We start from the raw sequence: 40815 nt of genomic DNA, 5'->3' as shown, positions 1-40815 counted from the left end.
TAGTATTAGATAGTTATTAACAGGTTTATTAAATACTTATCAAATAAAAAAGTGAATAATTTAAAATCGAGTAATTGCATTAATTTCTAACTTATTGTTTTTTCGTTTGGTTCGAGTATTGTCATCTAAAAGTGATTGGATTATAGTTAGAGCTAGCCTTAGCCTATTTCATGGGGTTAGATTCATTTTTCAAATTAATAATGATGTCATTAATTCAGATACTAATTAAATTTAATTTAATGATTAATTAGATAAACTTAATAAAAATAAGGAAATCAAAATGGTTGACATTAATCTTTCCGATGATTTGATAAAAGATTTTATCTATTCTATTTACCGTAAAGAGGTACTTTTAAATTTAAAAGGTGTAGTTCTGACTGAAGAGGATCGCAAACAACTGCACGAAAAAAGAGATTTTGTTAATCGATTATCTGAGACTGAATTATCCGATATTCGGTCTTGGGTGCTAAATAAATTAAAATTACTCGAAAATCAACACCAAGTACATAATTGAGAAAGAATTTATCTAATTTGATATAAAGCTAGCTTTTTTAGTATATTGATTAAATTTATTTGAAACATTGTTTAAAACGATATAGACAGTTTAAACAATAGTTCTATAATGAATTTATCTTACATGAAATAAAGGAAAAAGTATGAAAAAGTTAGCGATAGTGTTATTGTTAGGTCTTCCTATAATTGCTTCTGCATCTAATTGTGATGAAATTAGTGCGAATATTGCTGAAAAAATCAAAAACAACGGCGTTAATGAAGACAATTTCCAATTAAAACTTGTTCCATCAGACCAAGACGAACAAACCATAAAAGGTCAAATAGTAGGGTCATGTGACCGTGGTAAACAAAGCATTGTCTATATTCGGGCTCAATACAGTTCTACAAAAATTACTAAAGATGAATCAAAAACATCTGTCGAATCATCAATTTCACCAAGCCTACAAACGGAAAAAAGTAATAATATACCCAATGTAAGTGACCATCCAGTTCAGACTCAAGTTTCCGCACCAGCTTCGGATTCAACCACTACTCCAGCACCAGCCCCAGTACCTTCTGAAGCTGAAAGAGAAAAAGTTCAAACTTCTGCACCGTCAACTACAGAAAATCAGGAACCAAAAATAGAACAAAAAACAGAATAATCAAAGGAAGGCCTAAATAATAAATTTGTACTTATCTATTTTATATATTTTTATAAAATAAATGTTAAACCGGGGTGCCTTAGGCTGAGATTATACCCGTTGAACCTGATTCGGTTAGTACCGACGAAGGGAGTATAAAACACGCTTTTCTGCAAGTCTGTTGAACTCCTTACTTACTAATTTTTATAAAAAGGAGTCATCATGTCGTCATTTTATTCACTTATTGAGTCATGCCAAAGTGATTGGGATAACTATATTCAACATGAGTTTATTCAACAATTAGGTAAAGGTACTTTAGATATTGCCTGCTTTCAACACTATTTAAAACAAGATTATCTTTTTCTTATCAATTTTTCCCGAGCATGGGGGGTAGCAGTGTATAAAAGTCATGATCTGGCTGAAATCAAACAATCTTTAAATAGCTTGAAAGCAATTGTTGAAGTTGAACTAGACTTACATATTGAATATTGTAAAAAGTGGCAAATAACTGAGAACGAACTTAATCTATTAACTGAAGCCAAAGCAAATAGTAAATATACGGGTTATGTGTTGGATGTTGGATTACATGGGGATATATTAGATTTGCATATTGTATTAGCGCCTTGTTTAATTGGTTACGGTATGATTGCTGATTGGTTAACCAAACAACATTGGTATGATGCTAACAACAATAGGTATAATAGTTGGGTTAAAATGTATGCTAGCAAGGAGTTCCAACAAACAATGCAAAATGAAATAGCATGGATTGATCAGCGGTTAGTAAATTTAGATGCTAGTCGCATTGAACATTTAACAAAACTATTTAGGCAAGCAACTAAACTTGAAATTGGTTTTTGGCAAATGGGATTAGATAAAAGTATTTAAATAACAAACATACTTTACCACTATAGATAAAGTATGCTGAATTTGAACTATATTTAAACAATGTTTAAACTAAAGTAGTTTTGAATAATTTTGTTTGGTGGCATCGTCCCAAACGCTTGCTTGTACTTGACCAATATGTTGTTGCTGTAAAAGTAACATGGTTAATCGTGATTGGCCAATTCCACCACCAATTGTTTGTAAAAAATCACCATTAGCTAATGCTTTATGCCATGCATATTCAAGGCGATCTTCATTATTAGTCAGTTTTAATTGTCGTTTTAAGGTTTCTGGATTGACACGGATCCCCATTGATGAGATTTCAAAACCACTATTTAACACAGGATTCCAAACTAAAATGTCACCATTTAAGCCTTTTGAACCCATTTCATTATCACTACTCCAATCATCATAATCAGGAGCACGGACATCATGTTTTTCATTATTTGATAATTCACCACCAATACCAATTAAAAATACGGCGCCTAACTCTTTGGTAATTGCATTTTCACGCTCTTTTGGTGATAAATTTGGATAACGTTTTAACAGTTGTTCACTATCCATAAAGGTAATTGTTTCGGGTAAAAAACGCGATAGATGATATTTTTCGGAAACTGCTTTTTCAGTCGCTTTAATCGCACTATAAATTTTTTCAACCGTTTGTTTTAAATAAGCTAAATTGCGATCTTCGGGACGAATCACTTTTTCCCAATCCCATTGATCAACATAAACAGAGTGAATAGGTGAAAGTTTATCTTCATCCGGGCGCAGAGCTTTCATATTTGTATAAATGCCTTCACCAACAGGAAAATTGTGCTGACTTAACGTTTTACGTTTCCATTTAGCTAGTGAATGAACAACTTCGAATTGTGCATTAGGAATACTTTTAATATTAACTTGAACGGCTTTTTCGGTACCTGACAAATTATCTTGAACGCCATCACCAATTTGACTCAATATTGGTGCTTGAACTTCAATTAATGATAGATTATTTGCTAATTGATCGGCAAAAAATTGTTTAACAAAATTGATTCGTTGTTGCTGCTCTTTAAATGATATTGTCATGTTTAGTCTCGAAATATAAAAAAATTTGTGTTGTTAAATTAAACTAGAAAGCAGAAATATGCAAGTCTAGTTAACCGGCTTAAACGAAGGCAGAAGGCAGTCACATCGTGACCACTTGCGTGGTCGCTGCGAGAGTTGGTAAAGAATAGTTGCGTAAACCCTCTTTACTCGGACGTAATTGCCATTTAGAAATAGCCACCAAACAACAAAACGTCCGAAACTCACCGAATAAAAAAATTTGAGGAGAGGGGGTTTTTAACCTCGATACTATTCCGCAAATTTATTTTTATGATCATATCGATTATAGTGAATATCATCGCTAATTAAATAGTTATAAATATCATCAACAATTTCTATACCATTTTTTTGATAATCGGCTTCACGTTTTTTGCTTCGTTCTCCCGGGAAGAAAACTTCACTATTACCTTTGGCTGGTTTAGTTTGTTTTAGTTGGTCTAGCATAGTAGACATACTTTGTTTAAATATATCAAGGCCAATAAAATATTCAGGATTGATAACAATATGCAGATGGCCAAGGTCACGCCCTTTGGATAAATCAGCATACATGGATGAAACATTTTTACCAAATGGTAAGCCAAGTAATATGCCAGAAAGTACATCAACCATCATCATTAATCCATAACCTTTAGCATCGGCAATCGGTAATAGTGCATTTACTTTATATGGATCAGTAGTAGGCTCACCTAATTCATCAACCGCCCATGTAGCTGGAATTTGGGCACCTTTGGATCTAGCATATAATACTTTTCCCCAAGCTTGAACAGTAGTCGCCATATCGAATGAGACAATTCGCTCGTCATTGGTGGGAGCAGCAAATGCAATAGGATTGGTACCAAAAAATTCTTCAGCACCGCCATATGGGACTGCCATTGGATCCGATTGGCACATGGATATGGCGACTAAGTTTTGTTTGGCCGCCATCTCGGTAAAATAGCACAATGAACCACTGTGTGACATTCGACGAATCCCCACTACTGCAACACCATTTTTCTTCGCCATTGCTATCGCTTTGTCCATACCGACCTTAGCAGCAACTAATCCACAACCATTATCAAAATCTAAGATTGCTGACGAAGGGCCCGTCTCCTTATAGGTGACATTAGGATAAGGAGTCATGCCGCCTTTGGCAATCCGTTCAGCGTAATATTCAACTCGTACGGCGCCGTGTGAGTGAATACCTCTGGCATCGGCAAATGCCAGTGTATTTGCGGCGATATCGGCATGCTCTTGAGTTAATCCAGCTTTATGTAACTTTTTGGCAATCAAGTTATGTAGTGTTTGTCTGTCTAATCTCATATTTAAACTCCTGTCCAATGTATCTATCCGTTACTGCTGAGTTTTATAGGTGCTATTGGCTGATAATGGTACCTTTGGTTTTTGCTAATAGCGATTCAATATCAGTTAAGTTACCGATATAAGCGGTGTTACCTGTTTGCTCAACAAATTCAATCACTGATTTTATTTTTGGTCCCATGGCGCCATCATCAATAGCCATTGGTTGTATACGTTTGGTATCGACTTTTCCTAAAGCTTTTTGTTGTGGCGTACCCCAATTTTCATACACTGCATCTGTATCGGTTAATATCATTAGATGGTCAGCTTTTAATTCAATAGCGAGTTGTGCTGCACTATGATCTTTGTCAATGACAGCTTCAACACCTTTATAACCAGTATTATCTTTTATTACAGGTATACCACCACCACCGTTACAGATAACGATAGTATTCTGGCTTAGCAATTCTTTAATAGTATCAAGCTCGATTATTTTTTTCGGTTTTGGCGATGCCACAACTCGACGAACATATTTACCATCTTGCTTGAATTGCCAACCATATTGATTTTGTAGATTCTGTTGTTCTTCTGGTTTATACACAGGACCAATATATTTGGTTGGATCTTTAAATGACGGATCGTTATTGTCGATCTCAACTTGGGTTAATACGCAGGCGACTTGGTTGATATTTTCATATTGTTGTAAGCTGCGTTGTATCATATAACCTAACATGCCTTGGGTTTGTGCAACTAGGACATCGAGAGGATAGGCTGGCACGCTTGGATAACTGGCATTTTGTAAGGCAAGTAGTCCTACTTGGGGGCCATTGCCATGGACAATTACCAGTCGATATTTATTGGCTAATTTTGCTATAAATTTGGTGGTGCTGTTGATATTTTGATATTGGTTATCAATAGAAAGTAATTCGTTTCGTTTTGAAATTGCATTACCACCTAGTGCAATAACTATCAGTTCCATATGGTGTCCTTTGAGATATTTAGCTAATAAAGTTTTTTGTTTAGATATTTATATCGCGATGACAATCTTTGGAATAGATATAACTCAAAGGCTGTTGGCCTACCGCATAACAAGCTTGCAATGCATAAGCACCCATAAAGATATAATCATCCTTTTTTACTGGAATCCATTGATTATCAAGTAGGTACATTCCTTCACCGCTGAGTAGGTAGGCGCCATGTTCTTGTACATGAGTCTCAATATAGCCATGGCTGGCACCAGGTAAAAAGGTGAGAATGTGAAAGTTCATATCAAAACCGAGCTCTTTAGGCAGTAGGTCTTGAATAAATACGTTATTCATATTTTCATAATTAACACGTTCTAATTGCTCAACATGATTGACAATAACTCGTGTTTGGTAACCTAAAATAGGATTGTAGCGACGCTTATATAAAAATAAGCGTGATGAAGAAGCCAAATTTTGTAAGTAAAGCTTAACGCCAGCAGGGCAATAGATATATCCGCCAGCATGCAGATCATATGATTGTTCACTTGCTTTAACCTTGACTTCACCTTCGATCACATAAGCAAATACCTCAATACCATCATCACCAAATCCTTGTAAGTTTTGACCATCTTGATACATGGTAACCAGATAATCAACAAACGAAGCGCCTAATTTAGGGGTAGCTAAAATAGTTATGTCACAATTTTCAAAACCGGGAATAATATTTTTAACCAAACCATCTGGAGGAATTAAAGCGAAGTTTTGACGCTTGATAACTGCGCGTGATGCTAACAGGTCTTTTGGATAACCGGTATTATTATTGATATATCCCATAATGATCTCCTTGGAACATATAATGTTCGGTCTGCTATGGATTTTAGGTAGAACAGACGTAAACCTAAAAGCATAACTTGATTTACTAATTTTTAGTTGGTCGACCATTTACTCGAGCTATAGCTCGGTAAATAGTCGACATATTTTGCGCAATCAGTAAGTTATATGTTTACGCAAATTAATTAAAAAGAATAACGCCGTTGCAATAATTAATATTGCTATAGCAACATAAAAACCAGTAATTTTGGTACCGGTTATATCCGCTAGTAAACCTGTCAACGGTGGTGCAATAACGGATGAACTCATACCAAAAAAGTTAAATACACCAAATGCGGTGCCATAACTATTTTTTGGGGCAATGTCAGCAACATGAGAAATCAAAATCGGTTCAACTACAAATTTGCCAAACAATCCATATAAGACTAAGCCAATTAGCAACAATGTGATGGTAGCTGATTGGACCGCCATTAACAGTGTTACCGCTGAAAGCAGCTCTAATACGATAATAAACATCAGTCGTTTAGATCTAAATTTATCAGAAATTTTGCTGATAACTAATGCACCAGGAATAGCAGCGAAGGCAACCAACGAGGATGCTGAACCAACACTACCGCCGGAAAAACCCCGTTCAGTTTCAAGAAAGTTGGGTAACCAACTTACTACCATGTAATAGCCATAACAAGTGGCAAAGTACATGATATAACAAGCAACCATTGGGCTTGTAAAAAAGCTGTGTTTTTGTTTTGTTGTCGTTTCGGTTACGGTTTTATGTTTTTGCTGTTTGTTGCGTGCGATAACAGTTTTAATCGATGGCTCTTTAATGATTATGGCAAATCCAGCTATTAAAGCGAGAGTTAATGCTGCAATAATGAAGAGCATATATTGCCATGGCATATCTAATGATTTAACTAAAAAGCTGGTAGATAGTAAACAAATCCCCATACCTAATGCTGCACCAGTATTGATAATTGCCGAGGCAAAGCTACGATGTTCAGCAGGAATATTTTCTGCTGACAGTGACCATGCAGAACCATAATAAGAACCACAACCTAAACCAGCAAGTAAGCTACCGATATAAATCATCATCATCGAATGAGCATTACCAATTATTACCGCTGCAATAGTGAACAAAATAAAGCCTGGGATAACCACGGCTTTTTTACCATATTTATCGACTAAGATCCCTGCTGGAATTTGCATCAAGGTATAAGAAAAAAAGTAGCAACTAGCAATTAATCCTAGTTCAGTGTTTGATTGTGGACCTACAGTTTGTTGAATCTCCGGAAAAAGCGCAGCTAAAACAGGGCGATATATCCACATTACTAACCAACCAAGGAATAATAAAGCAACAATTTTATGCCAGTACTGAATGCCACCTTTTGTTTCTATTGTTGTCATTTTACTTCCTTATTATTCCTGATAAGCCAATTGGTAAAGCGCATAGGTTAATGCTTTTATGCCTTCGACTAAGTCTTCAGTTTTAGTATCTTCTGCTGGATTGTGGCTTATACCTTTGATACTTGGAACAAATAACATGGCGGTAGGTACTCGTGGTGCAAAAATCTGTGAGTCGTGACCAGCACCGCTGTGCATAACACGATAGCTAAGGTTTTCTTGTTGACAGATATCTTTCAACATTTTGATTAATTGATCATTCATTGGGATTGGCGCTTCATCCATCCAACGATTTATTTCGATCTCAAGACCGAGTTGTTTAGCGATACCGAGCATATCGGCTTCCAATTCTTCAGTGAATTTTTTGAGTTCAGCTTGATCAGTATGACGACAGTCTATCGTAAACATCACTTCACCTGGCACCACATTAACTACATTGGGTTTAGGATCAACATGACCAAAGGTTAATACTAATGGATCGCCTATCTTGATCGCTTTATTGATAGATTCGTGGCAAATTCGGCTAAAGGCATAGATAGCATCTTTACGGTAACTCATTGGTGTGGTACCTGCATGATTGGCTTCACCAACTAGACGAACATTATAACGGCGTTGGCCTACGATGCTGGTAACAACACCAATACTTTTTTGTTCTCTTTCAAGCACACCACCTTGTTCAATATGAAGTTCTAAAAAGGCTTTGATATCAGTTCGTGCTTTTTGGCTGTTAAATTTAAAACCACAGCAGCTCATAGCATCAACAAACTTGATTCCATTATTATCTCGAATTGTGGCTACATCGTCATTGTTCGCTATGGCAAAGACGTTTTTACTTCCCCAAAAGACATAAGGAAAACGGCTGCCTTCTTCTTCGGCCATTGAGATAAGTTCTAAACTGCGTAATGGTTGGCCATAGTTTTCTTTTAGATATTTCATAGCAAGCATAGCAGCAATAATGCCTAATTGCCCGTCAAGTTTTCCGCCATTTACGACCGTATCAACATGGGAACCAGACATAATCACCTGTTCTTTATATTTGCTACCTTCAAATCTGCCATATAAGTTTCCTACATCATCAAAATAGGTATCCATGCCGATTTGCGTAAGTTTTTCTTTAAGCGCATTTTGGGCAGCCAGCCACTCAGTAGTATAAAGTAATCGTGTTGTGCCACCTTGTTCTAAACCACCAAAACTGGATATCCATTTAACTGCATTAGCAACATCATCATATAAAATATTCATTAATATTTACCTATTTTTTAAAACTCGCCGTCCATTATTAACATCAATCATGATTAATATTAACTACACATATCGTATTGTTTCGATATTCAGGAGCATTTTAAACGTTTTTTTGTATTTGTTTACCATACTATTAATAGCAAATAATAATGTGATCAAACTAGCTTTTTTATATTTGTGAAATTTAATTAAATTAATTAGTTACTATTATAAAAAATTTTTTAACAATATTTTATAATACTGATTTTAAATAATATTATATTTTTGTTATTGTAATTGTTTTGTGATGTATAAACTGCTTATTACTGATTTTTTCCGTAATATATAAGTACAATCTAATTGTTAAATTTTTATAATGAGCTTAATGAGGTTCAAAATTAACAGCATTTATCATATTTGAGAGGCCTATTCTCATGATTCAATCTTTTATAAAAAAGGGAAGCTTTCAAGATTCCGTCAGTTTGATGTTGATATCAAAAAAACTCAGTAATCTTGATGAGGTTGATGAAGTATCTGTCATGATGGGTACTCCTGCCAATAAGTCTTTATTAACCGCAACTGGTTTTTGGAGTGATAATTTTAATGATGCTACACCAAATGATATTTGTGTGGCGATTAAAACCAACGATGATTCTACAGATGTTGTCGAGTTAATCAGTCAACAACTTGAAGATGCTTTAAAAAATATTGCTCAAGCTCAACAAGGTGGCGCAAAGCTGCTCAAAGCCAGACGGCTAGCCAGTGCGACCAAAAAATTATCTGATGCCAATTTGGTTTTAATTTCGATAGCGGGTGAATACGCTGCTGAGTTAGCCGATCGCGCTTTAGATGATAATAAAAACGTTATGATCTTTTCTGATAATGTATCAATTGAAGATGAAATCCGTTTAAAAACAAAAGCAGCTGAAAAAGATTTAATTGTCATGGGGCCAGATTGTGGGACTGCATTTATTGCTGGTGCTCCATTGGCGTTTTCCAATGTTATTCCAAAAGGAAACATTGGGGTAATCGGTGCATCTGGCACCGGTATTCAAGAGGTGGTTTCGCAAATCGCTTTATTAAATCAGGGAATTACCCAAGCTATTGGTCTTGGAGGACGTGATTTATCTCTAGAAGTTGGAGGAATTAGTGCACTCACCGCCTTAAAAATGTTAGCGGCTGATCCCGAAACTCAAGTCATTACCTTTATCTCGAAACCTCCTGCGGAAAGTGTTAGAGAAAAAGTTATTTCGGCTATGAAGTTAATTGATAAACCTGTAGTAGCACTATTTTTGGGCTCTAAAATTGATAAACCTAAAGATTATAATATCTATTTTGCCAGAACATTAGATGAAGCTGCTCGATTAGCCTGTTTATTAAGTCCAGTTGAAGCAATAGCAAATAATTTACCTAATTTAGCTAACAAAACTATTACAGGATTGTATACTGGCGGAACTTTAGCCTCAGAAGCGGCAATGCTGTTGGCAGAGGAACTGAATCTAACAACAAGTCATCATCATGATAAAGGGGTTATGTTAGAACAAAATGGACATAAAATTATCGATTTAGGTGATGATTTCTATACAGTAGGTAAACCTCATCCGATGATCGATCCTTCAATCCGTGAAGATGAAATCGCTCAACTCGGCAATAAACCTGATGTTGGTGTATTACTTATTGATTTAGTAATCGGTTATGGTGCAAATGCTGATCCTGCCGAATCAGTGATTTCTGGTTATCAGAAAGCTTGCGCTAAACGTGACGATAACCATCCATTAATTGCTATCGCAACTGTGACCGGTTCTGAACAAGATCCTCAGTGCCGTAGTAAGCAAATTGAAGCATTAAAATCAGCAAATATTGTTGTGATGAATAATTTACCCGAAGCTATCTTGCTAGCTAAAAAACTCATTACAACAAATAAATCTGCCAATTTAGTTAAACCTTATCCTTTATTAAGTCATATTAGTGTTATTAATGCTGGTTTAAGAAGTTTTGCTGAAGATCTTCAGGCATCGAATATTCCTGTTGTGCATTATCAATGGGCGCCTATAGCCGGCGGCAATAAAAGATTAGCGGCTATTTTGCAAAAATTAAATTAAGAGGTTTTGATATGTTAAGTACCGCAATAAATGAAGCAAACCAAAAAATTATTGAACGAATTAAAGCGGCTAGACCACATTGGGTAGGTGTTATTGCTGCTAAAGAAGCCGTACCAACATTGGCGCAAGGTAAAAAATTATTACATGCTGGTCCTCCAATTGTTTGGCATGATATGACTGGACCAATGCAAGGAGCCTGTATTGGTGCATGCTTGTTTGAAGGTTGGGCACAAGATGAAAAGCAAGCTTTGCATCTATTAGAATCTGGACAAGTAGAATTTATCCCGTGTCACTCTGTCAATGCTGTTGGTCCAATGGGCGGGATAACTTCAGCCAATATGCCAATGATTGTTGTAGAAAATATCACTCATGGTAATCGAGCTTACTGCAATTTAAATGAGGGCATTGGTAAAGTAATGCGTTTTGGTGCTTATGGCCAAGAGGTTTTAGACCGTCATCGTTGGATGAAGGAGTCATTAGGACCAGCATTAAATGATGCATTAAAACTATTTGATAAAGGTATCGATTTAACGGCTCTTATGGCACAAGCCATAACTATGGGTGATGAATTCCACCAACGTAATATTGCTGCTTCAGCACTATTGTTACGAACGCTTTCTCCAAAATTAATTTTACTTGACCGTAGTAAGGAAGAATTGGAAGAAATCTTCAGCTTTTTAAGTGTGACAGATCAGTTCTTTTTAAATGTTGCTATGGCATTTTGTAAATCCATTATGGATAGCGCAGCGCAAATCAAAGAAGGTACCATTGTTACTGCAATGACTCGTAATGGCAAAGAGTTTGGAATTAAAGTCAGTGGACTTGGCGATCAGTGGTTTACTGCACCAGTTAATACCCCTCAAGGTCTTTTCTTTACTGGGTATTCCCAACAAGACGCCAATCCAGATATTGGTGATAGTGCTATTACTGAAACTTTTGGTATTGGTGGAGCCGCTATGGTTGCCGCACCAGGTGTAACTCGTTTTGTTGGTGCGGGTGGCACAGATGCTGCTTATGAAGTATCGGAAGAGATGAGTGAAATTTATTTAGAACATAATATGCTATTCCAAATTCCAACTTGGAATTTCCAAGGCTGTTGTTTAGGTTTAGATCTTCGCTTAGTGGTCGAAACAGGTATTACACCATTAATTAATACTGGTATAGCTCATAAACAAGCAGGTGTGGGCCAAATTGGTGCAGGAACGGTAAGAGCTCCATTAGCATGTTTTGAAAAAGCACTCGAAGCATTAGCTAAAAAATTAGAAGTGTAGATTATGAAATTGATATATGCAGATGATGAATGCTTAAATAAACCGATTAACCGATCTAAGTTAAGTACCCATACTATTGATTATTGTCAACAGTATGGTCTATTTATAGCTCAATCATCGCATATCATCAAACCACTACTAATTAGTGCTGATATTCCGATAAAAGAGGGCGAATTATCGCTATTTAGTTGTTATCAACATACCATTAATTTAATCACGGCTAATCAGCAATTAATTACATTACATCGCTATAACAGTGGGTTATCACCAATGGGTGTAGTGTTTAAATCGTCTGATTTTGATTTCCTTATGTCGCTATTATTGGATAATAATAAGATATCGCTTTATCAATTGTCGACAGGTGATTTACAAATCGGCACGTTTTTCATTTCATTTGATACACATGTTTGCCAACTTAATTCAAAAAAGTATTCACTAAATAACATTAGTAAATTGCAAGTTGCTAATCAGTTAAAGCAAATTCACAATCCTACGGGATTATTTGGCCAATTAAGCAATAATGTAAATGGTCATTATCCACAGCAATTAAATCAGTTATGCAATATTATGATGAATTTAATGAATGGCAATGTTGATGATATCTCGCCGTTTATTGGTTTAGGTCCCGGTTTAACACCAAGCTTTGATGACATTATTGTTGGCATTTTAGCAGTCACCTCAAGTGATCCTTGTTTTGTTGATCGAATGCAACGATTTAAAACAGCCTTTGCAAAGTTATCATTAGATTTATTAACTACAACTGTTAGTGTTGCCTTCTTAAATTATGCATTACAAGGCAAATTTTCGATACTGGTATTACAATTCATTAACTCATTTGTAAAAGGTAACTATCATCATTCATCGATAAAAAACTTAATGAATTATGGCCACACCTCTGGATCAGATCTTTTACTTGGTATATGGTTAGGTATTGATCGTTTTGTTTTAAGGGATTAAATCATGTTAGATACAGAAACCATGCGAACCTTTATCAAAGTAGTAGAAAGTAACAGCTTTTCAAAAGCCGCAAAACTACTTTACAAAACACCTGCAGCAATCAGTTATCGCATTAAATCATTGGAAGCCGATCTCAATACCCAACTTTTTGAACGAACCACTCGAACCGTGACACTTACATTAGCTGGGCAACACCTTTATGAACAGTGTAGCCAATGGTTGCTTTGGTTATCGACTATGCCAGATGAGCTTCAACAAATCCGTGATGGTGTTGAACGTAAAATTAATATTACTATCAATAATTTATTATATGATGTTGAAGCTGTTGCCGATTTATTGGCTTTTCTGAAAGAAAAATTCCCTTTCACCCACTTTAATGTGAATCGACAAGTGTATATGGGGGTATGGGACTCGTTATTGCATGGTGAATGCCATTTAGCCATCGGTGCAACAGGTACTGAATCGCTTGATAATATGATAAACATACTTCCGCTTGGTGAAGTTAGTTGGGTATTCGTTGCGGCAAAACATCATCCTATTACTCAAATTGAGGGGGCGTTATCGAATGAAACATTACGCAAATACCCAGCAATTAATGTTGAAGATACATCTGTTCATATGAATAAACGAGTGGCATGGTTATTACCGAGTCAATCAGAGATTATTGTTCCCAATATTTCAACCAAGTTGGCTTGCCACTTAAGGGGACTCGGGATAGGTTTCTTGCCAAAATCAATCTGCCAATCTTATTTAGATTCGGGTGAATTGATTGCTTGCCGAGTTATTAATGAACGTAAACCATCGCCATTATCCTTAGCATGGAAAAAAACGCATATGGGTAAAGTGATGAATGAAATTGTAAATCTATTCAGATTTCATCATCCCCTTGCCAATAATTTTTTAAAAAATATAGATAAAAGAAGATGAATTACCAATTAGTGTGATCATCAACTAATTAACTCGATATTAATAAAGGAAAAAATAATGTTAGATCTAAATAAATATGATCAAATTAATCCGCCTTCACGGCTATTAATGGGTCCCGGTCCAATTAATGCAGATCCTCGTGTAACTAGAGCAATGGCTGCTCCTTTGATTGGACAATTTGACCCAGTTATGACTGATTATATGAATCAAACCATGTCACTTTATCGGGATATTTTCAAAACCAAAAATGAACAAACTTTTGTTATCGATGGAACAGCAAGGGCAGGTATTGAAGCAGTATTAGTATCAACGATTAAACCTGGTGATAAAGTCTTAATACCTGTGTTTGGTCGCTTTGGTTTATTACTATGTGAAATTGCTCATCGCTGTCGTGCTGATGTTCATACTATTGAAGTGCCATGGGGTGAAGTTATTGATCCTAATGTTATCGAAGATGCGATTAAAAAAGTTAAACCAAAATTATTGCTTTGTGTTCAGGGTGATACTTCAACAACTTTGTTACAACCATTAGATAATATTGGTGAGATTTGCCGTCGACATGGCGTATTATCTTATGTTGATGCTACAGCTTCAATTGTTGGTAACCCGCTTGAAGTTGATAAATGGCAACTTGATGGTGTTTCAGTCAGTTTACAAAAATGTTTAAGTGGGCCTCCAGGCGTTGCGCCACTCACATTAGGTCCGAAAATGGTCGAAATCATCCAAGCACGTAAATGCGTTGAATTAGGTATAAGATCTGATAATGACTCCAGCGGTAGTGATGAGATGATCTATTCTAACTATTTCGATATTGATATGATTATTCGTTATTGGGGATCTGAGCGTATTAATCATCATACTGAAGCCACATCAATGCTTTATGCAGCACGAGAATGTGCTCGAATCGTGTTACAAGAAGGTTTAGATAATGTTATTGAACGTCACCGTATCAATGGTGCAGCGATGGTTGCTGGTTTACAAGCAATGGGTCTGAACTTATTCGGTGATTTATCTCATAAGATGAATAATGTTGTTGGTGTTGTACGACCTGATCATATTAATGATCTTGAAGTTCGCAGTTTAATGCTCAATGATTTTGGTATTGAAATTGGCGCCTCTTTTGGTCCACTGAAAGGTAATGTATGGCGTATCGGTACTATGGGATACAATGCAAGAAAATCTTGTGTAATGCAAACCCTTACTGCGTTTGAAGCAGTATTAAATCGTGTTGGCTTTAAAACAACTCAAGGAGCTGGATTAGAAGCTGCTTGGAATGTCTACAATAAATAAATAGTAGACATTTGATAATTATAAAAAGTTCACTTAAGTGAAATAAATTATATCCATTGGATATTGAGCGTTTGATTTAAATTAATAAACAGTAATCTATTGATTAAATGATAAAAATCAACAATAGATTACTATTGCTACAAATATTAACTTTTGTTTCAAGTTAATCAAGATAACACTATTTAAACAAAAGGAAATTTAATGAATCAGTTACACAATAAAATTTCTAACTCTGGATATAAACAAAAAAAATGGAAAGGACGATATACAATACTATTACTTTTATGGTCAGGTTGGTTACTCTCATTTCTTGACCGGATGGTAATGAATGTATCGCTACCTTTTATCGGTCAAGATCTCGGTATCGACAAAACAGTACAAGGTTCGATTATCAGTGCTTTCTTTGTTGGTTATGCGTTATTTCAAATTCCGGGCGGGTATTTATCAGATAAATTTGGCCCGCGTAAAGTGATGGCTTTTGCCATTATTTGGTGGTCAATGTTTACTCTCTTTACTGGATTAATTTATGTATTACCTCTGATGTTATTGACTCGATTTTTATTTGGTGCTGGTGAAGGATGTTTCCCCGCATCATCTTGGAAAACAATTGCAACTTATTTTCCAGCTAAAGAACGGGGCAGAGCAACAGCAATTCAATCATCAGTTAATACTTTAGGGCCAGCAATTTCAGTTATTGTTGCTGTCGCTATAATTGAATGGTTGGGTTGGCGTGATGTGTTTATTATATTAAGTATTCCTGGGTTCGTACTAGGATTACTTATTTATAAGTTTATCCGCAACAATCCGACTGAAAATAGTTTGATTGATGCTAATGAATTGCAAGAGTTAGAAGTTAGCAATAGCCAAGATAACAATAATACAGCAGTAGATAACAGTTCATCTTCGTTAATAAACGTGTTGAAAATGCCAATACTATGGAAGTTATCGCTTATCTGGTTTTTGTTTGATATTACATTTTGGGGTTTCACAACTTGGTTACCAAGTTATTTACTCGAAGCAAGAGGTTTATCCCTTTCAAAAACTGGGGTGTTGGCGGCAATTCCTTTCCTATTTGGTGCATTAGGCACATTAGTCGGTGGATATTTTGCTGATAAATTTGAACACAAATTAAAATATGTTTATGGCTTAACTGCTTTTATATCTGGCATATTTCTCTTCTTTATGTTTCAGGTTGATAATCTGCAAGCGGCTATTATTTTCCAATGTCTATCAGCACTATTTATGTTTATTGCTTTTGCGATCTTCTGGGGAATGTTAATGCATATGATCCCTCCGGTGATTATGGGTAAAGCTTCAAGCATTGTTAATTTTGGTGGTCAAGTTGCTGGGGTATTATCTCCATTTATCATTGGGTTCTTAATCGATAATGCTAATGGTGGTTATAATCATGCTTTTATATTTATGGTAATAGCGCTAATTAGCTCGGCAATTTTGACTTTTTTCATCAAAAAAATGAATATTTAAAATATAGAAAAATGATGAACTGAAATAGAAAAATACTCAAAACTTAGTTTGAGTATTTTTTTGTGATGAATAATAGAGATGAAAGTTAGAAACTCGCTAAGCCACCACTCCAACAGTTAATAATATATTGGCGAATCGCCGATTTTCACCAGTTGCAATAACTAACAAGGTATCGTTTGATTTAGCTAATGAATAAAATTCATTACGTGCAACATGTGCTATTTCTACTGCTTCTGGGAGTTGTGCTTTGTATTCTGCTTCAATTTCATTGACAAAATCAGCTGGGCTTTCCATTAAAACGGCTTTTTCAACATTAATATATTTTAAGATTTTTTCGAGAATCAATGTACTTTTAATCTCTCCCACACAGAAATTAAGATAGACAATTGTGGCATTAGGTGAAGAGTTTGTCACAAAAGAATAATTACTATCGGCAATTAATATATTTGTTTTATGTCCACATTTTGCTAATTTTTCTAATAGCTGCGGATGAAGAATTTCAGTTTTTATCATACAATTTTCCTTGTTTCTTGACATAACTTTGTATTATGTCAAGTTAACTAATTACATTCTATAAACTCCACCATTAATATCGATTGTTGCGCCAGAAACAAAACCGTCGTATTCTGATGCTAAAAATTTAATAACCCTAGCGACATCTTCAGAACTACCAGCTCGACCTAATGGGATGGATCTTATGGTTTCATCTGCTGATTCTTTAGTGGTATGCTGATTGTGAAAACGAGTACCAAGAATAAGACCTGGAGCAACAGCATTTACTCGGATACCATGCTCACCAAGTTCTGCTGCTAATGACCGAGTCCAAGTTAAAACAGCACCTTTGGTCATTGAGTAAACTAATGAGCCAGCATGACCACCAGATCGACCAGCTAACGATGCTAAATTGATAATACTGGCGCCATCTTTAGCTTGTTTTAAATGTGTTAGTGCATTTTGGGTAACATTTAACATGGTAGTCATATTGACATCAATTACGGTTTGCCAAAATTGTTTATCGATTTCACCTAACCATTTTCTGGCAATAATTCCGCCTACATTATTGATAAGAATATCAATACCACCTAAAAATTCTGCTGCCGCATTAACACATTGTTGCGTTTCTTCTTCTTTGGTTAAATCTGCATAGCCATATTCAGCTCTTTGACCAAATTTATTGGCTAGCTCAACTAACTCTTTAGGGCCTTCTTCGCCACTAAAGTAGTGCAGATAAACATCACAACCGGCTTCAATCAGCTCTTTGGCTGTTGCTTTGCCGATACCTTGTTCTGCACCCGTAATAAATACTTTTTTACCAGATAACTTACCCATTTTTATCTCCTTTTAGATAATTTATGTGAAATAAAATTTGACTGTTACTGGTAACGGGATGAGTTTTAAATTATATAGCCAAATTTTTTATAAAATGTGACATAAATCACAGAATAAAATAATTGTATTTTTATCAAAATAGTAGCTTTGGTCGATCAAGCTAGGTTGCAACAAGTAATTAACTAAAACGTTACAGTTAAATTATTTCTCTTAAATATGATCTAAATCACACATTTAACATTTTCTTAAAAAATCTTATTTACTAATTTATCTAATTGAAATTATAGTTAACTATAACGTTACAGTAAAACGTTATAGCTGGTACGGGATGAAAAAGTTTTTTGCAATTAATCTAAGTTAAGGTTTTTAATATGAATAATTTAAAACAGCTATCAACAAAAATTATAACTGGCGCAGTATTGTGCTTGTCCTCTTTTGCATTGGTTCCGCAAATATCTTACGCGGCACCTCAAGTTAATGTCAGAGTTTATTCTTCCCTACCTGAAAACGATAATTCTGCTCATTATATATGGTATGCCAGCTTCAAAGAAAATTTAGCCAAACGAGTAAATGATAAAGTTAAATTTAGCTATTTTCCTAATGCCATGTTAGGTAAAGAAGCCGATGCTGCACAACAGGTAAAAATTGGTGCAATTGATATCATGATTTCAGGTACGTCTATTTGGTCTACGATTGTACCAGAGATAGGTATTCTTGATTCAGGTTATTTATTTAATGATATGGACCATGTCGGTCGTTCATTAGATGGTGATGCGGGTACTAAACTTGCTTCAATTATGCAAACAAAAGCCAATATTAAAGTATTAGGATTTGGTTATAGCTTGGGTGCAAGAAATATCTATACCAAAAAAACAGTCAATCAACCGGAAGATTTGAATAGCCTTAAAATTAGAGCACTTCCAGTACCTAACTTCCTTGAAACCATAAAAAGTATGGGTGCCGTGCCAATTCCTATGCCTGGTGGTGAAGTTTATTCTGGCTTACAGATGGGGGTAATTGATGGTGTTGAACACGATGCACCGACTGTTTTGACCAGTAAATATTATGAACAAACTAAAAACGCTATTTTAAGTCAACACATTTATAACCCAATCGTAGCGGTAATGAATAAAAATGCTTTTGAACGTCTTCCAGCTGAACTTAAAGAGGATTTTATTGCGGCAGCTAAAGAGGCAACCGATCATGAAAGAAGTTTATCGGCAAGTTCTGAACAAAAAGCTATTGATGAACTTAAATCACTAGGTGTCAATTTTGTTACTGTGGATAGAGCTTATTACAAAGAAAAAACAAAACATGTGCATGAAGATTTTGTTAAAAAATATCCACAAACAAAAGAAATTGTAGAATTTATTCAATCAATTGAATAATTTAGAGTGTTGTCAGGAGAAAGTTATGTCAGATATTACTGGTACAAACACATTACTTGTTCCAGTGATATCCCCATTAAGTCGATTTTTAACAAAAATAACTGCGATTTTAGGGGGATTATCACTCTTTATTAATGTTCTTGTGGTATTTTCATCGGTTATATTTCGCTATGCTTTCCATTCACCTTTAGAGTGGGCGGAAGAGGTAGCTAGAGCATTAATGATAGCGTTAGTCTTTTTCGGTGTTGCCACTTCTTCAGGCAGAGGTGGGCATATAGGGATAGATTTATTTTTAGGATTATTACCTAGCTCGCTAAGAGCCTATGTTGTGCATAGTACTCGCTGGATTTTAGTCTTTGTCTCAATTGGTCTGGTCATCTCAAGTTATGATTTGGTTTATATATCGTTAGAACAAACAACTGAAACCGGCATGCCGTTAGCATTATTTTATATACCGGTATTTATTGGCGCTATAGTCATGTTTGTTGCAACGTTAGAACATGTATTTCAACAAGAAAAGAAAATAGTATTGAGAAGTGGTATTGGCGTTTTAGGGTTAATTGTTATTGGTTTTACTACTTATTCATTATTTCCTGAATTAGAGTCATTACCAGCCTTTTTTATGTTTGCTTGTTTTTTCTTAGGAATTATAGCTGGGATTCCGATAGCCTTTACTTTGGGTCTATCTTCGATGGTATTTTTCTTAAGTAATCCAACTTTACCATTTGTATTTTTCGCCCAACAAGTTTCGGCAGGTGTAGACCATTTCGTATTATTAGCGATACCATTTTTCTTACTTGCTGGTTCGGCAATGGAAATCAATGGTATGTCTTCTCGTTTAGTCGAATTTATTGTTAGAGGAATGGGTAGATTCAAAGGCGGTTTGAATATGACTACCGTGTTATCCATGGCCTTTTTTTCCGGTATTTCTGGTTCGAAATTAGCTGATGTAGCCGCAGTCGGTGGCGTATTAATGCCTGCGGTAAAAAGAACAAAGCAGAGTCGCGAAGATGCAGCCGGCGTATTTGCCGCGTCAGCGGTAATGGCTGAATCAATCCCACCTTGTGTTAATCTGATCGTTATGGGCTTTGTTGCCAATATTTCAATTGGTGCTTTATTTATTGCCGGTATAGTGCCAGCCGTATGTTTGTTAATCATTCTATTAATTACGGCTAATATTTTTGGAAAGAAAATCAATGTATCGGATGCTTATCCTGTTCTTATGCCTAAAAAACAGTTAATCCTTGGTGCAGCTGTTGGGTTATTAATGATTCTTATGATTGGTCGTGGTGTGGTGGCCGGAATTGCAACATCAACAGAAATCTCGGCTTTTGCTGTGGTTTACGCTATAGTCGTTGGTCGCATTGCATTTAGAGAATTAACCTTAAAAGCAACCATCAAATTGTTTATTGATATGTCAGCCATGTCAGGGATGTTGTTATTTATTGTTGCCTCAGCAACAAGTTTATCTTACGCATTAACCATTGAGATGATCCCGCAAAAATGTGCTGATATCTTGGTATCTATCGGTACTAATCATGGCGCATGGTTATTTTTAATCTTATCGATTTTAATACTCATTGTATTTGGTTCAGTATTAGAAGGTGCACCAGCATTAATTATATTTGCTCCAATTCTGGTACCAATTGCAATTCAATTAGGATTCCATCCATTACATTATGGTATAGTAATGGTTTTTGCTATGGGTTTTGGATTGTTCTCGCCGCCTATTGGATTAGGGCTCTATGCTACCTGTACCATTTGTGGAGTAACAATGAAAGATGTTATGAAACCTATGCTTAAATATCAGATGGTAATATTTGTTGGAATAATCTTAGTCGCTTTATTCCCATTTATTACAACATGGTTACCTAACATAATGGGATATTAATATCATCAATTTGCTAGTTAAGTATTACTTAATTAGCAAATTAATTTTTAATCAACCAGTGTAATTGTAAACAACTTGATTAACATAATTACCATCTTTATTTATACTCATCTTTTAAAATAAGTTCAGTTGTTAGTAAACTTTTTGTATAGTGTATTTTATCTAAAAGCGTATAAAAATCTTTAAGGAATTTAGTATGGTTGACATTCGCGATGTTGCTAAACATGCCGGCGTCTCTGTAAGTACTGTCTCTAATGTATTAAATGGCCGAATAGACCAAATGCGAAAAGAAACATTAAAGCGCATAGAAGAGAGTATCAAAGTATTAAAATATCATCCGAATAAACTTGCGCAACAATTGAAAACTGGACATGTAAAGATGTTAGGGATATTAGTTCCTTCCATCATGAATCCAAATTTTGCAGCCTTAGTTAACAACATTGAATCAATAGCTAAAGAAAAATATGGTTATCAAGTCCTATTGGCCAACACCTCTCGTCAAGATAAACAAGAAAAATTGTTTCTCAATGATCTGCTGTCTTTTGGGGTTAAAGGTGTCATAGTGGTTTCATCGTCAATTGAAAAGAAACATTTTATTAACGCCATTAATAAAGGGATGGTGATGGTAAATTATGACGGATTAACTTCAGAAGAAGCTCATAACAACAAAAAAATTCTGATTGATAGTATTTCAATGGATAATTTCCAAGCAGGAAAGCTTGCAGCAGATTTTTTATTACAGCAAGGGTGCAAAAATATTGTCTTTGCAACGATAAAAGGAAATATTACCAGTCGGAATAACAAAATATTAGGTTTTTTAGATAGTTTAAAAAATGCTGGTTTAAGTACCAAAAATCGTATTATTGAAGGCACGGCGCAATTCGCTTATGGTGATAGTGAATTAGCGGAAATAGGTAAATTATTGGCAAATGAAATTATCAAAAACAACAAAACGTTGCCAGATGGAATAGTCGCTATTAACGATATGTTAGCGATAGGTATTATTTCTGAATTAACTCGCTTAGGCGTGAAAATCCCACAAGATATCTCCGTTATTGGTATCGATAATATGTTTTTAGATACCCTGTTTAGTCCGTCATTAACATCGATAGCTTCACCATTATCGGATATGGCAACATTAATGGTTGATCGCCTAATTGCAATGCTTAATGGCGATAAAATGGAACCAGGAGAGTTTCTATTCAAGCCTTATTTAGTTAAACGAGAATCGGTTCGTTATTAATATCAATTAATAAGAATATGAATAGTTAGTGGTATTAGTTCATATTCTTAATTTTAGACGGACTGAAGATTTAAAATGACCATCAACGGTAAAAATAGAACGCAATTGACCTAAAAAGTTGAGGGGCAGGGTATCTAGCCTCTCGAAATGCATCAATCTTTTAATCAAGAATAATAATCAAATTAAATAATAAGTTGCAATATTTTGCTTAAAAGTTATTATATTTCTAACATTTATTTATGGATGTATTGGCGGTAATGAAGTTGCTCGCTCAAGAGCGGATGACCATGGTGGTTGTCACCCACGAAATGGGGTTTGCCAGAGAGATATCGACTTGAGTTATTTTTATCGATCAGGGTATTATTCAAGAACAAGGCTCACCTGAGCAAATCTTCACTAGACCACAAAATGAAATAACTTAGCTGTTTTTAAGTAAAGTATTGTAAACCAGCCTCATTTACCATTTGATTGATTAAATAGTCTGCCATAAAAACCGCACTAACCAATGGCTAGTGCGGTTTTCAACTTGGAGTTACATACAAACAAGTTTTATGCTTTATATTTTTTCATGACAATTGACGCGTTAGTACCGCCGAAACCAAAGCTATTAGACATTACTGTGGTTAATTCACGTTCGGTTGGCTCGGTAATAATATTCATGCCTACTGCTTCATCTGCAAGTTCGTCGATATTGATACTTGGTGTAATAAAGCCATGTTCAAGCATAAGTAGTGAATAAATTAATTCTTGTGCTCCGGTAGCACTTAATGAGTGACCAGTCATGGATTTAGTTGAAGAGATAGCCGGGATGTTATCACCAAATACTTGTTTGATTGCCCATAATTCTTTGACATCACCAACTGGAGTTGAGGTACCATGAGTATTGATATAGTCAACTGGCCCATCAAGATCCTGAATAGCAAGTTGCATACAGCGCATTGCCCCTTCACCAGATGGTGCAACCATGTCATAACCGTCTGATGTTGCCCCATAACCAACAAGTTCACCATAGATATGTGCACCACGGGCAAGAGCATGCTCAAGTTCTTCAACTACTACCATTCCGGCACCACCTGCGATTACAAAACCATCACGGTTTTTATCATAGGCACGCGATGCTTTTTCTGGTGTATCGTTATATTTAGTTGATAATGCACCCATAGCATCAAATTCGCATGACATTTCCCAACATAGTTCTTCTCCACCACCAGCAAACACAACATCTTGTTTACCAAGTTGAATCAGTTCTGCTGCATGACCAATACAGTGTACAGATGTTGCACAAGCAGAAGTCATTGAGTAGCTAACACCTTTAATTTTAAATGGTGTCGCTAAACATGCAGAAATCGCCGATGACATAGATTTTGTTACTGCATAAGGGCCAACGCCTCTTAAACCTTTTTCTTTCATGCCGGCAACAACATTATATTGAGTTTTGGTTGAGCCACCATAACCAGCGATAAGACCTGTGCGCGGATTAGATACTTGTTCTGGGGTTAATTTTGCATCTTCGATTGCTTGTTGTAGTGCAAGATATCCATAAATAGAAGCATCGTTCATAAAACGTACAACTTTACGATCTATTAATCCAGTGGTGTCTAATTTAACATTACCACATACATGACTTCGCATTCCGCTATCTTTCATTTCTTGCGAGAAAGTAATACCGCTTCGGCCCACTCTCAACGACTCTAAAACTTCTTTGGTATTATTTCCGATGCTTGAAAGAATACCTAATCCGGTAATTACTACACGTTTCATCTAATGCTCTACTCCTAAGTTAACTGGCTTCATATGAAAAATTGGACTGATTATAGCGTACACTTGTAAGCTGAACAATACCCTTCGATTGATTTTATTTACTAAAGTAATAAATAAAATTATGTTAATAGGTCAACAAATTAATCAATATGAATATCTTTACATTTTATTAATAAAGTCTTGATAAAATAAGTTTTAATCGCAGGTTTGTTAAGCAAATATTTTTTATATTCGATCTGATTATTAACTTGCTAACAACAATAAAATAATTATAATACTGTAAATGTATACAGTAATTAATGGTAGTTATGATTCAAGAGAAAATGATATCAAAGCTTGAAATATTAGCCGAATCTGCAAAATATGACATTTCATGTGCTTCGAGTGGTACTTCACGCAGTAATAAAAATAAAGGTATTGGTAGTGCTTCTCGCTGTGGTATTTGCCATTCATTTACTGCTGATGGCCGATGCGTTTCACTGTTGAAAATCATGTTGACTAATTATTGCATGTTTGACTGTGCTTATTGTATCAATCGCCAGAGTAATGATATTCCTCGTGCAGGATTTACACCAAAAGAGTTAGCGGAACTGACGATTGAATTTTATCGAAGAAATTATATTGAAGGACTATTTTTAAGTTCAGGTATTGTACGTAGTGCGGATCATACTATGGAAAAAATGATTCGCGTGGTCAAAATATTACGGCAAGAATATAACTTTAATGGTTATATTCATATGAAGGCGATTCCAGGTGTAAGTAATGAATTAATTCGTGAAGCGGGTTTACTCGTTGATCGAATGAGTGTTAATTTAGAGATCCCCACCGAGCGTAATTTAAAATTATTGGCACCAGATAAAGATCATCAAACCATTTATCAACCAATGCGACATATTCAGCAAAATTTGCTAGAAAATATTGAAGATCGTAAAAAAATCAAATCAACACCAAAATTTGTTCCAGCCGGGCAAAGTACTCAGGTGATTATTGGTGCAACAGATGAAACTGACAACCAAATCTTACAGCTCACAGCCAAACTATATAAGCGACCAAGTATGAAGCGAGTTTACTATTCGGGATTTATTCCTGTGAATAGTTATGATAAGCGATTACCTGTTTCGCAAGAAGTACCAAGAGTGCGAGAAAATCGTTTATATCAGGCAGATTGGTTACTTCGTTTTTATGATTTCAGTGTCGATGAAATTGTAAATGATGAACATCCAGATCTTGATTTGACTGTCGATCCCAAATTATCTTGGGCGATTCGTAATCCGCAATTTTTTCCGGTTGATATCAATCGGGATAGTTATCAAAAAATTTTACGAGTGCCAGGTATTGGAGTTAAATCAGCAAAATTAATTGTTATGGCAAGACGACATCGAAAACTAAATAAAGAAGCGCTCAAACGTATTGGTGTGGTGCTAAAACGTGCGCAGTTTTTTATTATTTGTCATGAAATGAATACATTTAAAGTACTTGATTCATCCGCCGAATATATCCGTCTTAGTTTACAAGATTCGCCTTGTCTTGAAGTAAAACAACAAGTCCTTCCTCAGCAACTAGTTATGGGATGGTAATTTATGCTGGCTTTTTATTATGATAAATCCTTCGAAGGACTAATGTGTGCGGTGTTTGACGCATTTAAACTAAAAAAAATGCCTGAATGTTTATTAGCTGAGGGTGAGGATGTGCCCCTTTTGATTACTGATTTCCATCAAGTTGAGTATCGAAACAGTAAATATGAGCGTGTTTATACTGCACTGCAAAAAAAATTATCACAGATTGCGCTAAACCAACTCTTGTTTACTTGGTTATCAGAATTACCTGAAAGTGATTTAATTATCTTTCGTTATATTTGTAAAGTATTTAAGTCAACCAATTCGATTGAAACTGATTTTGCTGATGCGGATGTGTTGGCTGTTTATGATATAGCTAAAAAGGTAAATAAAGAAAAACATCATATTCAGCAATTTGTTCGCTTCAATAGTATCCAAAATCCAGCAAACAGTCGTGATAATAATGATAAAATTTATTTTGCGGTTATAGAGCCTATATATAACGCTTTACCGTTAACTACTCGATTTTTTAAAGATCGTTATGCTGATCAAAAATGGGCAATTTATGATGAAAAACGCCAATATGGTTATTTTTATGATTTAGATAAGATTGAGCAAATCTGGTTAAACGATAACGATACTCTGATCGTTAATAAGCAAATTAACCAAGATTATCTAACTGATGATGAAAAATTGTTTCAAACCATGTGGAATCGTTATTGTCAGGCTTTAACAATAAAAGAACGAATCAATCCAAGATTACAAAGGCAAAATATGCCTAGACGGTTCTGGCACCATTTACCAGAAATGCAAGGAAAATAAAAAACGCCGAATAAATCGGCGTTAATTAATAATAAATCTTGCTATTTATTGGGCATCAATTTCATCAAGAATGCCATTAATGCTTTGTTGACGTTGTTGTTCTTTTTGTTCGTCAACTTTACCACCAGAAGCATTAAAATCATTGCGCTGGAAGTAAGCATTACGCATAAAGTTGTATGGGTCATCACTATTTTTAATTAAATCTTCATACTCAATAGCTACAGCTCGAGCTTCAATGCCATCAAATACACCGCGAACGAGTGCCCATTGCCAATCGATCCAAACAAGTGGTGGATATAAAGTATCAACAAGATCACCACCTTCTTGACGAAGTGTTGCTGAACCATAGAAAGGTAACACAACATAAGGACCATAAGGAACATCATAATGACCTAATGTATCACCAAAACCACGTTTAGGACCTTTTTGTAATTGAGGATCGGCTATACTCGCAACATCAAATAAACCGGCAACACCAAAAACAGTATTAATAAAAAATCTCGCTAAATGTTTTGCTGATTCACGCCCCTCACCTTGTAAAGCACTATTTACCATTGATGCCGGCTCAGAAAGGTTTGATGAAAAATTAACCACTCCTTTTCGTACTGGTGTTGGAACATAATCTTTCCAAACCACAGCAGCAGGACGTAAAATATAAGGATCAAGCGCATAGTAGTTAACATTAAACATGGCTTTATTAAAGCCCGACAACGGGTCACTGTAACTATTGGTTTCAGGCTGATAGGTTGCACAACTTGTTAGTGCCAAAACCGAAAACATCATACCTATTATTCTTTTTTTCATAATGTTACCGAATATAAATGATAAAGTATCGAATATAGGAATTGTATCATGTTTGCTTGAAATAGAAAATTTTTCATTATTTGATTGATATTGCCTTGATAAATTTATTAGAATAAACGCCTTTGATGACCTCATAGTTAAATGGATATAACAAGCCCCTCCTAAGGGCTAGTTGTAGGTTCGATTCCTACTGGGGTCAAAGTTATATTAACTTACTTATCTCTTTTCTTCCTTAATAAACCACCTAATTGTATAATTTATAGAATTATTTCATTTCGATTTAAGTGATAAGATAGCAAATAATATAGTAATATAACTCATATAAATAATCATACATTGTTTGGAGTATGGAACAATTAACTAGATGGATTTAGGGACTTTAATGGCTAAATATTATTGTTTATTAAAAGGAAGAGTTAATTATTTAACGGTATTCGAAAAAACTAAAACTAAAACTAAAGTTGAACAGCATTCAGGCAATCTTACAAAAGCATTTATTGAAGAATACGGTGGGTTCATTATGGCCATTCTTTTATTATTTTATACAATTATAAGGGACATGGTTGTTATTTTTATACCATCTAAAACTCTACAAAGAAAACTAATTAAAGGTACATACTTTTGTTGTTATGTTGGTAATATTAAAGTTGAAGGAAAATTAGAAGATATTATTTTTAAGAATGGCGACTATGTTGAAATGGTTGTCGAACAGACCGAAAAAAATAAGTATTTTGTTTATGCTGTGCGAATGCCCAAATATCATGCTTTGTTTTTTCCTAAAGGAAATTGTTCATCAACCTTAGAATTATTTAAGGGTTGTCTATTGATTTGTTGCCTACTGATATTTCCTTATATTATTTTTATGATAATAGCTATTTTTGATGATAGTAGTGATTTTATTTTTATTACTCTGTTATTTTTGGTTATTTATATCTGTTTTGTTATTACTTGTTTTATTTTATTGGGTATGCGCTCTTCATTTATAAACAATCGTATCTATGCAACCTTAGGTTATCGAAATTCATGGCGTCATATGCATGCTGATGAGGACTATGCTTTTAGAGAAATGAATCGTAAAAGAGATCCATTGTTGTTTGATGATCCACAAAGTCCTGAATTTGAAAAAAGAATAAAACCAAATAAGTTTTATACCTATTATGGACGGACGCCCCAATTACCCCAAGAAGTAGAAATTATTGACGAAAGCTAAATTGGAATAGGGTTTGGAATTAGTATAATTTAATTAATAAAAAAGTGAGGAAAGGGGTTTTTTGTGCACCTTTTTTTATCATTAAACTGTTTTTTTTGAATGTTGCAATATTGTTATTATCATTTAAGAAAATTTAGCTAATGTTTTTCCTATGATTTAATATATGGCAGACATTTAATTTGTCTATATTTGCACAACTATTATGCTTTGTCTTATGCAATTTATTGCGTAATTAATAATTTAATAACTGGTAGTAAAAATAGCATTGTTAAATCAACTAGTAGGTAATTTTGATTTTTTCTTATCAGTAAATGTTATTAATTTAGAAGCTGTAGGGTTTAGTTCATTTTGTTTATCAATTCAATTTTTATCTATATTGGATACGTTATCGCCAAACTAAATGCATACAAACTAGAAAACAAAAAGCATTGTGGTATTTATACCTATTTCATTTAGCTATTACATTATATTCAGAAACATTAAGCTAATTTACATCAGTTGACTAATTGAGTAAAAAATAAAACAAAATCTTGTGGGAATTTAATGTTTAACGTTTTATTTTTTGCCAAAAATTATTTTGTGTCGTTTTAAATACAAGTTTTTGTACAATTGGATTTATTTATCATAAATAAAAAATATTTTTATGTGAACTTGTGACATTAAATATTGGCAAGCGGATCGAAAATTTATATATTTTGGTATTAAAAATACAAACTTATTAGTAGAGGTTTTACCCCAGCGGTTTTTTAAAAGGTGATTTAAATTTCTTGTAAGTCTTGTAGGATAATGCTTTGAATTGGTACGCCCGGGTGGACTCGAACCACTGACCCCCACCATGTCAAGGTGATGCTCTAACCAACTGAGCTACGGGCGTATATTTGAAACATGCAAATATTAGCTGGCAAACTGTTTTGTTTCAAGTAAAAAAATCAAAAATAGTTGTTTTTTTAATCTTTTGTGTTTGTTTGTTGGAAAAACAGTCAATATTGTTAATCATATAATATACAGAATCTTGTTTTTTGCCATTTTTACTCAACGATGTTAATTTTTGAAGAAATTCTATTTATTATGATTTGTAAATAAATGTAAATTCACGGTGGTTTGTTCAAAACAAATTCGATATACTCCATAAAAAATATATTAAGGTATTACTGGTTCAGGTTAGTATGTCATTTAAAGATCAGATTGAGGACGTGTTACATAATGTTTTTGGTTACAAATCGTTTAGAAATCAGCAAAGAGATATAATTGAATCAGTTATTGCCGGACGAGATACTTTAACCATTATTCCAACAGGTGGTGGCAAGTCACTTTGTTATCAGATTCCGGCAGTAGTATTGCCTGGTACTGCGTTGGTTATTTCGCCACTTATTTCGTTAATGAAGGATCAAGTCGATCAATTATTAGTTAATGGGATTCCAGCCGCTTTTTTAAATGCAACTCAAGCACCAGAAGAGCAACAAAATATTATTGAAAAATATTTAAATCATTCAATTAAATTACTATATATTTCTCCTGAACGACTGGCTGTGTCGTCCTTTTCTTCATTAATTACTGCTCATCCACCTTCATTAATAGCTATTGATGAGGCGCATTGTATTTCACAATGGGGGCATGACTTTAGACCTGACTATCGTCAATTAAACCATTTATCATTGCGTTTTCCCGAAGTCCCAATTATCGCGTTGACAGCAACCGCCGATAAATTGACTCAAGCAGATGTGATTAATCAGCTTAATTTGATCGATCCGTTAGTGGTGGTGCGTAGTTTTGATAGGCCAAATATACGTTATACGGTAGTTGAAAAATTTAATCTTACTGAGCAAGTTGTCTCTTTTATTGAAACCCAAAAAGGGAATAGTGGTATTGTCTACTGTTCTAGTCGTTCCAAAGTTGAAGATATGACAACCAGGCTTACTGCGAGAGGATTCTCTGTTGTTGCTTATCATGCTGGTTTATCCACCGCTGAGCGTCAACAAGCACAAGAAAGTTTTTTGAAAGATAATGTGCAAATTATTGTTGCTACTGTCGCTTTTGGGATGGGAATTAATAAACCTAATGTTCGTTTTGTGGTGCATGCTGATTGCCCTAAAACGATTGAGTCATATTATCAAGAAACTGGTCGAGCAGGGAGGGATGGCGTTCCGGCAGAGGCTCTTTTATTATTTAATAGTAAAGATCTAAACTGGTATCATCGACAAATCGCAGATAAACCAGAGAATAAACATAAACAAGTTGAGTTACATAAGATTCAATCCATGGAGTCATTCGCCCAAAGTATGACCTGTCGGCGTACCGTATTACTTAACTATTTTGGTGAGAATAGAACCGAACCTTGCAACAACTGTGATATCTGTCTTTATCCTCCCGAGCATTATGATGGATTAATTGATGCACAAAAAATACTTTCTTGTATATACCGAGTTGAGCAACGTTATGGTGCTCAATATATTGTCGATGTATTACGTGGATCTTCTCGCTCACAAATTAAAGAAAATGGTCATGACAAATTATCGGTTTACGGAATAGGAAAGGCACATTCTTCTGATTATTGGCTTAGTGTAATTAGACAATTAATCTATTTGGGATATGTGAGTCAAAATATTTCCACCTATACTACGTTACAATTAACCGAACAAGCACGTGCGATTCTTAAGGGGCAAGTCGTTTTATCTTTAGCAAAACCACGTTTAGAAATTGTAAAGAAAAGTCGCTTAAATCGTTATGCTCGAGCGATTAATTTAACCACGATATTATCTTTTGAAGAACGAATATTATTCAATAATCTTAAACGATTACGCAAAGAAATTGCTGATATGGATGATATTGCCCCTTATGTTGTATTCAGTGACGCAACATTGCTTGAGATGGTGCAAATCAAACCTGAAAGTAAGAAACAGCTAATTAATGTTACTGGTGTTGGTAAAATCAAATTAGAAAAATATGGTAATCTTTTCTTAGATGAGATTAATGATTTTATGATAAAAAACATATAACAATGTTTAACACTTTATCTATAATAGCCATTTTTATATCATTTTAATTAATTTTTATAATTTAATTTATTAAAAATAGGTCTATATGTCCATCATAAATGTATGCTTGTGGACATGATACTCATACGGCTATGCTGCTAACAGTTGCTAAAACGTTATATTCTATCCGTGAACAGTTAAAAGGTAATGTGCGGTTAGTATTTCAACCGGCTGAAGAAATTGCACAAGGGAGGGGCATCGAACAAAGCGTACTTAAAGGTGTTGATAGCGCTTTTGGTATGCATATATGGTCACAAATGCCAGTAGGTAAAGTATCTTGTGTTGTTGGTTCAAGCTTTGCTTCAGCAGATCTATTAACAGTTAAATTTAAAGGGCGTGGAGATCATAGTTCAATGCTTCATGAAACAGTGGATGCGGTTATGGTTGCATCAGCATTTGTTATGAATGTTCAATCAATTGTTTCTCGTGAAATATCGCCTCTCGATCCTGCGGTTGTTACTATAGGTCGAATGGATGTGGGTACGCGCTTTAACGTAATTTCTGAAAAGCAGTTTTAGAAGGATCTGTGAGATGCTTTAATGTTGTATTGCGTGATAAAATTGAAGCAGCAATTAGACGTTATGCTAACCAAGTTGCAGCCATGTATAGAGCGACAGCTGAAGTTGAATATATCTGTGGTACTTTACCGGTTATTAACGATAAAGAAAGCGCATTATTAGCACAAAAAGTCATTGTTGAATCATTTGGTGAAGATGCATTGTATTTTGAAGCACCAACCACCGGCGGTGAAAATTTTAGTTATTATACTGAAAACATTCCAGGTGCATTTGCTTTAGTCGGATCTGATAATTCTGAAAAAGATACTCAATGACCACATCACCATGGCTGTTTTAATGTCGACGAAGATGGCATGGCATTAGGTGCAGAATTTTATGCCCAATATGCATGGGCTTTTTTAAACCAAGGTTAGCCATTCATAATTAATCAATAATTGATTATTTTCTTTACTTATCAACCTTCGATTTACTGTTTGAAGGTTGATAAATCATTTTTTCAATAATTAATTCCTCAAAACAGCCTAATAATTTCAAAATTTTTACAAAGGTGATTTTACTGCTTAAAAATCTCACCTAATATCGAATCGGTTATCGGCATCTTAAAGACTAAATTGACACATTATGGTATGATTAGCAAAATTTATTATTAATAAGTAATGGTGATTATGAGTTATCAAGTCTTAGCACGTAAGTGGCGACCAAAATCATTTTCTGAAGTAGTAGGGCAACAGCATGTTTTAAAAATTTTATCTAATGCTCTTTCTCTTGGTCGAGTACATCATGCTTATCTGTTCTCTGGTACTCGAGGTGTAGGTAAAACTTCGATTGCTCGATTATTAGCCAAAGGTTTAAATTGTGAAAGTGGTATAACGGCAACCCCTTGTGGTGTTTGTGATAATTGTAGTGAGATTGAACAGGGTCGATTTGTTGACTTACTCGAAATTGATGCCGCATCACGTACTAAAGTCGAAGATACTCGGGAAATTTTAGATAATATTCAATATTTGCCAAGCAAAGGCCGTTTTAAAGTTTACTTAATCGATGAAGTACATATGCTCTCTCGTAGTAGCTTCAATGCTTTATTAAAAACATTGGAAGAGCCACCAGAACACGTTAAGTTTTTATTAGCAACAACTGATCCGCAAAAATTACCTATCACTATTTTATCTCGCTGTTTGCATCTGCATTTAAATGTGCTTGATACATCATTAATTTCTGAGCAACTAAAACATATTTTGCAATTAGAACAAATTGAAAGTGAACCGCGAGCAATACAGCTGTTAGCTAAAGCAGCAAATGGTAGTATGCGGGATGCATTAAGTTTAACCGATCAAGCAATAGCGCTTGGTAATGGTAAAATCGATGCTGCGTCAACAGCCTCAATGCTTGGCACTTTAGATAAAGCGATTCCTTTTTCCTTAATTAATGCCCTTTATCAGAATGATGGTAATACTTTGATGCAACAAATTGACGCGGCTGCTGTGCAAGGTGCGGATTGGGATAATTTATTAGCCGAATCTATTGCATTGTTACATCAAATTGCCTTATTACAAGTTGTACCAACCGCATTGGGTGATTATGCAGATAATGAAGAACAGTTACGCTTCTTAGCTCAATATATGGCGCCTAATGATGTGCAACTATTTTATCAAATTTTATTAATGGGTCGGAAAGAACTTGCTTTTGCACCAGATAAAAAAATGGGTGTTGAAATGAGTTTTTTACGCGCTTTAGCATTTATGCCTAAAAATGTCGATGCGATTATGCCACCAGCTGCAACAGCGACTACACCGACAACACCGACAAAAAAAGCTGAATCGCCTATTAGAACACAACCAGCTCAAGTTGTGACAACTTCATCACAAAACGTAAATGAGGCAGAGCCTGTACAGCAAACTGTTAAGTCAGCTATTGAGAATCAGCAATTAAATGACAGTACAATAGTAAGACCAGCTACTAGTGATGAAAATACTGTTTCGCAACCAGAAATATCACTTCCTGATGATGCATCATTAATCACTAAAAACATTTTAGAGATGCGAATGCAGTTAATGAAAGAGGAACAAAAGCCAAAAAAGCCTGAATTGGTTGATTATCATCAACCATCTAATTCTTTAATTAACAGTAAACGGGATGACGTTCAGCAGCTTGCCAATCTAGGTAATGATAGTGACAAAAATGATGAAGAAGTGGAACAAGAAGAGATAACTGCTGAAAATTATCAATGGCAAGCTTGTGGCATAGTTGAAACAAAAAATGAACCAGCACTTGATGCAAAAACATTATGCGATTCTTTCAAAGTTGATAAAACACCAGAAATGGTTAAAAAATTAATTGTCGAAATGGCTGAAAAAGACGCTTGGTGTGCTGAAATTGAACAATTAGAACTTGCGCCATTAATTAAACAAATTGCGATTAATTCCTACCCTGAATTAATTGATGATAATCATATTATTTTGCATACGCGTTCGGCTGTGGAGCATCTAGCTAAATCGTCAGCAAATTGTATTAAGTTGCGAACTGCGCTGTCAAATTATCGTCAAAAAACACTCAATCTAGAGGTGGTGATTGATGATAATAAAGCTAATAAGACGCCGTTAGAAATGCGTGAGGATTTATATCAACAAAAGCTTGAACAAGCTAAATTGACGATTCATCAAGATCCTAAAGTTGAGACGATTTGTCAATATTTTGATGCCAAGATTGATGAATCGAGTATTCGTCCTGTATAATTACAGAATAAATGTTTTTTAATGAGGAATAATTATGTTTCCAGGTGGAAAAGGCGGTTTGGGTAATTTGATGAAACAAGCCCAACAAATGCAAGCAAAAATGCAGCAAGCTCAGGAAGAAATTGCTAAATTAGAAGTTACCGGTGAGTCAGGTGCTGGTATCGTTAAAGTAACTGTAAATGGTGCGCATAGTTGTAAACGTGTGGAAATTGATCCATCTTTATTAACTGAAGATGATAAAGAAATGTTAGAAGATTTGATTGCGGCTGCTTACAATGATGCAACTCGTCGTTTAGAAGAAGCGCAAAAAGAAAGAATGGCTCAAGTAACTGGCGGCATGCAATTACCTCCAGGCTTTAAAATGCCATTTTAAGTTGAAAAATTAATCAGATATCGTCTTATACGTTTTGCCGACTTAGTCGGCAAAATTTCTTTTTATCTCCTGTCTATTTATACAGTTTTTCTTTATTAATTTTTTCCTATCAGGTAAACTAACTGACAATTACATTCAATTCACTTTCAATGTTGATTATATTAATTTGATTAATCAAGAACCTTAAAGGTTGTTTAATTTAGGTTTATTTTAAGCAAACTTATTTAATCAACATTAAATTTATTAAGGATATATTGTGATAGGTCGTTTACGTGGAATCATTATTGAGAAACAACCACCTAAAGTATTAATTGAAGTTGGTGGTGTTGGCTATGAAGTTTTTATGCCAATGACCTGTTTTTATGAGTTACCCGACAATGGCAAAGAGGTAATTGTGTTAACTCATTTTGCTGTTCGAGAAGATGCTCAAGTACTTTATGGTTTTAATCATGAACAAGAACGAGAGTTATTTCGTGAATTAATTAAAGTTAATGGCGTTGGCCCAAAATTAGCGCTGGCGATTTTATCTGGAATGTCAGCAGCACAATTTATTAATGCTGTTGAACAAGGTGAAATTAAAACATTGGTCAAATTACCGGGTGTAGGGACTAAAACCGCTGAACGATTAATTGTTGAAATGAAAGATCGTGTTAAACGCTTTGGTGAAGAACTATCAAATGTTAACCCAGCTATTGATATTGGTGATATTAAAAAATCATCCAATCAAATTGAAAGTGAAGCAGTTTCAGGACTTATTGCTTTGGGTTATAAACCACAAGAAGCCAGCCGTATTATTAGTAAAGTCATTAGACCAGAAATGGATTGTGAAATGCTAATACGTGAAGCATTAAAGTCAGTATTGTAAAGTAGGTATTGATAATGATTGAAGCGGATCGTTTAATTGCTCCACAGGCACAAAAAGAAGAAGAGTCTTTAGATCGAGCCATTCGTCCTAAGTATTTGGATGAATATATTGGACAACTTCAAGTTCGTGAGCAGATGAAAATTTTTATTCAAGCTGCTAAACAGCGTAGTGACGCACTCGATCATGTTTTAATATTTGGCCCTCCAGGTCTAGGTAAAACGACATTGGCAAACATTGTTGCTAATGAAATGAATGTTAATTTACGTACCACATCAGGCCCGGTGTTAGAAAAAGCGGGTGATTTAGCTGCTATGCTAACCAATTTAGAACCTAATGATGTGTTATTTATTGATGAAATCCATCGATTATCGCCAGTTGTTGAAGAAATCTTATATCCAGCAATGGAAGATTATCAACTTGATATTATGATTGGTGAAGGGCCTGCAGCACGTTCAATTAAAATTGATCTACCACCTTTTACCCTTATTGGCGCAACAACTCGAGCCGGTTCATTAACCTCGCCATTACGTGATCGTTTTGGTATTGTGCAACGGCTTGAGTTTTATCGTGTAGAAGATTTGGAATATATTGTTAGCCGTAGTGCAAAATTTTTAGGTATGGATCTTTCTAAAGAAGGTGCTTACTTAATTGCTAAACGTTCGCGAGGTACACCACGGATTGCTAACCGTTTATTACGGCGAGTTAGGGATTATGCAGATGTCAAATCTAAAGGCGTTATTGATGAACGAATTGCCACTCAAGCATTAGATATGTTAGATGTAGATAATGAAGGCTTTGATTATATGGATCGTAAGTTACTTCTGGCTATTATCGAAAAATTTATGGGTGGGCCGGTAGGATTAGATAATATTGCAGCTGCAATAGGTGAAGAACGTGAAACCATTGAAGATGTGTTAGAACCATTTTTGATTCAACAAGGTTATATCCAAAGAACACCGAGAGGGCGAATTGCTACGCCTCATGCTTATCGACATTTTGGTATTATTCAAGACGTTTAAATTTGATCGAATAAGATAATAGCTTAACTCTTTATTATTTAATAGAACACCGCTTAACAGCGGTGTTTTGTTTCTATTGAATAATCTAACTGAATTAACCGAGTTCTTTCTCGGTGAAAATCCCACTAAATAGATCAGTACTAAGATAACGTTCGCCTGATGATGGTAGTATCACCACAATATTTTTATCAGCATTTTCAGGCAAACGAGCTAAGCGGTCGGCGGCAAATACGGCGGCACCAGAAGAAATTCCTGCTAAAATACCTTCTTTTTCCATTAATAGCCGCGCAGTATCGATAGCATCTTCATTGCTTACTTTTTCGACCAAATCAATCAAACTTAAATCTAAATTATCAGGAATGAATCCTGCACCAATACCTTGTATTTTATGTGGTCCTGGTTTGATTGGCTCACCAGCAAGTGCTTGGCTAATAACAGGTGAAGTACTTGGTTCAACTGCTACTGCAGTGATGTTTTTACCTTGAGTTTTTTTAATGTATTTAGTTACACCAGTAAAAGTCCCACCAGTACCGACCCCAGCAACAAAAATATCGACTTGTCCGTCAGTATCAAGCCAGATTTCTGGCCCGGTAGTTTTTTCATGAATTTCTGGATTAGCGGCATTACTGAATTGTTGTAGCATAATATTGTGTTTAGGATTACTGGCAACGATCTCTTCTGCTTTTTCGATTGCGCCTTTCATTCCTTTAGCTGCATCGGTTAGCACAAGATTAGCACCTAAAGCTTTTAAAAGTTTACGGCGTTCAATGCTCATGCTTTCAGGCATGGTTAAAGTTAATTTATATCCACGAGCAGCTGCAACCGCAGCAAGTGCGATACCGGTATTACCACTAGTTGGCTCGATAAGTTCAACATCAGGGTTTAATAAACCACGTTTCTCAGCATCCCAAATCATATTTGATGCAATGCGACACTTAATACTGAAACTAGGGTTACGAGATTCTACTTTGGCTAATATATTTCCTTGTCCGAAATGTTTTAAGCGAACTAAAGGTGTATGGCCAATGGTCTGTGAATTATCATCAAATATTTTACTCATGTTTGAATCCTTTTTTATTGCCTAATGATAAATAGTATCACTTTGTTAATATTAATATCATTATAAATATAACTATAAAAGATAAAACTAATTAATAATTATAACAATATTCGTTTTTGATATAAGAGAAGGTTTAATTATCATTGATAACTAAAAATGTGATCATAAAATAGTACTTAATTTAAGTTAATTTAATTAGATATCATCATAGTATAAAAATTCATAATTATCTGATAGATTGGTAACTTTTAATAACGCAAAACTATAAAACAAGGACTATTAAGTTGCTAGTAAATTAGTTCTTAATTATGAATGATATTAAAGGAAATCGAATGTTTGAATCAAAATATGCTGTGCCAAGAAATATTGATAAGCTTATTTCTAAATTAAAAATTACAACAGATTCTCATAATTCTTATATTAAATTTTTAAAGAAATATAATGTCATTGCTTTTGATGAGGATCTGTTTGATTATTCCATTGACTGTCAAGGTGAATCACTTCCGCTTGAAGTAATGTTCGGATTCTCTAAGAAACTAGATCGGGAAGATGTAATTGCTAATAACTGGATGTATTTAAATAGAATCCCTAAACGGTCCATTGCTATAGCATCTCTAAATTTCGGAGATTTACTTTGTTTGTATCCAAATGGCAAAGTTTATCATTGGGATCATGAAGTTAATGATCTATATTTTGATATGACAGTCAGAAATGGTTATTTAGAGCAGAATCTAGATTTAAAACTTGTCGCTAATTCCTTTGATGAATTTTTAACAAAAATTATTAAAACCGAAATCGAAGGTTTTGATCCTAATGTTCCTTATTCTGATGATTATATAGATTTTTTGATGAACGATTCTAAATACTTTTTTATGTCTTCGAAAAAAATAATTCAAGTGCGTTTAAAAAAATTAGAACTTTCTGAAAAAGGATGTGAGTTGATAGCGAAATTTAAAAGAGAAGGGCTTGTAAGGTAAAAAAGGGATAATTTCATTAAAAAGGAGCATCCAAATGATAGATTTTAATGCAAATATAATAAGCTACAAATCTTTGCGTAATATTGAGATTGGACGTAGTGTACAAAGATATAATGCTAAAATAGGTTACTCATAATGAATGAAGAATGGAAACCCATATTTCAAATAGAGTTAATGGATATTATTAACAGTCTACACATTAAAAAATTGCATGTTGGATCATCTGATTCTCTTATTTATGAAACGATGGGAGAATCAGAATTACCTGTAGCAAGACTGAACAGCAAATCAAAAATATTTAGTCATCTATATGGCAATGTCAATATTTTATCTGTAAATAACACTGTAATAAGTATAGATATTGACATGCATGGTTTTAGAAAAAATATGGTAATTCTTGGTAGAATAAATAGCTGGAAACTTAATAATTGGCTAGCGCTAGCTAAAATAAAAAATTGGAATGTAAATAAAATTTGTGATGTAGTTCGACTTGAAGGAAAAGGAATAGTTGTTTGTTTATCACCGGATGGAAAAGTAGAGATGATTTCTCTTTCTTGAATAACTTTTAATTGTTTCCAATAATATTGCTGGCGGATTAATTGAACAAACCTATCTGGACGGATGTAAATAACGACTAAGCTATGACCGATCCACTGGGCAAACGTATCGCCACTCCCCTGCCGGATGGGTGTGTCATCGACAAACTGCACCGCAAAATATTACCCACCAAGGGATGCTGAATGCCGCATGAACCAAGTACGCATTGAACAGCTCAACAAAACCAAACAATACCTCTAAATTTACCTCTATGACGTACTTGATAGATCCATCGAAAAATAGACGTTAGACCACGAAAACAAACCTATTGTAAATATCCCCAAAAAATTAAAGATATACGTGCTGGAAATAAATCAGCAATTAAAGTGTTTAGGTAAAAGAAAAATTTCAATTTGAGAACTTTTCAAAAAGGTAAAAATACCGTGTATCATAAAGATTATCAGTTTAAACAAGATGGTATTTTATATAAACAAGAAAGCTTACCAAACGGACATCCACAGCAAACAATTACTAATACTAAATGGTGAGAAAATTGCAATTTATATAGGGAGATAGAAATGTTAAATATTATTAATCTTATTGATAACGAGATTAATTCGTTAAAAGGTAGTAACTATGAATTAAAAATAAAATTAAATTTATTAAAAAAATTTGCTTCATTTTTATCTCAAAATACGATGCAAGGTAAAATAGACAAAATTATACCAATTATTGAAATGAATACTGGATATTCAGAATATAGAATAATGAACGATTGTGAATCTGATAACAAAGAATTATGGATAGAATATATATACGAAAATAATAAAATTAGATTATATCCAGGAGATTTATTAGTAAAAATGAAATAATAC

Annotated in this window: 35 protein-coding genes, 2 tRNA genes, 2 pseudogenes and 1 riboswitch; of the genes and pseudogenes, 27 read left to right on the top strand and 12 right to left on the bottom strand. The window is 34.7% G+C overall.

Annotation, left to right across the window (positions count from 1 at the left end):
- Nucleotides 1-280 precede the first annotated feature (280 nt).
- The 3 genes from B6C99_RS10225 to tenA all read left to right on the top strand — a co-directional run bounded on the left by B6C99_RS10225 (nt 281) and on the right by tenA (nt 2018).
- Complete coding sequence (locus B6C99_RS10225) at nt 281-514, top strand: hypothetical protein (RefSeq protein ID WP_086359728.1); 234 nt, start codon at nt 281-283, stop codon at nt 512-514.
- A gap of 142 nt (nt 515-656) precedes the next feature.
- Nucleotides 657-1154 (top strand): DUF1161 domain-containing protein, encoded by a 498-nt coding sequence (locus tag B6C99_RS10220; protein WP_086359727.1) that lies wholly within the window; start codon nt 657-659, stop codon nt 1152-1154.
- A gap of 60 nt (nt 1155-1214) precedes the next feature.
- Nucleotides 1215-1303, top strand: a riboswitch (TPP riboswitch).
- Between the two features lie 52 nt (nt 1304-1355).
- Entirely contained in the window at nt 1356-2018 is a 663-nt protein-coding gene (gene tenA, locus B6C99_RS10215) for a thiaminase II (protein WP_086359726.1), read from the top strand.
- Between the two features lie 69 nt (nt 2019-2087).
- Here the strand turns inward: tenA and asnA are convergent, their stop codons facing one another.
- The 6 genes from asnA to allC all read right to left on the bottom strand — a co-directional run bounded on the left by asnA (nt 2088) and on the right by allC (nt 8809).
- A complete protein-coding gene (gene asnA / locus B6C99_RS10210) occupies nt 2088-3080 on the bottom strand; it encodes an aspartate--ammonia ligase (protein WP_086359725.1) in 993 nt (330 codons plus the stop codon).
- 267 nt (nt 3081-3347) lie between these two features.
- Nucleotides 3348-4397, bottom strand: a complete 1050-nt coding sequence (gene allD, locus B6C99_RS10205; RefSeq protein ID WP_086359724.1) for an ureidoglycolate dehydrogenase — start codon at nt 4395-4397, stop codon at nt 3348-3350.
- A 52-nt stretch (nt 4398-4449) separates the two neighbouring features.
- A complete protein-coding gene (locus B6C99_RS10200) occupies nt 4450-5352 on the bottom strand; it encodes a carbamate kinase (protein ID WP_086359723.1) in 903 nt (300 codons plus the stop codon).
- A 40-nt stretch (nt 5353-5392) separates the two neighbouring features.
- Nucleotides 5393-6172, bottom strand: coding sequence for a (S)-ureidoglycine aminohydrolase (gene allE / locus B6C99_RS10195; RefSeq protein WP_086359722.1), 780 nt, complete (start codon nt 6170-6172; stop codon nt 5393-5395).
- Nucleotides 6173-6325: 153 nt separating this feature from the next.
- Complete coding sequence (locus B6C99_RS10190; RefSeq protein ID WP_086359721.1) at nt 6326-7570, bottom strand: MFS transporter; 1245 nt, start codon at nt 7568-7570, stop codon at nt 6326-6328.
- Nucleotides 7571-7582: 12 nt separating this feature from the next.
- Nucleotides 7583-8809 carry an allantoate deiminase gene (gene allC, locus B6C99_RS10185; protein WP_086359720.1) on the bottom strand — a complete coding sequence of 409 codons (1227 nt, stop codon included), beginning with the start codon at nt 8807-8809 and terminating at the stop codon, nt 7583-7585.
- Nucleotides 8810-9222: 413 nt separating this feature from the next.
- On the opposite strand from allC, the gene B6C99_RS10180 reads away from it, so the two are divergent.
- The 6 genes from B6C99_RS10180 (at nt 9223) to B6C99_RS10155 (ending at nt 16820) form a co-directional block, all read left to right on the top strand.
- Nucleotides 9223-10890 (top strand): acyl-CoA synthetase FdrA, encoded by a 1668-nt coding sequence (locus B6C99_RS10180; RefSeq protein ID WP_086359719.1) that lies wholly within the window; start codon nt 9223-9225, stop codon nt 10888-10890.
- 11 nt (nt 10891-10901) lie between these two features.
- A complete protein-coding gene (locus tag B6C99_RS10175; RefSeq protein WP_086359718.1) occupies nt 10902-12161 on the top strand; it encodes a DUF1116 domain-containing protein in 1260 nt (419 codons plus the stop codon).
- Between the two features lie 3 nt (nt 12162-12164).
- Nucleotides 12165-13118 (top strand): DUF2877 domain-containing protein, encoded by a 954-nt coding sequence (locus B6C99_RS10170; RefSeq protein WP_086359717.1) that lies wholly within the window; start codon nt 12165-12167, stop codon nt 13116-13118.
- Nucleotides 13119-13121: 3 nt separating this feature from the next.
- Nucleotides 13122-14045, top strand: coding sequence for an HTH-type transcriptional activator AllS (gene allS / locus B6C99_RS10165; protein WP_086359716.1), 924 nt, complete (start codon nt 13122-13124; stop codon nt 14043-14045).
- A 57-nt stretch (nt 14046-14102) separates the two neighbouring features.
- Nucleotides 14103-15335 carry an alanine--glyoxylate aminotransferase family protein gene (locus B6C99_RS10160; RefSeq protein ID WP_086359715.1) on the top strand — a complete coding sequence of 411 codons (1233 nt, stop codon included), beginning with the start codon at nt 14103-14105 and terminating at the stop codon, nt 15333-15335.
- A gap of 201 nt (nt 15336-15536) precedes the next feature.
- On the top strand, nt 15537-16820 hold the full coding sequence (locus B6C99_RS10155) for an MFS transporter (RefSeq protein WP_086359714.1): 1284 nt from the start codon (nt 15537-15539) through the stop codon (nt 16818-16820).
- A 96-nt stretch (nt 16821-16916) separates the two neighbouring features.
- On the opposite strand, the gene B6C99_RS10150 is transcribed toward B6C99_RS10155, so the two are convergent.
- Both B6C99_RS10150 and B6C99_RS10145 read right to left on the bottom strand, forming a co-directional pair.
- Nucleotides 16917-17333 carry an RbsD/FucU family protein gene (locus tag B6C99_RS10150; protein ID WP_086359713.1) on the bottom strand — a complete coding sequence of 139 codons (417 nt, stop codon included), beginning with the start codon at nt 17331-17333 and terminating at the stop codon, nt 16917-16919.
- Nucleotides 17334-17384: 51 nt separating this feature from the next.
- On the bottom strand, nt 17385-18149 hold the full coding sequence (locus tag B6C99_RS10145) for an SDR family NAD(P)-dependent oxidoreductase (protein WP_086359712.1): 765 nt from the start codon (nt 18147-18149) through the stop codon (nt 17385-17387).
- Nucleotides 18150-18520: 371 nt separating this feature from the next.
- On the opposite strand from B6C99_RS10145, the gene B6C99_RS10140 reads away from it, so the two are divergent.
- The 4 genes and pseudogenes from B6C99_RS10140 to B6C99_RS13710 form a co-directional block, all read left to right on the top strand.
- Nucleotides 18521-19537 carry a TRAP transporter substrate-binding protein gene (locus tag B6C99_RS10140; RefSeq protein WP_086359711.1) on the top strand — a complete coding sequence of 339 codons (1017 nt, stop codon included), beginning with the start codon at nt 18521-18523 and terminating at the stop codon, nt 19535-19537.
- 25 nt (nt 19538-19562) lie between these two features.
- The gene (locus tag B6C99_RS10135; protein WP_086359710.1) at nt 19563-21428 is read left to right on the top strand and encodes a TRAP transporter large permease subunit; all 1866 of its coding nucleotides are present in this window, start codon (nt 19563-19565) and stop codon (nt 21426-21428) included.
- A gap of 196 nt (nt 21429-21624) precedes the next feature.
- The gene (locus B6C99_RS10130; RefSeq protein WP_086359709.1) at nt 21625-22671 is read left to right on the top strand and encodes a LacI family DNA-binding transcriptional regulator; all 1047 of its coding nucleotides are present in this window, start codon (nt 21625-21627) and stop codon (nt 22669-22671) included.
- Nucleotides 22672-22913: 242 nt separating this feature from the next.
- Nucleotides 22914-23093, top strand: a pseudogene (locus B6C99_RS13710) (polar amino acid ABC transporter ATP-binding protein); the annotation flags it as partial.
- 127 nt (nt 23094-23220) lie between these two features.
- Here B6C99_RS13710 and fabB read toward each other — a convergent pair.
- The gene (fabB, locus tag B6C99_RS10120; RefSeq protein WP_086359708.1) at nt 23221-24432 is read right to left on the bottom strand and encodes a beta-ketoacyl-ACP synthase I; all 1212 of its coding nucleotides are present in this window, start codon (nt 24430-24432) and stop codon (nt 23221-23223) included.
- A 311-nt stretch (nt 24433-24743) separates the two neighbouring features.
- Between fabB and B6C99_RS10115 the strand changes: the two genes are divergently transcribed.
- On the top strand, nt 24744-26009 hold the full coding sequence (locus B6C99_RS10115; protein ID WP_086359729.1) for a putative DNA modification/repair radical SAM protein: 1266 nt from the start codon (nt 24744-24746) through the stop codon (nt 26007-26009).
- Between the two features lie 3 nt (nt 26010-26012).
- Nucleotides 26013-26810, top strand: a complete 798-nt coding sequence (locus B6C99_RS10110) for a TIGR03915 family putative DNA repair protein (RefSeq protein WP_086359707.1) — start codon at nt 26013-26015, stop codon at nt 26808-26810.
- A 45-nt stretch (nt 26811-26855) separates the two neighbouring features.
- On the opposite strand, the gene B6C99_RS10105 is transcribed toward B6C99_RS10110, so the two are convergent.
- Nucleotides 26856-27614: an MlaA family lipoprotein gene (locus B6C99_RS10105; RefSeq protein ID WP_086359706.1), complete on the bottom strand. Its 759-nt coding sequence runs from the start codon at nt 27612-27614 to the stop codon at nt 26856-26858.
- Nucleotides 27615-27741: 127 nt separating this feature from the next.
- Between B6C99_RS10105 and B6C99_RS10100 the strand changes: the two genes are divergently transcribed.
- Nucleotides 27742-27813 (top strand) — tRNA-Arg (locus tag B6C99_RS10100).
- A gap of 183 nt (nt 27814-27996) precedes the next feature.
- Nucleotides 27997-28824: a hypothetical protein gene (locus tag B6C99_RS10095; RefSeq protein ID WP_143413921.1), complete on the top strand. Its 828-nt coding sequence runs from the start codon at nt 27997-27999 to the stop codon at nt 28822-28824.
- 797 nt (nt 28825-29621) lie between these two features.
- On the opposite strand, the gene B6C99_RS10090 is transcribed toward B6C99_RS10095, so the two are convergent.
- A tRNA-Val gene (locus tag B6C99_RS10090) sits at nt 29622-29698 on the bottom strand.
- Between the two features lie 292 nt (nt 29699-29990).
- Here B6C99_RS10090 and recQ point away from each other — a divergent pair.
- The 6 genes and pseudogenes from recQ (at nt 29991) to ruvB (ending at nt 37366) form a co-directional block, all read left to right on the top strand.
- On the top strand, nt 29991-31820 hold the full coding sequence (gene recQ / locus B6C99_RS10085) for a DNA helicase RecQ (RefSeq protein WP_086359704.1): 1830 nt from the start codon (nt 29991-29993) through the stop codon (nt 31818-31820).
- Nucleotides 31821-31918: 98 nt separating this feature from the next.
- A pseudogene (locus B6C99_RS13705) lies at nt 31919-32790 on the top strand (amidohydrolase); the annotation flags it as partial.
- 252 nt (nt 32791-33042) lie between these two features.
- Nucleotides 33043-35109 carry a DNA polymerase III subunit gamma/tau gene (dnaX, locus tag B6C99_RS10075; RefSeq protein WP_086359703.1) on the top strand — a complete coding sequence of 689 codons (2067 nt, stop codon included), beginning with the start codon at nt 33043-33045 and terminating at the stop codon, nt 35107-35109.
- A gap of 34 nt (nt 35110-35143) precedes the next feature.
- A complete protein-coding gene (locus B6C99_RS10070) occupies nt 35144-35482 on the top strand; it encodes a YbaB/EbfC family nucleoid-associated protein (protein WP_065578932.1) in 339 nt (112 codons plus the stop codon).
- 256 nt (nt 35483-35738) lie between these two features.
- Complete coding sequence (gene ruvA / locus B6C99_RS10065; RefSeq protein WP_086359702.1) at nt 35739-36347, top strand: Holliday junction branch migration protein RuvA; 609 nt, start codon at nt 35739-35741, stop codon at nt 36345-36347.
- A 14-nt stretch (nt 36348-36361) separates the two neighbouring features.
- Nucleotides 36362-37366: a Holliday junction branch migration DNA helicase RuvB gene (gene ruvB / locus B6C99_RS10060; RefSeq protein ID WP_086359701.1), complete on the top strand. Its 1005-nt coding sequence runs from the start codon at nt 36362-36364 to the stop codon at nt 37364-37366.
- 94 nt (nt 37367-37460) lie between these two features.
- Here the strand turns inward: ruvB and cysK are convergent, their stop codons facing one another.
- Nucleotides 37461-38426, bottom strand: a complete 966-nt coding sequence (gene cysK / locus B6C99_RS10055) for a cysteine synthase A (protein ID WP_086359700.1) — start codon at nt 38424-38426, stop codon at nt 37461-37463.
- 332 nt (nt 38427-38758) lie between these two features.
- On the opposite strand from cysK, the gene B6C99_RS10050 reads away from it, so the two are divergent.
- The 4 genes from B6C99_RS10050 to B6C99_RS10040 all read left to right on the top strand — a co-directional run bounded on the left by B6C99_RS10050 (nt 38759) and on the right by B6C99_RS10040 (nt 40812).
- The gene (locus B6C99_RS10050; protein ID WP_158092468.1) at nt 38759-39403 is read left to right on the top strand and encodes an SMI1/KNR4 family protein; all 645 of its coding nucleotides are present in this window, start codon (nt 38759-38761) and stop codon (nt 39401-39403) included.
- A 135-nt stretch (nt 39404-39538) separates the two neighbouring features.
- Nucleotides 39539-39961: a hypothetical protein gene (locus B6C99_RS10045; protein WP_086359698.1), complete on the top strand. Its 423-nt coding sequence runs from the start codon at nt 39539-39541 to the stop codon at nt 39959-39961.
- A gap of 392 nt (nt 39962-40353) precedes the next feature.
- On the top strand, nt 40354-40488 hold the full coding sequence (locus B6C99_RS13565; protein ID WP_256363509.1) for a hypothetical protein: 135 nt from the start codon (nt 40354-40356) through the stop codon (nt 40486-40488).
- 30 nt (nt 40489-40518) lie between these two features.
- Nucleotides 40519-40812, top strand: coding sequence for a hypothetical protein (locus tag B6C99_RS10040; protein ID WP_086359697.1), 294 nt, complete (start codon nt 40519-40521; stop codon nt 40810-40812).
- The last annotated feature ends 3 nt before the right edge of the window (nt 40813-40815 follow it).

Origin of the sequence: Gilliamella sp. N-G2, from assembly GCF_002142215.1 — a bacterium.
Taxonomy (GTDB): domain Bacteria; phylum Pseudomonadota; class Gammaproteobacteria; order Enterobacterales; family Orbaceae; genus Gilliamella.
This window is presented reverse-complemented; position numbering and strand designations above follow the sequence as displayed.

What these genes read in the sequence shown, in the direction of transcription:
- recQ (WP_086359704.1), top strand. Translation starts at nt 29,991, where the DNA reads ATGTCATTTAAAGATCAGATTGAGGACGTGTTACATAATGTTTTTGGT.
- allE (WP_086359722.1), bottom strand. Translation starts at nt 6,172, where the DNA reads ATGGGATATATCAATAATAATACCGGTTATCCAAAAGACCTGTTAGCA.
- B6C99_RS10175 (WP_086359718.1), top strand. Translation starts at nt 10,902, where the DNA reads ATGTTAAGTACCGCAATAAATGAAGCAAACCAAAAAATTATTGAACGA.
- B6C99_RS10225 (WP_086359728.1), top strand. Translation starts at nt 281, where the DNA reads ATGGTTGACATTAATCTTTCCGATGATTTGATAAAAGATTTTATCTAT.
- ruvB (WP_086359701.1), top strand. Translation starts at nt 36,362, where the DNA reads ATGATTGAAGCGGATCGTTTAATTGCTCCACAGGCACAAAAAGAAGAA.
- B6C99_RS10150 (WP_086359713.1), bottom strand. Translation starts at nt 17,333, where the DNA reads ATGATAAAAACTGAAATTCTTCATCCGCAGCTATTAGAAAAATTAGCA.
- asnA (WP_086359725.1), bottom strand. Translation starts at nt 3,080, where the DNA reads ATGACAATATCATTTAAAGAGCAGCAACAACGAATCAATTTTGTTAAA.
- B6C99_RS10190 (WP_086359721.1), bottom strand. Translation starts at nt 7,570, where the DNA reads ATGACAACAATAGAAACAAAAGGTGGCATTCAGTACTGGCATAAAATT.
- allD (WP_086359724.1), bottom strand. Translation starts at nt 4,397, where the DNA reads ATGAGATTAGACAGACAAACACTACATAACTTGATTGCCAAAAAGTTA.
- B6C99_RS10070 (WP_065578932.1), top strand. Translation starts at nt 35,144, where the DNA reads ATGTTTCCAGGTGGAAAAGGCGGTTTGGGTAATTTGATGAAACAAGCC.
- B6C99_RS10180 (WP_086359719.1), top strand. Translation starts at nt 9,223, where the DNA reads ATGATTCAATCTTTTATAAAAAAGGGAAGCTTTCAAGATTCCGTCAGT.
- B6C99_RS10040 (WP_086359697.1), top strand. Translation starts at nt 40,519, where the DNA reads ATGTTAAATATTATTAATCTTATTGATAACGAGATTAATTCGTTAAAA.
- B6C99_RS10045 (WP_086359698.1), top strand. Translation starts at nt 39,539, where the DNA reads ATGAATGAAGAATGGAAACCCATATTTCAAATAGAGTTAATGGATATT.
- B6C99_RS10220 (WP_086359727.1), top strand. Translation starts at nt 657, where the DNA reads ATGAAAAAGTTAGCGATAGTGTTATTGTTAGGTCTTCCTATAATTGCT.
- dnaX (WP_086359703.1), top strand. Translation starts at nt 33,043, where the DNA reads ATGAGTTATCAAGTCTTAGCACGTAAGTGGCGACCAAAATCATTTTCT.
- allC (WP_086359720.1), bottom strand. Translation starts at nt 8,809, where the DNA reads ATGAATATTTTATATGATGATGTTGCTAATGCAGTTAAATGGATATCC.
- B6C99_RS10145 (WP_086359712.1), bottom strand. Translation starts at nt 18,149, where the DNA reads ATGGGTAAGTTATCTGGTAAAAAAGTATTTATTACGGGTGCAGAACAA.
- allS (WP_086359716.1), top strand. Translation starts at nt 13,122, where the DNA reads ATGTTAGATACAGAAACCATGCGAACCTTTATCAAAGTAGTAGAAAGT.
- fabB (WP_086359708.1), bottom strand. Translation starts at nt 24,432, where the DNA reads ATGAAACGTGTAGTAATTACCGGATTAGGTATTCTTTCAAGCATCGGA.
- B6C99_RS10170 (WP_086359717.1), top strand. Translation starts at nt 12,165, where the DNA reads ATGAAATTGATATATGCAGATGATGAATGCTTAAATAAACCGATTAAC.
- B6C99_RS10200 (WP_086359723.1), bottom strand. Translation starts at nt 5,352, where the DNA reads ATGGAACTGATAGTTATTGCACTAGGTGGTAATGCAATTTCAAAACGA.
- B6C99_RS10050 (WP_158092468.1), top strand. Translation starts at nt 38,759, where the DNA reads ATGTTTGAATCAAAATATGCTGTGCCAAGAAATATTGATAAGCTTATT.
- B6C99_RS10135 (WP_086359710.1), top strand. Translation starts at nt 19,563, where the DNA reads ATGTCAGATATTACTGGTACAAACACATTACTTGTTCCAGTGATATCC.
- B6C99_RS10110 (WP_086359707.1), top strand. Translation starts at nt 26,013, where the DNA reads ATGCTGGCTTTTTATTATGATAAATCCTTCGAAGGACTAATGTGTGCG.
- B6C99_RS10160 (WP_086359715.1), top strand. Translation starts at nt 14,103, where the DNA reads ATGTTAGATCTAAATAAATATGATCAAATTAATCCGCCTTCACGGCTA.
- tenA (WP_086359726.1), top strand. Translation starts at nt 1,356, where the DNA reads ATGTCGTCATTTTATTCACTTATTGAGTCATGCCAAAGTGATTGGGAT.
- B6C99_RS10130 (WP_086359709.1), top strand. Translation starts at nt 21,625, where the DNA reads ATGGTTGACATTCGCGATGTTGCTAAACATGCCGGCGTCTCTGTAAGT.
- B6C99_RS10155 (WP_086359714.1), top strand. Translation starts at nt 15,537, where the DNA reads ATGAATCAGTTACACAATAAAATTTCTAACTCTGGATATAAACAAAAA.
- cysK (WP_086359700.1), bottom strand. Translation starts at nt 38,426, where the DNA reads ATGAGTAAAATATTTGATGATAATTCACAGACCATTGGCCATACACCT.
- B6C99_RS10105 (WP_086359706.1), bottom strand. Translation starts at nt 27,614, where the DNA reads ATGAAAAAAAGAATAATAGGTATGATGTTTTCGGTTTTGGCACTAACA.
- B6C99_RS10140 (WP_086359711.1), top strand. Translation starts at nt 18,521, where the DNA reads ATGAATAATTTAAAACAGCTATCAACAAAAATTATAACTGGCGCAGTA.
- B6C99_RS10095 (WP_143413921.1), top strand. Translation starts at nt 27,997, where the DNA reads ATGGCTAAATATTATTGTTTATTAAAAGGAAGAGTTAATTATTTAACG.